The sequence below is a fragment of the Serratia sp. CY29653 genome (genome assembly GCF_052169255.1).
GTDB classification, from domain to species: domain Bacteria; phylum Pseudomonadota; class Gammaproteobacteria; order Enterobacterales; family Enterobacteriaceae; genus Serratia; species Serratia sarumanii.
Genome location: NZ_JBJNLC010000001.1, coordinates 509887 through 565401, shown reverse-complemented (window position 1 = coordinate 565401; position 55515 = coordinate 509887). Strand labels below are relative to the sequence as shown.

General features: G+C 59.9%; 55 protein-coding genes and 2 pseudogenes (2 of these 57 cut by a window edge). 32 read left to right on the top strand and 25 right to left on the bottom strand.

Going from position 1 to position 55515, the window contains the following annotated elements; translation table 11 throughout:
• From ACJ8HN_RS02655 to ACJ8HN_RS02635, 5 genes are all read left to right on the top strand, one after another.
• Positions 1-400, top strand: the 3' portion of a protein-coding gene (locus ACJ8HN_RS02655; protein ID WP_128884796.1) for a cupin domain-containing protein. It extends 476 nt beyond the left edge of the window; only the last 400 of its 876 coding nucleotides appear in the window; its start codon lies beyond the left edge, outside the window; its stop codon occupies positions 398-400.
• Between the two features lie 159 nt (positions 401-559).
• On the top strand, positions 560-1597 hold the full coding sequence (locus tag ACJ8HN_RS02650) for a LacI family DNA-binding transcriptional regulator (RefSeq protein ID WP_164134328.1): 1038 nt from the start codon (positions 560-562) through the stop codon (positions 1595-1597).
• Positions 1598-1868: 271 nt separating this feature from the next.
• Positions 1869-3104 (top strand): MFS transporter, encoded by a 1236-nt coding sequence (locus tag ACJ8HN_RS02645; RefSeq protein WP_442523540.1) that lies wholly within the window; start codon positions 1869-1871, stop codon positions 3102-3104.
• A 21-nt stretch (positions 3105-3125) separates the two neighbouring features.
• Positions 3126-3887, top strand: coding sequence for an SDR family NAD(P)-dependent oxidoreductase (locus tag ACJ8HN_RS02640; RefSeq protein ID WP_442523010.1), 762 nt, complete (start codon positions 3126-3128; stop codon positions 3885-3887).
• Between the two features lie 48 nt (positions 3888-3935).
• Positions 3936-4352, top strand: a complete 417-nt coding sequence (locus ACJ8HN_RS02635) for an RbsD/FucU domain-containing protein (RefSeq protein ID WP_442523009.1) — start codon at positions 3936-3938, stop codon at positions 4350-4352.
• A 51-nt stretch (positions 4353-4403) separates the two neighbouring features.
• Here the strand turns inward: ACJ8HN_RS02635 and ACJ8HN_RS02630 are convergent, their stop codons facing one another.
• Positions 4404-5747 (bottom strand): colicin-like pore-forming protein, encoded by a 1344-nt coding sequence (locus ACJ8HN_RS02630; RefSeq protein WP_442523008.1) that lies wholly within the window; start codon positions 5745-5747, stop codon positions 4404-4406.
• 374 nt (positions 5748-6121) lie between these two features.
• Between ACJ8HN_RS02630 and ACJ8HN_RS02625 the strand changes: the two genes are divergently transcribed.
• Together ACJ8HN_RS02625 and ACJ8HN_RS02620 are read left to right on the top strand one after the other, a co-directional pair.
• Positions 6122-6835 carry a cysteine hydrolase family protein gene (locus ACJ8HN_RS02625; protein WP_442523007.1) on the top strand — a complete coding sequence of 238 codons (714 nt, stop codon included), beginning with the start codon at positions 6122-6124 and terminating at the stop codon, positions 6833-6835.
• A gap of 52 nt (positions 6836-6887) precedes the next feature.
• The gene (locus ACJ8HN_RS02620) at positions 6888-7871 is read left to right on the top strand and encodes a GlxA family transcriptional regulator (protein WP_060452567.1); all 984 of its coding nucleotides are present in this window, start codon (positions 6888-6890) and stop codon (positions 7869-7871) included.
• Here ACJ8HN_RS02620 and umuC read toward each other — a convergent pair.
• The 9 genes and pseudogenes from umuC to ACJ8HN_RS02575 all read right to left on the bottom strand — a co-directional run.
• A complete protein-coding gene (umuC, locus tag ACJ8HN_RS02615; RefSeq protein ID WP_442523006.1) occupies positions 7808-9094 on the bottom strand; it encodes a translesion error-prone DNA polymerase V subunit UmuC in 1287 nt (428 codons plus the stop codon). The two genes, ACJ8HN_RS02620 and umuC, sit on opposite strands and share 64 nt — an antisense overlap.
• Before the next feature lie 180 nt (positions 9095-9274).
• Entirely contained in the window at positions 9275-10036 is a 762-nt protein-coding gene (locus ACJ8HN_RS02610) for an energy transducer TonB (RefSeq protein ID WP_053063703.1), read from the bottom strand.
• 220 nt (positions 10037-10256) lie between these two features.
• Entirely contained in the window at positions 10257-11174 is a 918-nt protein-coding gene (locus tag ACJ8HN_RS02605) for a FecR domain-containing protein (protein WP_033647829.1), read from the bottom strand.
• A gap of 17 nt (positions 11175-11191) precedes the next feature.
• Positions 11192-11704 (bottom strand): sigma-70 family RNA polymerase sigma factor, encoded by a 513-nt coding sequence (locus tag ACJ8HN_RS02600; RefSeq protein ID WP_025303329.1) that lies wholly within the window; start codon positions 11702-11704, stop codon positions 11192-11194.
• Between the two features lie 167 nt (positions 11705-11871).
• Positions 11872-14409: a TonB-dependent receptor gene (locus tag ACJ8HN_RS02595; RefSeq protein ID WP_060425913.1), complete on the bottom strand. Its 2538-nt coding sequence runs from the start codon at positions 14407-14409 to the stop codon at positions 11872-11874.
• A 95-nt stretch (positions 14410-14504) separates the two neighbouring features.
• Positions 14505-14939, bottom strand: coding sequence for a translesion error-prone DNA polymerase V autoproteolytic subunit (umuD, locus tag ACJ8HN_RS02590; protein ID WP_047730422.1), 435 nt, complete (start codon positions 14937-14939; stop codon positions 14505-14507).
• Between the two features lie 188 nt (positions 14940-15127).
• Positions 15128-15307: pseudogene (locus tag ACJ8HN_RS02585) on the bottom strand (SOS response-associated peptidase family protein); the annotation flags it as partial.
• Positions 15308-15609: 302 nt separating this feature from the next.
• Positions 15610-15981 carry a hypothetical protein gene (locus ACJ8HN_RS02580; RefSeq protein WP_125460725.1) on the bottom strand — a complete coding sequence of 124 codons (372 nt, stop codon included), beginning with the start codon at positions 15979-15981 and terminating at the stop codon, positions 15610-15612.
• A gap of 212 nt (positions 15982-16193) precedes the next feature.
• Positions 16194-16385 (bottom strand): annotated as a pseudogene (locus tag ACJ8HN_RS02575) (DNA polymerase V); the annotation flags it as partial.
• Positions 16386-16694: 309 nt separating this feature from the next.
• Between ACJ8HN_RS02575 and fdhD the strand changes: the two are divergent.
• From fdhD to ACJ8HN_RS02560, 3 genes are read left to right on the top strand one after another with little or no spacing between them, the layout of a single operon-like run.
• Positions 16695-17537 carry a formate dehydrogenase accessory sulfurtransferase FdhD gene (fdhD, locus tag ACJ8HN_RS02570; protein WP_033647832.1) on the top strand — a complete coding sequence of 281 codons (843 nt, stop codon included), beginning with the start codon at positions 16695-16697 and terminating at the stop codon, positions 17535-17537.
• A 58-nt stretch (positions 17538-17595) separates the two neighbouring features.
• Positions 17596-18513, top strand: a complete 918-nt coding sequence (locus ACJ8HN_RS02565; RefSeq protein ID WP_033635062.1) for a bestrophin family protein — start codon at positions 17596-17598, stop codon at positions 18511-18513.
• Positions 18514-18547: 34 nt separating this feature from the next.
• Positions 18548-19510, top strand: coding sequence for a Dyp-type peroxidase (locus ACJ8HN_RS02560; RefSeq protein WP_442523005.1), 963 nt, complete (start codon positions 18548-18550; stop codon positions 19508-19510).
• Positions 19511-19537: 27 nt separating this feature from the next.
• On the opposite strand, the gene arsC is transcribed toward ACJ8HN_RS02560, so the two are convergent.
• The 3 genes from arsC to ACJ8HN_RS02545 form a co-directional block, all read right to left on the bottom strand.
• The gene (gene arsC, locus ACJ8HN_RS02555) at positions 19538-19969 is read right to left on the bottom strand and encodes a glutaredoxin-dependent arsenate reductase (protein ID WP_048321742.1); all 432 of its coding nucleotides are present in this window, start codon (positions 19967-19969) and stop codon (positions 19538-19540) included.
• Between the two features lie 20 nt (positions 19970-19989).
• Positions 19990-21273 carry an arsenic transporter gene (locus ACJ8HN_RS02550; protein ID WP_048321743.1) on the bottom strand — a complete coding sequence of 428 codons (1284 nt, stop codon included), beginning with the start codon at positions 21271-21273 and terminating at the stop codon, positions 19990-19992.
• Between the two features lie 69 nt (positions 21274-21342).
• Entirely contained in the window at positions 21343-21669 is a 327-nt protein-coding gene (locus ACJ8HN_RS02545) for a metalloregulator ArsR/SmtB family transcription factor (protein WP_033647837.1), read from the bottom strand.
• Positions 21670-21819: 150 nt separating this feature from the next.
• Between ACJ8HN_RS02545 and ACJ8HN_RS02540 the strand changes: the two genes are divergently transcribed.
• The 4 genes from ACJ8HN_RS02540 (at position 21820) to ACJ8HN_RS02525 (ending at position 24787) form a co-directional block, all read left to right on the top strand.
• The gene (locus ACJ8HN_RS02540) at positions 21820-22929 is read left to right on the top strand and encodes a YbdK family carboxylate-amine ligase (protein WP_039565412.1); all 1110 of its coding nucleotides are present in this window, start codon (positions 21820-21822) and stop codon (positions 22927-22929) included.
• Between the two features lie 95 nt (positions 22930-23024).
• The gene (locus tag ACJ8HN_RS02535; RefSeq protein ID WP_442523539.1) at positions 23025-23204 is read left to right on the top strand and encodes a hypothetical protein; all 180 of its coding nucleotides are present in this window, start codon (positions 23025-23027) and stop codon (positions 23202-23204) included.
• Positions 23205-23414: 210 nt separating this feature from the next.
• Complete coding sequence (locus tag ACJ8HN_RS02530; RefSeq protein WP_033635069.1) at positions 23415-24011, top strand: hypothetical protein; 597 nt, start codon at positions 23415-23417, stop codon at positions 24009-24011.
• 2 nt (positions 24012-24013) lie between these two features.
• Positions 24014-24787, top strand: coding sequence for a DUF3307 domain-containing protein (locus ACJ8HN_RS02525; protein WP_442523004.1), 774 nt, complete (start codon positions 24014-24016; stop codon positions 24785-24787).
• 48 nt (positions 24788-24835) lie between these two features.
• Here the strand turns inward: ACJ8HN_RS02525 and mgtA are convergent, their stop codons facing one another.
• Positions 24836-27535 (bottom strand): magnesium-translocating P-type ATPase, encoded by a 2700-nt coding sequence (mgtA, locus tag ACJ8HN_RS02520; RefSeq protein WP_442523003.1) that lies wholly within the window; start codon positions 27533-27535, stop codon positions 24836-24838.
• A 242-nt stretch (positions 27536-27777) separates the two neighbouring features.
• Positions 27778-28476 (bottom strand): MgtC family protein, encoded by a 699-nt coding sequence (locus tag ACJ8HN_RS02515; RefSeq protein ID WP_025303346.1) that lies wholly within the window; start codon positions 28474-28476, stop codon positions 27778-27780.
• A 501-nt stretch (positions 28477-28977) separates the two neighbouring features.
• Here ACJ8HN_RS02515 and ACJ8HN_RS02510 point away from each other — a divergent pair.
• Positions 28978-31161 carry a glycoside hydrolase gene (locus ACJ8HN_RS02510; RefSeq protein WP_442523002.1) on the top strand — a complete coding sequence of 728 codons (2184 nt, stop codon included), beginning with the start codon at positions 28978-28980 and terminating at the stop codon, positions 31159-31161.
• Positions 31162-31222: 61 nt separating this feature from the next.
• On the top strand, positions 31223-32608 hold the full coding sequence (locus ACJ8HN_RS02505) for a CoA transferase (protein WP_033635073.1): 1386 nt from the start codon (positions 31223-31225) through the stop codon (positions 32606-32608).
• Here ACJ8HN_RS02505 and ACJ8HN_RS02500 read toward each other — a convergent pair.
• Positions 32605-33480 (bottom strand): LysR substrate-binding domain-containing protein, encoded by an 876-nt coding sequence (locus ACJ8HN_RS02500; protein WP_086580071.1) that lies wholly within the window; start codon positions 33478-33480, stop codon positions 32605-32607. The two genes, ACJ8HN_RS02505 and ACJ8HN_RS02500, sit on opposite strands and share 4 nt — an antisense overlap.
• Before the next feature lie 101 nt (positions 33481-33581).
• Here ACJ8HN_RS02500 and ACJ8HN_RS02495 point away from each other — a divergent pair, with 101 nt between their 5' ends.
• Entirely contained in the window at positions 33582-34997 is a 1416-nt protein-coding gene (locus tag ACJ8HN_RS02495; RefSeq protein ID WP_442523001.1) for a pyridoxal phosphate-dependent decarboxylase family protein, read from the top strand.
• Between the two features lie 13 nt (positions 34998-35010).
• Here ACJ8HN_RS02495 and ACJ8HN_RS02490 read toward each other — a convergent pair whose 3' ends face one another.
• Positions 35011-35652: a GNAT family N-acetyltransferase gene (locus ACJ8HN_RS02490; RefSeq protein ID WP_080298863.1), complete on the bottom strand. Its 642-nt coding sequence runs from the start codon at positions 35650-35652 to the stop codon at positions 35011-35013.
• 796 nt (positions 35653-36448) lie between these two features.
• Between ACJ8HN_RS02490 and rcsA the strand changes: the two genes are divergently transcribed.
• Entirely contained in the window at positions 36449-37078 is a 630-nt protein-coding gene (gene rcsA, locus ACJ8HN_RS02485; protein WP_033635078.1) for a transcriptional regulator RcsA, read from the top strand.
• A 218-nt stretch (positions 37079-37296) separates the two neighbouring features.
• Here the strand turns inward: rcsA and dsrB are convergent, their stop codons facing one another.
• Both dsrB and cspE read right to left on the bottom strand, forming a co-directional pair.
• The gene (gene dsrB / locus ACJ8HN_RS02480) at positions 37297-37497 is read right to left on the bottom strand and encodes a protein DsrB (protein WP_033635079.1); all 201 of its coding nucleotides are present in this window, start codon (positions 37495-37497) and stop codon (positions 37297-37299) included.
• 317 nt (positions 37498-37814) lie between these two features.
• Complete coding sequence (gene cspE, locus ACJ8HN_RS02475; protein WP_004935122.1) at positions 37815-38027, bottom strand: transcription antiterminator/RNA stability regulator CspE; 213 nt, start codon at positions 38025-38027, stop codon at positions 37815-37817.
• A 376-nt stretch (positions 38028-38403) separates the two neighbouring features.
• Between cspE and ACJ8HN_RS02470 the strand changes: the two genes are divergently transcribed.
• The 3 genes from ACJ8HN_RS02470 (at position 38404) to ACJ8HN_RS02460 (ending at position 40659) form a co-directional block, all read left to right on the top strand.
• Positions 38404-38778 carry a hypothetical protein gene (locus ACJ8HN_RS02470; protein ID WP_130042438.1) on the top strand — a complete coding sequence of 125 codons (375 nt, stop codon included), beginning with the start codon at positions 38404-38406 and terminating at the stop codon, positions 38776-38778.
• A 510-nt stretch (positions 38779-39288) separates the two neighbouring features.
• Positions 39289-39498, top strand: a complete 210-nt coding sequence (locus tag ACJ8HN_RS02465; RefSeq protein WP_033647847.1) for a hypothetical protein — start codon at positions 39289-39291, stop codon at positions 39496-39498.
• 153 nt (positions 39499-39651) lie between these two features.
• Positions 39652-40659 (top strand): NAD(P)H-quinone oxidoreductase, encoded by a 1008-nt coding sequence (locus tag ACJ8HN_RS02460; RefSeq protein ID WP_033647848.1) that lies wholly within the window; start codon positions 39652-39654, stop codon positions 40657-40659.
• A 44-nt stretch (positions 40660-40703) separates the two neighbouring features.
• Here the strand turns inward: ACJ8HN_RS02460 and ACJ8HN_RS02455 are convergent, their stop codons facing one another.
• Complete coding sequence (locus tag ACJ8HN_RS02455) at positions 40704-41756, bottom strand: SDR family oxidoreductase (protein WP_442523000.1); 1053 nt, start codon at positions 41754-41756, stop codon at positions 40704-40706.
• Positions 41757-41866: 110 nt separating this feature from the next.
• On the opposite strand from ACJ8HN_RS02455, the gene ACJ8HN_RS02450 reads away from it, so the two are divergent.
• Positions 41867-42799, top strand: a complete 933-nt coding sequence (locus tag ACJ8HN_RS02450; RefSeq protein WP_442522999.1) for a LysR family transcriptional regulator — start codon at positions 41867-41869, stop codon at positions 42797-42799.
• Between the two features lie 3 nt (positions 42800-42802).
• Here the strand turns inward: ACJ8HN_RS02450 and ACJ8HN_RS02445 are convergent, their stop codons facing one another.
• The 3 genes from ACJ8HN_RS02445 to ACJ8HN_RS02435 all read right to left on the bottom strand — a co-directional run bounded on the left by ACJ8HN_RS02445 (position 42803) and on the right by ACJ8HN_RS02435 (position 43748).
• Positions 42803-43192 (bottom strand): YidB family protein, encoded by a 390-nt coding sequence (locus ACJ8HN_RS02445; RefSeq protein ID WP_049197253.1) that lies wholly within the window; start codon positions 43190-43192, stop codon positions 42803-42805.
• Between the two features lie 95 nt (positions 43193-43287).
• Positions 43288-43536, bottom strand: a complete 249-nt coding sequence (locus ACJ8HN_RS02440) for a GlsB/YeaQ/YmgE family stress response membrane protein (protein ID WP_033635086.1) — start codon at positions 43534-43536, stop codon at positions 43288-43290.
• A gap of 14 nt (positions 43537-43550) precedes the next feature.
• Positions 43551-43748, bottom strand: coding sequence for a glycine zipper domain-containing protein (locus ACJ8HN_RS02435; RefSeq protein ID WP_442522998.1), 198 nt, complete (start codon positions 43746-43748; stop codon positions 43551-43553).
• Positions 43749-44375: 627 nt separating this feature from the next.
• On the opposite strand from ACJ8HN_RS02435, the gene ACJ8HN_RS02430 reads away from it, so the two are divergent.
• Positions 44376-45296, top strand: a complete 921-nt coding sequence (locus ACJ8HN_RS02430) for a Kdo(2)-lipid IV(A) acyltransferase (protein WP_041035716.1) — start codon at positions 44376-44378, stop codon at positions 45294-45296.
• A 178-nt stretch (positions 45297-45474) separates the two neighbouring features.
• Positions 45475-45894, top strand: a complete 420-nt coding sequence (gene yjdN, locus ACJ8HN_RS02425; RefSeq protein ID WP_033635089.1) for a VOC family metalloprotein YjdN — start codon at positions 45475-45477, stop codon at positions 45892-45894.
• A gap of 15 nt (positions 45895-45909) precedes the next feature.
• On the opposite strand, the gene ACJ8HN_RS02420 is transcribed toward yjdN, so the two are convergent.
• Positions 45910-46104, bottom strand: a complete 195-nt coding sequence (locus ACJ8HN_RS02420; protein WP_033635090.1) for a hypothetical protein — start codon at positions 46102-46104, stop codon at positions 45910-45912.
• 160 nt (positions 46105-46264) lie between these two features.
• On the opposite strand from ACJ8HN_RS02420, the gene ACJ8HN_RS02415 reads away from it, so the two are divergent.
• Both ACJ8HN_RS02415 and ACJ8HN_RS02410 read left to right on the top strand, forming a co-directional pair.
• A complete protein-coding gene (locus ACJ8HN_RS02415; protein ID WP_442522997.1) occupies positions 46265-47818 on the top strand; it encodes a sensor domain-containing diguanylate cyclase in 1554 nt (517 codons plus the stop codon).
• Between the two features lie 478 nt (positions 47819-48296).
• On the top strand, positions 48297-49190 hold the full coding sequence (locus ACJ8HN_RS02410) for a Kdo hydroxylase family protein (RefSeq protein WP_049234682.1): 894 nt from the start codon (positions 48297-48299) through the stop codon (positions 49188-49190).
• 41 nt (positions 49191-49231) lie between these two features.
• On the opposite strand, the gene paaZ is transcribed toward ACJ8HN_RS02410, so the two are convergent.
• The gene (gene paaZ / locus ACJ8HN_RS02405) at positions 49232-51298 is read right to left on the bottom strand and encodes a phenylacetic acid degradation bifunctional protein PaaZ (protein ID WP_047571499.1); all 2067 of its coding nucleotides are present in this window, start codon (positions 51296-51298) and stop codon (positions 49232-49234) included.
• A gap of 317 nt (positions 51299-51615) precedes the next feature.
• Between paaZ and paaA the strand changes: the two genes are divergently transcribed.
• The 6 genes in view from paaA to paaF are tightly spaced (at most 21 nt apart) and all read left to right on the top strand, a layout consistent with a single transcriptional unit that may run on beyond the window.
• Complete coding sequence (gene paaA / locus ACJ8HN_RS02400; RefSeq protein ID WP_033635096.1) at positions 51616-52554, top strand: 1,2-phenylacetyl-CoA epoxidase subunit PaaA; 939 nt, start codon at positions 51616-51618, stop codon at positions 52552-52554.
• Positions 52555-52575: 21 nt separating this feature from the next.
• Entirely contained in the window at positions 52576-52863 is a 288-nt protein-coding gene (paaB, locus tag ACJ8HN_RS02395) for a 1,2-phenylacetyl-CoA epoxidase subunit PaaB (RefSeq protein ID WP_004935173.1), read from the top strand.
• 8 nt (positions 52864-52871) lie between these two features.
• The gene (paaC, locus tag ACJ8HN_RS02390) at positions 52872-53630 is read left to right on the top strand and encodes a 1,2-phenylacetyl-CoA epoxidase subunit PaaC (protein ID WP_033635097.1); all 759 of its coding nucleotides are present in this window, start codon (positions 52872-52874) and stop codon (positions 53628-53630) included.
• 9 nt (positions 53631-53639) lie between these two features.
• A complete protein-coding gene (paaD, locus tag ACJ8HN_RS02385; RefSeq protein ID WP_033653577.1) occupies positions 53640-54137 on the top strand; it encodes a 1,2-phenylacetyl-CoA epoxidase subunit PaaD in 498 nt (165 codons plus the stop codon).
• Between the two features lie 13 nt (positions 54138-54150).
• Positions 54151-55209, top strand: a complete 1059-nt coding sequence (gene paaE, locus ACJ8HN_RS02380; RefSeq protein ID WP_041035732.1) for a 1,2-phenylacetyl-CoA epoxidase subunit PaaE — start codon at positions 54151-54153, stop codon at positions 55207-55209.
• A gap of 8 nt (positions 55210-55217) precedes the next feature.
• Positions 55218-55515 carry the 5' end (the start) of a 2,3-dehydroadipyl-CoA hydratase PaaF gene (gene paaF, locus ACJ8HN_RS02375; RefSeq protein WP_354620280.1) on the top strand. 476 nt of this gene lie beyond the right edge of the window, so the window shows 298 of its 774 coding nt (coding positions 1-298); its start codon is at positions 55218-55220; the stop codon falls past the right edge of the window.

The following is a 55515-nucleotide window of genomic DNA, read 5'->3' as shown; positions in this document are numbered from 1 at the left end:
CTGGCTGGCCCAGCCAAATCAGAGCGGCAATCTGGTCGCCGCGTTGCTGCATCCGCAGTTGGGCAACGTGGTTGAACAGATGCTGCGCCGCCCGCAACATCCCTGGACGCTGGTTGAACTGAGCAAACAGGCCCATATGTCGCGCGCCAACTTCGCCCGCGTCTTTCGTCAGGTCACGCAGCAAACGCCGCTGCAGGCCCTTACCGCCATCCGCATGCAGCTGGCGGCCCGGCTGCTGGCGCGCCAGGCGTTGCCGCTGAGCCGTATCGCCGAACAGGCCGGCTATTCGTCGGAGGTGGCGCTGCACAAAGCCTTCACCCGCCACTTCGGCCTGACGCCGGGAAAATTCCGCCAGCAGGCCGCCGCTGCGCCGCCGGACGCTTGCCCGATCCCGGCGTAACCTCCCACCCCGCCTTACTGTTTAGTAAACAACTCGGCCGCCGCCTGACAACTCTCACAAATGCGCGATCCCATGCGGGTTTCGCCCCGGTTGCGGCTTGCCTGCGCCTGTCTTCCCTTATAGATTGCAGGCTAACGGCAGGCAGCAAGGTATCGGCAAATGGCAAATATTCGAGATGTCGCGCGGTTGGCCGGCGTGTCCATCAGCAGCGTGTCGAACCTGCTGAATAACCGCAGCCACCAGATGAGCGCGCAGACCCGTGAGCGCATCGAACAAGCGATGGCGACCCTGGGGTATCGGCCGGCCCGAACGGCGGCGGCACCCGCGCCGCAGGCCAAGATCATCGGCCTGCTGCTGCCGTCGATCGTCAACCCGAGCTTTTCGGCGCTGGCACATGCGGTCGACGGCGCGGCGCGGGCTTATCGCTACCGCGTCCTGCTCGGCAACGCCTACCGCCAAGAACAGGAAGAGGCCGCGTTTATCGACGATATGTTCCTGCATGGTGTGCGCGGCATCATCGTGGCGGCGAGCGACATTCGCCAGACCCATTTTGTTCGGGCGGCCGAGAGAGGCATGAAGATTGTCAGCTACGACAGCCCGTTCGCCGAGCCGATGGCCACCGATACCCGGCTGTTCGACAGCGTGTCGATGGACAATATCGCCGCCGGGCGCCTGGCCGCGCAGCACCTGCTCGAACGCGGCTGCCGACACATTGTGTTCGCCACCGAAGCGACGCTGACCGTCGGGCGCAGCCACAAGATCGACGGTTTTCTAAGTGCGCTGGGGCACAGCCTGAGCGAACGCCAACGGGTGATCGAAGGCAAAGCCAACAGCGCCTACGGCGACACGGAAATGTTCGAATTAGGGCTGACGCTGGCGCCGCGCGTGCTCGCGCTGACGCCGCGCCCGGACGGCATCGTGGCGATTAACGATGCGCTGGGCATCGGGCTGATGGTGGGGCTGCGCGCCGCCGGCGTCCAGGTGCCCGCAGACATCTCGGTGATCGGCATCGACAATATCGCGCTGGCCGGCCTGGCCGAACCGGGGCTGACGTCCGTCAGGCCGCCGCTGGCGGAGATGGCGCAGCTGATGGTCGAGCGCCTGATCGGCCGCATCAACGATGATGCGCAACCGCCCGGCGAGTTTCTCTTCCCGCCGACGGTCATCAGCCGGCGCTCGGTCAAAGCCGCCGGCTAACTGAAATAACAGCGTTTTCCCCAGGCGATGCGCCGCGGCATCGTCCGGATCGGTGTCAGCCAAAAACAAAGGAAAAGGCCGTCGGGCTTAAGGGATGCCCGCGTCTCAATGAATCAGCGTCGTGCCGTTATTTAACGTTCAGCTCAGGGTAATGAGCCGGGCCTCTATTATTCCGATTAACCACATTGGAAATATCAAAATGAAAATAAGCAAGCCGCAGGATATTGAACGCAGCGCTATCAGGAAATTGACGCTGCATATTGTCCCCCTCATGATTTTATTGTATTTCCTGGCGTTTCTCGATCGCAATAACATGGCCTACGCCGCCAAAGCGCTGGAAGATAACCTGGGCCTGACCGCCTCGGCCTTCGGCTTCGCCTCCGGGATTTTCTTTATCGGCTATTTCCTGTTTGAAATACCCAGCAACGCCGGCACCATTAAATTCGGCCCGCGCATCTGGTTCGCCAGAATATTAATTTCCTGGGGCATCTTCGCGACCCTGCTCGGCTTTGTGCGCACGCCGCTGGAGCTGTATATCTGCCGTTTTATGCTGGGCGTATGCGAAGCCGGATTCTTTCCCTCGGTGGTGTATTACTTTACGGTGTTCTTCCCGGAAAAATACCGCACCAAAATTCTCGGCATGTTCATCATCGTCCAGCCGCTGTCCAACGCCGTCGGCTCGCCGATTTCCGGCTTTATTCTCAATATTCAGCATGACTGGTTCGGGTTCGCTCCCTGGCAGCTGCTGTTTATCCTCGAAGGGTTGCCGCCGATCGTCATCGGCCTGCTGATCCCGTTCCTGATCAAGAACTCGCCCAAGGACGTCGGCTATCTGAACGTGGAGGAAAAGGCCTGGCTGATGAGCAACGCCGGCCGCTCCAAATCCGGCTCTAAAATCACGCCGGGCGACTTCCTGAAAGGGATGAAAAACAAAAAATACCTGCTTTACGCGCTGCTCAACTTCGGCATGGTGTGCGGCATTTACGGCTTCGGCACCTGGCTGCCGTCGATCATTACCGCCCTCTCCGGCAGCGATATCTTCCGCGTCAGCCTGCTGGCGCTCATTCCCTACGGCCTGGCCGCGCTGCTGGTGTACCCGTGGAGCCTGTGGGCCAGCAAAACCAAAAAGCTCGGCGTATTCGCCGGCCTCAGCATGGTGGTCGCCGCTATCGGCCTGATGGGGGCGGTGACATTTTTTAAATACGATCCGCTCGTCGCGCTGTCGTTCCTGTGCATCGCCGCCATCGGCATCTACACCGCCGTGCCGCCGTTTTTATCCATGCCCGCCAATATTTCCACCGGCGCGGCCGCGGCAGCCGGGCTGGCGGTGGTCAGCTGCATCGGCAATATCGGCGGCTTCGTCGCGCCTTATGCGGTGGGCGTGTTGAACGATCTGACCGGCAGCAGCGCGCCGGGGCTGTTTTTCCTGGCCTCGTGCCTGTTGGCCACCGGGTTGATCTGCATTTTCTACTGCGCGAAACAGCGTGAAGGCGTCATCAATACTTAACGAACCAATAAGGAGTCAATCATGGGCGATCTTGCGGGCAAAAAGGTGTTTATCACCGGGGCGGAACAGGGCATCGGCCGCGCCACCGCAGAGCGGCTGATCAAGGCCGGTTGCGACATCTATTTTCACTATCACAGCGACGAAAGCGGCCCCAAAGCGCTGGTGGCGCTGGCCCATTCATTGGGGCAAAAGGCCGCTTACGGCTACGCCGATCTCATCGATAGCGACGAAACGCTGCGCTGCGTTTCGGCCGGCACCGAGTTTCTCGGCGGCATCGACATTCTGGTCAATAACGTCGGCGGCATCGTCGGGCGGAAATGGCTGGGCGAGATCGACCGCGCCTTCTGGCAAACCGTGATCGACGTGAACATGACCACCATGCTGAACGTGACACAAAGCGCGCTGCCGTTCCTGAAGGCGGCAAACGGCGCCAGCATCGTCAACCTGGCGTCGCAGGCCGGCCGCGCCGGCGGGCACTCTGGCTCGCTGGTCTATTCCGCCACCAAGGGCGCGGTGCTCACCTGGACGCGCTCGCTGGCGGCAGAGCTGGGCGAATACGGCATCCGGGTGAACGCGGTGGCGCCCGGCCTGATCCTCGGCACCCGCTTCCATAATCGCCACACCACCCAGGCATCGGCGGAGGAAACCGTTCGCGCCATCCCGCTGGGCCGTGCAGGCACGCCGGACGACGTGGCGCGCGCCATCGCCTTCCTGGCGGCAGAGTACGACGGCTTCATCTCCGGCGCCACCCTCGACATCAACGGCGGCATCTACCGCATGTAATTCAGCCGCGGGCGGCACGGCTGCCGCCCCCTATTCAGGTATCGCCTTATGATTAAATCCTCCATCACCCACCCGCCGCTGCTCGCCGCGCTGGCGCAATGCGGGCATAAAACCCAGGTACTGATCGCCGACGGCAACTACGCCTGCGTGACGCACGCGCCGAAAGACGCCACCGTGGTCTATCTGAACCTGGCGCCCGGCACGCTCGCCGCCCCGCCGATCCTGGAAAAGCTGCTGGCCTGCATCAACGTGGAAAGCGCCGCGCTGATGGCCTGCCCGCCGGACTTCACCAACACCATCGAAGCCGAATATCGGCAGCTGCTGCCGGCGCAGTGCCCGGTCGAACACCTGCCGCGCGAGGCGTTTTACGCCGCGGTCAAATCGGATCGGACGCTGCTGGTGATCGCCTCCGGCGAGCAGCGCCGCTTCGCCAACCTGCTGCTGACGGTGGCGCCGGGGGTGTGAGAAAGGGACATGTCGATAGGATAAAAAGAGGGGGCTCCCCCCCTCTTGCGGTTACAGATCCACAATCAGTTTTTCCAGTTCTCCTGCAAGAGCCGCATCGATATAGCTGGTAGCCCAACCAAACAGATAAGCGAATGCAAAAATGCCCACCGTCGACGACACCAGCGTCGGCGCGAAAAACGCGGCGATAGCGGAGAGCGTGTAGCCTGCCCCGATGGACAACCCGAGTGCCTCAAGCTGATTACGGAACGCTTTCCAACTGCCGGTAGAGACACCCTCGATCGCGGCGTTTGTCAGGTCCGCCCCTTTAATCGCCCAATCCACGCCGGTAAACGCCTTGCCCAATACCCGCGCATTGCGGGCATACTGTTCCGCATCGATCTTTTTCAACCAGGCGACAATCGCCGCTTTATCCTGCGCCTTGAGCTTTTTGTTCAAGCCCTTCGTTAATTGCTCGTAGGTTTTTTCCGCATCCTGCACATTGCGGATATATCTGCCTTGAATTCCTGCCTCCAAATCCTTGGCGAGCTTGGCGTATTTCGCGCCGAGCTTTTCCGCGATATCTTTATTGATGCCGGCGGCCAGGCTGACGCCATCCTTGATCGCTTTTAATTCCGCATTTTGATATTCGACGAACTCCTTAACGATATTTTTTACCGAGCCTGGAGATTTCACCGGCTTACCGTTGGCATATTTCACCTCCATGCCATTCAGGTTATCCCCTCTCACCACGGCGATAAACGCGGGCCGGTTCTTATTGGCCTTATAGTAGAGACTGTAGGTCGCCATTCCGGCTTGCTTTTCCACCTTCAAATGATGAAAGCCGAAATAACTCCCGGTCGTGCGGGTCGTCGAGAACTCACCGCTTTTGCCGTTACCATGCCAGCCGTTGACGGGCCGATCGCGGTGTGAGTCTGTCACGAAACTGCCTAACGAGGAGGCGCCGATCTGCCCGGCGTTCAGGCCATTATTACCACCTTTACCCGGGGTTGAGGTCTTGCGCGCATGGCCGGTTTCGATATCCCCGATCGCCACCATTCCTCCCTTGGCGTTGACTCCCATCACCAGTCCACCCAGGCCAATGTGCTTAGCCTGATCGGCCGTCAGACCGGTGGCAGAAAGGCTCAGCGTGCCAGACGGGCTGACGCTTCCAATACGCAATTGTGCATCCGGGTTGATTCTGCGCGCCGCCTTGATCACCGCCGCCAGCTTCATGCGCAACGCCGGATCGTTTTGGATCGCCGCTATCTGTTGCTGTTCCGGGCTGTTGCCAACACTGGCGCCGCCGCGATCGCCGGAATGGCCCTTATCACCGCCCCCAGGTTCTGGGCCCGTACCACGTTCAGAACTCCAGTTAGTTCCATCCCCTTTACCGCCATAATTAAATCCAGGCATATGCTTAATCCTTATTTCTTTATTATCAACATGCCGAGAAATACGCACGACGTAATTCTCGGCAAACCAATTTTTAACTGCCCGTCCGTTATAGAAATTCACAGCAACAAGAACAATGCATGGTGGCTGTGTAGCAGATTAAACAAAGAGAAACGGCGTTAACGGTAGAAATATGACGACCGAAAAACTTGATAGTCATAAATAGAAGGCGCTTACAGGAGGGGGGATATGCTGCGGCTTCCGATCCCGATTCAGATAACAGCCGCACACGAAGTTGGCCCAAAAGTACCGAATGTGGTCACCTGCCCTACTCTTGCACGATGAGCGGATGGCAAATAATGGCTCCCGAACTTATCGTTAACAGGAGAGTGCAAATGAAAGCTTTGGTTCATGCCACCTTGCTGGCCGCCATGATGGGCGCCGCTTCCTTCAATGCATTGGCTCAGGAGACCGAAAACGTGAATAGTAAAACCATCAGGGCCATGTCGGGCGCCCCCGCCACCACTGCCCTGGCCGCCGCCAAAACGGCGCTGATCGTGGTGGATATCCAGAATGAATATTACGCAGGCAGCGGCTTTCGCGGCAAAATGGTGATCCCGGATGGCCAGAAAGTGTTGGATAACAGTAAAAAGCTGGTTGAGTTCGCCCGCAAAAACGGCATGCCGGTCTATTTCGTGCGGCATCTGGGGCCGGCCAACGGCCCGCTGTTTGCCGAAGGCTCGGTCTACGCCGAATTCCATCAGGCGCTGCAACCCGCTAAAGGGGATGCGGTGATCACCAAAGCGACGCCGAGCGCGTTCGTCGGCACCGATCTGGATGCGCAGCTGAAGAAGCAGGGCATCAAAACGCTGATTGTGGCCGGTTTGATGACGCACATGTGCATCTCTTCTACCGCACGCGACGCGGTGCCGCTCGGCTATGATGTGTTGATCCCGCAAGACACGACGGCGACGCGCGATCTGGACGACGGCACGGGTGGCGTGGTCGATCACCGCGTGTTGCAGCGGGCGGCGCTGGCCGCGGTGGCGGACGTGTTCGCGGAAATCAAAACTACCGAGGGCATCCTGGCGCTGCCGGTGACCAAATAAGGTTCAGCGCGCCGCTCCCCGGCGGCGCGCACTGCAAGAGGCGTTATCGCGGATGAAAATAGGCATTGTGGTTTTCGACGGCATCATTCCCTTTCACCTTTCGGTGCCTTTTGCGGTGTTTGAAAAAGTGCTGGCGCCTTCAGGCGCACCACTGTGCGAACTGACCCTGTGCGCCGCCGAGCCTGGCGAGCTGAAAACCAATGCCGGTTTTTCCATTGTGGTCAACCTTGGGCTCGGCGCGCTGAGCGGCATGGACATGGTGATCGTGCCCAGTTGGGACAATCCGGCCCGCCAGCCGGAACCCGCACTGCTGGATGCGCTGTGCCATGCCCATGCTGCCGGCGCCACCGTCGTCGGCCTTTGCATGGGCGCATTCGTGCTGGCGGCGGCGGGCCTGCTGAATCATCGCCGGGCCACTACCCACTGGCGCTGGCTGCCGGACTTTCAGCAACGTTATCCGGCGGTGCTCGTCGAAAATGACGTGCTGTATCTCGATGAAGGGGATGTCGTGACGTCGGCCGGCACCGCCGCCGGCATCGATTGCTGCCTGCACCTGGTGAGAAAACGCTGGGGGGCTGACATGGCGGCGCAGGCGGCGCGCCACCTGGTGGTGCCCCCTCACCGGCAAGGCGGACAATCGCAGTATGTCGCGCTGCCGGTGCAAAATACCCGCCAGGGGGATAACTTTTCCTTGGCGCTGGCCTGGGCGATGGAAAACCTGCATCAGACGCTGTCGTTGGATAGTCTCGCGCAGAAAGCCTGCATGAGCCGCCGCAGCTTTACCCGCCGGTTTCAGCAAACCACCGGCACCCGCTTTTCGCTTTGGCTGCTGAATCAGCGCCTCATCGCCGCACAGCGTTTGCTGGAAAAAAGCGACTGCTCGGTGGAAACCATCGCGGAAAAGGTCGGCTTTCCCTCTACCACCTCATTGCGGCGCCACTTTCTTAAGCAACTGAACACCTCGCCCTCGCGCTACCGGCGCGAGTTTCGCGGCGACAGCCGCACCACCGGAATATCCGCCAGCCGGGTGGTGTAGGCCGGCGACAGCATTTCGCGCTTCATTTGCCACGGCTTGACGATCCCCTGCCCGGCGAACCACACGCGCCCGCGCCCTTCCTGATTCAGGCGATCGAGGGTCGCCATCAACCGCTCGCTGTTGCGGCGCGGCGGGCAGTCGTCGAACAGATCGATCTGCGCCATGGCGGCGGCGCTGAAATCCCCCAGCACCACGCCGCCCTTCAGATAACGCCGCCCTTCCTGCCAGATGCTTTCCAGCGCGCGCACCGCCATGGCGATGATGTCGCGGCTGTCGTTGCTCGGCGTTTGCAGCCGGGCGGTGCCCATATTGCTGTAATACCCTTCGCCCGCCGAATGCGGGCTGGTTTTGATAAACACCGACACGTTGCGGCAATAGCGCTTTTCCTGCCGCAGCTTTTCGGCGGCGCGTTCGGCGTAGCTGCAGATCGCCTCGCGCATGTGCGGGTAGTGCGTCAACCGCTGGCCGAACGAGCGGGAGCAGATGATCTGTTCTTTCGCCGCCGCCTCATCTTCCCATTGCAGGCACGACTCCCCGCGCAGCTCGCGTATCGTGCGCTCCAGCACCACGCTGAAGGTTTTACGCGCCAGCCGGGTATCGCAGTCCGCCAACTGCAGCGCTGTGTGAATACCCATCACCTGCAGCTGGCGAGTCAGGCGGCGCCCCACGCCCCATACCTCTTCCACCGGGATCAGCGCCAGCAGCTTGCGCTGGCGCGCTGGATCGGATAAATCCACCACGCCGCCGGTGCCGCGCCATTTCTTGGCGGCGAAGTTGGCCAGTTTGGCCAGCGTTTTGCTCGGCGCAATGCCGACCCCGACCGTTAAATGCAGCTCGCGCCGGATACGATCGCGCACCCGCTGGCCGAACGGCTCCAGCGCTTCGCAATGCGCCACGCCGTCCAGCCGCAGAAAGGCTTCGTCCAACGAGTAGATCTCCACCGCCGGCGCCATCTCTTCCAGCGTATCCATCACCCGGCGGGACATATCGGCGTACAGCGCGTAGTTAGAGGAGAACACCGCGACGTTGCGGCGGCGCATCTCCTCTTTGATCTTGAAATAAGGCGCGCCCATCGGCACGCCCAGCGCCTTCGCCTCGGCGCTGCGGGCGATCACGCAGCCGTCGTTGTTGGACAGCACGATCACCGGCCGCCCCCGCAGATCGGGCCGAAAGATGGTCTCGCAGGAAGCGTAGAAGCTGTTGACGTCTACCAGGGCGAACATGGTTACCGACCTTTCATCGTCAGTGGGTTGTTATTCATAACGGCACCAGATTACTGTTCATACATACAGTATTTGTATTTTTCTGGCGACGATCAAGTAGAAACCACCCCATCGCTGCTATCCGTTTGATACGCATTGGCTTTTAACTCAGCCTCCGTTTACCTGGAGCCAAGTTTTTCATTAACGGCGAACTTCACGCAGATCGAAACGAATCGGAATGTTCACGCTGAATTCCGCCTGCCCCGCTGCGATCTCGTTGCCGGGCGCGGGCAGTGGAGAAGCGCGCTGCGGTAACTGAAGCGCCTCCCGGTCGAGCGAAGCAACCCCACTCGATCGCAATAGCTTCACGCCCAGCACGTTCCCCTGCCGATCCAACGTCACGGCAACCTGAACAATGCCCTGGCGCTGCTGGCGTACCGCCAGGGCCGGGTAGCGTTTGAAACGGCTCAAATGCGCCAACAGCAGGCCGCTCCAGACCGAGGCATCCTGGCTCGGCTGCGACGCCACGCTGGTTTGCGGCGCGGCAACACGCTTTCCATCCAGAGACGGCGGCGCGCTGGTGCTTGATGCTATTGAGCTTGCAGACGCTATTTTTTCCTGTTCCTTTTGCCTTGGACGCGGCAGTTCCGTCTTCGGTCTGATGGGGTCGTTCCGTTGCCCTTTGGCCTTGCTCTGCTGCTCCGTCGCACGCGGCGCATGAATCAGCGGAGGCATCGCCGCCTCCGGTTCCCGGTTGGCCTGCCGTTGCGCCACCGCCTGCACCTGGCGCACGCCGGTTGGCATCGGCTCTGCGTTGGGGATCGATTCCGCCTGCTCGGCAACCATCATCAACACCATCGGTTGCGCCGCGGGCAGCAACGGTGGCACCAGGTGATAACCAAGGCCAAACAACAACGCACCATGCAGACCCAACGCCAACACATTGGCGGTAGCCCAGCGCAATCGCCCGCCTGTAGGCGGTAAAGATAAATCGGCAGGTAATACGTTGTGATTCAACATGGAAAACGATACTCAGGTTAAGCGTGAAACAGACCAACGTACGCAGCGCTCAACGGCGGTCGGGGTATGTCAGAAAGGTCGTTTAGGCACGCGGCACCGGGCAGGGAACGAGAAAGAACAGGCCAAACGAAAAGGAAATACCCTAATGGCAGAGTAAAAAACTTTATGACACGGTAATGAAGTATTTTGACAGCATATTTACCCTAACCGGCAGCGCACCGGGCAGAGCCGCAATGACGCGCTCGGGGTCAGCCAGCGGGAACGCACCGGAGAGCCGCAGGCCGGCGACCTCCGGCCGGCAGCGAATAACGCCCTGACGATAACGCCCCAGCTCCATCAGGAAGTCGTCCAGCCGCATGTTGTCGGCCAACAGCATGCCTTGCCGCCAACCGGGCTCTTGCGTCACGCGGTACGGATCGCCAATGCCTTGCCGGCTTAATCTGCCGCCCTGACCGGCGTTGAGCACCGCGTTCCGATGCGCCGGCGAAAGGATTGTGACCCGGCCAAGATAAACGGCGATATCACTGTAGGTTTCCCACAGGCGAACGCTGAAGCGAGCAGCCTGCGCCACGATCTCGCCCTGCGGCAGCCTCACCGTCAACGCGCCGCTTTCCGGCGGCAGATTCACCATCATTTCACCTTCCAGCAATGCGGCCTGCTGAAGGCTGACGTTAACCGCCGTTTGCGTGTTCAGCATCAACTGCGCGCCATCCGCCAACGCGACGGTTTGCTGCTCCCCCACCGCCGTGCGGTAATCCGCCAGCCAGGGGCGCCATGGCAGCGCGCCAGAACCGATGCCAACCGACCCTACCACGCCGATGGCCGCCAGGCTTCTCAGCAACCGGCGGCGTTGCGGGTTTGGCAACTGCGACAGACTACGCTGCGCCGCCGCCCCGTTAAGCAGAGAAAAACGGGATGAAAACGCGGCGATATGCCGCCAGGCGCGTTCATTTTCCGGTTTCGCCTGATACCAACGCCGCCAGTTTTCCCTATCCGCGTCGCTTGCCTCTTCCGACATCAGCTGGGTTAACCAGGCGGCGGCCTCACGCGCGCTCTGCCGATCGATATCCGATTCCATCATGGGTTCCGCACCTGCCGTTACGCCGCCAATGCAAAGAAACAGTGCAAATTGGCGCGCTGCAGATATTGTTTCACCGAACTGGTCGACACCCGCAAACGTTCAGCGATGTCGCAATAACGCATGCCCTGCAGGTGCGCCAACAGGAAAGCCTCGCGAACGTGCGCCGGCAATCCGTCCAACGCCTGATCCAACTGTTCGAGCATTTCGAGGGTTTGTTGACGGACCTCCGGCGAGGGCGCCTCGATCGCCGGCAGCTCGCTCAAGGCCTGCAGATAGCTCTCTTCGATTGTTTTACGTCGGTAATAATTCGCCACCAGCCGGCGCGCCACGGTCGCCAGGAAGGGGCGTGGTTGCCGAATGGCAAGCAACTGCGGACTCAGTAAAATACTGATGAACGTATCCTGCGCCAGGTCTTCGGCGTGATGCGCGCACCCGACCTTCTGTCTCAGCCAATGGCATAGCCAACTGTGGTGCTCAAGGTAAAGCTGTTGAGCAAACCCGTTGGCTGCCGCGGCCTCTTTCCTTGCCATTCGGTGACACCAATTGATAATGAGATTGAAAATGATAATTATTATTATTTTAAAATTGTAACTTCTGTGTCAAGCGATTGCTGATGATTTATAAACGGCGAAAAAGTAGGGAAATACGGGAGAGAAAACGTGAAAAGGGGCCAAAATGGCCCCTGTTAGCAGGATATTCAGAAACGTTGGCTAACGCTAAACTTGATGTTGCGCCCTACGCCGGACACCGATTCGCCCAGGTAAGGGTAATAATCGCGGTTGAACAGGTTGTCCACCGCGACGCGAGCTTCGAAGCCCTGCAAACCGCTGGGCTGCCACGAGGCGAACAGGCCGTGCAATGCATAACCCGACGTTTTCGGCAGCGCCCAGACAACGGCCATCGGATCGCCGTCGGCCGGTGAACGATCCTGTTTACGCACAAAATCGCCGGTCCAGCCGAAGGCCATGTCCCACTGCGGTACTTTCATACCCAGCATCGCGTGTGCCGTAACGGGTGGAATTTCGGCAATCCAGGTTTCGTTGCCCCACGGATCGCGCGGTGAAGCGTCGCGTTTGCCGCGAATCGAGGAGAACGACAGGCTGCCGAACAGGCTTTCGCTGTCATAAAACGATTCGAGCTCCACGCCCTCAATGGTATAGCCCGGCAAGTTGCGATAGTTCGACAACGGTTGCCCACATTGGCCCCCATGCCGTGCGGCGTCGCACACTACGCCGCGACGATAGAAAATCTCGTCCTTGCCGCGATTGCGGAACAGCGTAGTGCGGATCTGCAGGCTGTCTCGCGCCATCAACACATCGTTGAAGTCCAGCACCGCGCCAAGGCGCACGCCCGTCATGCGTTCCACCTGCAGGCCGCGGCTGGTGCCGGGCACGCTGGAAGCGGCGTATTGCACTTCGTACTGTTCGTCGATCACCGGGGCGCGCCAGGTGCGGCTAACGTCGGCAAACAGGGACAGATTCGACGTCGCTTTCCACATCACGCCCAAATGCGGCGACCAGCCGGTATAGGTCACGCTGCTGTAATCATGGCCCACGAGCGGATCGCTGTCGTTATAGCGCGGCGCCCGGTTCGGTTGCCCGGTATTGGTCACATGATCGTAACGCACGCCCGGCGTCACGGTCAGGCTGCCGAAGCTGACCGCATCCTGCAGATAAACGCTGCGGGTTTCCTGTTCGCCCGCCGGCATGTAATACGGCTGGAAATAGCCGTAGTTGTAACTGGCGTTTTTCACCTGCGAGGGGTAATACATCAGGGTATCGCGCTGATGTTTATGCCACCGCGCGCCGAGCAACAGCTTGTGCTCCAGCGGCCCGCTGGCGAAACGGCTTTCATTGCTGACGTCAAACTGCCGATCGGTATAGTTCACCCAGCTTTCATTGCCCAACGTACCGAGATAGCTGAACTTTGAAGCGGAATCTGGCCGCTTGTCATGCTGTTCTGTCTTCGAATAGGCATAAGACAGCGTCAGATTCAGCAACGGCTGCGCTTCCGGCGCCAGATTCCATTTCACCGAGTAATTGGTGTCCGTCTGGTCGCGATACACCAGAATGCGGCGCCACGCGTCTTCCCGGCCATATTTATCGATATCCGCCTGGCTGGGCGCGGCGATATCGTCCCGCTTGGCGGCAAAAGGCTGCCAGCCATCGGAATCGGAGCGCATCGCCGACAGCGTCAGCGTTTGCGCCTCGCTCAGATAAATATTGGTTTTTAACAGGTAGGAAGCCTGATCGTTGGCGGAATAGGCAAAGCGCGTGCCGTCCGGCCGCTTCAGGTTGCCGCCGTCACGCTTGCTCATGTAGATCAAACCGTCGGCGAATCCTTCCGGCGTACGGCCGTACAACGCACCGCTGTAAATGCCCTGGCGATCGTTGGTGTGGTAGCTGTATTTCAGCAAGCCGCCAAAATCTTCGCCCGGCAGCAGCATATCCCCGGCATCTTTGGTCTCCAGCGTAATGGTCCCGCCAAAGCCGCCATTGCCGTTCAACAGATTGTGCGGCCCCTTATCGACCTCAACCTTTTTCAGCAGTTCGGGTTCGATGAATACCGAACCCTGCCGATATTTCTCAAATCCCTTCGGCGCGCCGTCCAGCACCACCTTCACATCTTCCATGTCGCCCATGCCCCAGATATTCAGGCTTTGGCCGCCCGGGCGCGGCGATCCCGCCATCCCTACGCCGGGCAAGCGATCAAGCAAACTGGCGATGTTATCGGCCTGTACGCGTTCGATGTCTTCTTTATCCAGTACCGAACGGCCGGCGGCGACGCTGTCGGACAAACCGCCGACCACCGACAGCTCCGGTATCGTCAACGGCTGAACCGGCCCGGCGTCGACCAACCGATATCCCTGTGCGGTTTGTTGAGCGCGCAATCCGCTGCCCGCCAACAGCGTATTGAACGCGTCGGTGAGGCGATAATGTCCCTGCAGGCCCGCGGTGCTTTTTCCACGCGTCTGTTCGGGCGTGAAAATCACTATCACGCCGGCCTTAGCGGCCGCCGTCTGCAAGGCGGGCGCCAGATCACCGGCGGGAATGGCGAAGGAAAGGATAGCGGGCTGTTCGACCGCCGAGGGTGATGCCGACGCACCGGGTGCCGCCATCGCGGAGGTGAGCATGCCCGATAGTGCGCATCCTATCCCGATAGCGACGCGCTTCCCGGTAATGCGTTTGGCTGATGTGAACGTACGCCCTGCGCCGTTCTTGTTTTTTATGGCCATGAAGGATTCCCCTGAGTGTATTGAACTGGAAACTCAGTAGAGAGGTCACGCCAACGAAAAGATCGGGCAGAAAAAAATGAAAAAAAGGGCCGAAGTTACCGCGCCGCGTAGACGATAAAGGTCACCACGCCGAAGATCTCCAGCTGCGCCTCGTCGTCGAACACGATCGGCGCATAGGCGGGATTCATCGGCAACAGCCGCACGTCGGGGTGGCGCTGCAGTTTTTTGACGGTGAATTCGCCGTCCACCGCGGCGATCACGATATTGCCGTGCTCCGGCGTCAGGGCGCTGTCGACGATCAGCAGATCGCCATCCTGGATATTGCCGTCGATCATCGACTCGCCGCTGGCGCGCACGAAGTAAGTGGCGTTGGGGTGCCGCACCAGCAGCTTGCCGATGTCCAGCCTGCTCTCGACATAGTCCTGCGCCGGGGAAGGAAAGCCGCAGGCCACGCGATCGGCAAACAGCGGTAACGTCAGGGGGTCACCTGGTGAAAAAGCATACAATCTTGAATTGCTCAGCATAATCATAACCAAACTGTATATTTATACAGTAAAGCATAAACAAAACGCGAACGCGTGCAACCCCCAATCCCCCTGCGGATCGCGCTTTGCCGCGTAATATAATAATTTTCTTAGTGATTTTTCTTGCAGCTTTCGGCGTTCTTCGCGTGTGTTTACACACATGATACCCACCAAAACTGTGGATAATGCGGCACTCAGACCGTTGGCGTATCGATGGGCAGGATGAGTGAGGGATTGTCATTGCGAACGGCGCCGACGGCGGGCGATACCGGTTGCCAGACGAAATCCTCTGCCTGCAGGCTGTACACGTCAGCCTGCATTTGACCAGAGGGCGGGACTAAGCGGGTGTCGAGCCAGTCGCGCGCGGCCGTCGGTCTCTGCTGCGTACAGCGCCGCAAATAACAGCGGCAGGCCTTGCCTCACGGGAGGAACGGCGGACGGCCTTACAAAATGACGCCAATAAAATTGCGACTGGCAATGGCATCAATGGGACGGCCAGAGACGAAAGTCAGTACGTTATGCCAGGAGCTTGGGATAACCCGACAAACGCTGTACCGCCACATTTCCCCTGATGGTCCACTGCGAGCTGACGGTATAAAGCTGCTCAACCGGGGATAATTTTAGCGGACGGAAAAATCTGGGGTTCCGGCGTAGAACCCCGAATAAGGAATAATCCTTAATTCATTTCAGGATTATTAATTCCATCTAAAACCTCTCGGCAATATTCTTTTTTATAGGCTTCATCATTACTTAATGACTTAACCAAAAAATCAGCATTTTTCCAACCATTATCCCAATGCGTATCGAATCCTGACTGTTCAAACTTTAATGTTCTAGTTAATGAGTCTTTTATTTGTTTTTTATATTTATCAATTTTCTCATTGGTTGCCCCACAAACATCATGTGCAACACGAGCATTTGAGCCAGAAAAACCTATTGCTGAAATTGCCATCGCTTCATTTGATTTGTCGAAATCATTCGCATATGCCACAGCATTAGATAAAGCGAATATGACAAGAGCAGGTATGGTTTTTTTGTATGAAATCATCTTTCACCTCTACTCATTGATTGTTCATGGGGTCAGTTTGGATATCGAAAATTATTGTACATTAAGGCTGCTTTTTAATCAGTCTCAACTTCTTTATAGAAGGCCTGAATGCGACAAACTTGGGAAGTACTGTAGCCTGTCGCGTCTGCTGTTTCTCGGATGCTCAGTTTCTTAATCTGTCGGTAGTGCCTGATCCATCCTGCACGCTCCATCTCGCCGCTGGCGCGCACGAAGTAGGTGGCGTTGGGGTGCCGCACCAGCAGCTTGCCGATATCCAGCCTGCTCTCGACATAGTCCTGCGCCGGGGAAGGAAAGCCGCAGGCCACGCGATCGGCAAACAGCGGTAACGTCAGGGGTTCAGCTGGTGAAAAAGCATACAACCTTGAATTGCTCAGCATAATCATAACCAAACTGTATATTTATACAGTATAACATAAATAAAACGCGAACGCGTGCAACCCCCCAATCCCCCTGCAGATCGCGCTTTGCCGCGTAATATAATAATTTTCTGAGCGATTTTTTTTTACGCCTGCTAAGGGTTTCACCGCCTCTTGCACACACGTTATCCACCAAAACTGTGGATAACCTGATGCGGCCGACGGTACGGTGTGATTCCCTGCGCGAGCGGGATCAGAATCCTGTATAATTCCCACACCTGCTCAATAAGAATTCATCCCCGTCGGCGCCTCGTCACCGACGGTCACGAGAACGTTATGAACAAGCACCTGCTCCTCGCAGAAACCGACGATATCGAACAGGAATGCCTGTCGCGCCACGCGGTCTGGCAGCGCAACGATCTGGCCCAGGCGCAACAGGATTGGCTGGCGGAAGAAGTGCCGGTCGCCCTGGTGTACAACGGCATTTCCCACGTGGTGATGATGGCGACGCCGAAAGATCTGGCGGCCTTCGCCATCGGTTTTTCGCTGTCCGAAGGCATCATCGCCTCCCCCGACGATATCTACGACATCCGCCAACAGCCGGCCTGCAACGGCATTGAAGTGCATGTGGAACTCTCGAGCCGCCGTTTTATGCAGCTGAAAGAGAAGCGCCGCAGCCTGGCCGGCCGCACCGGTTGCGGCGTCTGCGGGGTGGAGCAGCTGCAGGAGGTCGCCCAGCCCATCGCGCCGCTGCCCTTCACGCAACGCTTCGATTTGGCCCTGCTCGACCGGGCGTTGGCGCAGCTGCAGGAGGTGCAAACGGTGGGGAAACTGACCGGCTGCACCCACGCGGCGGCCTGGATCCAGCCAGATGGCGCGCTCAGCGGCGGGTGTGAAGACGTCGGCCGCCACGTGGCGCTCGACAAGCTGCTGGGCTACCGCAGCCAACAGGCGTGGCTGCAAGGGGCGGCGCTGGTGTCGAGCCGCGCCAGCTATGAAATGGTGCAAAAATCCGCCATGTGCGGCGTCGAGATCCTGTTCGCCGTTTCCGCCGCCACCCGCCTGGCGGTCGAGGTGGCCGAGCGCAGCAACCTGACTCTGGTGGGCTTCAGCAAGCCAGGGCGCGCCACCGTCTATACGCACCCGCAGCGGCTCTGGCAATCGACGACGGTGGCCTAACGCCGCCGGATAAGAATCGACTATTCTCAATAGCAGGACACCAGGAAGCACCCACGTCATGATAATTCGCCCGAACCAGAACTGGTTTTTTCGCCTGTTCGCCTGGCACGGTTCCGTGCTGTCAAAGATCACCTTTCGCCTGTCGCTGAACGTGCTGATGTCGATAGTGGCGGTGATCAGCTATCAATGGTACGAACAGCTCGGCGTGCATTTGACCATCGCGCCGTTCAGCCTGCTGGGCATCGCCATCGCGATTTTTCTCGGCTTTCGCAATAACGCCGGCTACAGCCGCTTTGTCGAAGCGCGCAACCTGTGGGGCTCGCTGCTGATTACCGAGCGATCCCTGCTGCGCCAGATAAAAAGCCTGCTGCCGGACGAACCGGCGGTGCACCAGAAGGTCGCCAAGCTGCTGATCGCCTTCAGCTGGAGCCTGAAGCATCAGCTGCGCGCCACCGATCCGACCGCCGATCTGTACCACAACCTCAGCAGCAAAGAGCTGGCGGAGGTGATCGCCAGCCCGATGCCGACCAACCGCATCCTGCTGATGCTGGGCCAGGAGATCGGCAAGCTGCGCCGACGGGGGCTGCTGAGCGACATCACCTTCGAGCTGCTCGACAACAAGCTGAGCGAGCTGTCCCACGCCCTCGGCGGCTGTGAACGGCTCGCCAGCACGCCGGTGCCGTTCGCCTATACCCTGATCCTACAGCGCACCGTTTACCTGTTCTGCAGCCTGTTGCCTTTTGCCCTGGTGACCGATCTGCATTACATGACACCGTTTGTTTCGGTGTTCATTTCCTATACCTTCTTATCCTGGGACTCACTGGCCGAAGAGCTGGAAGATCCGTTCGGCGTGTCGGCCAACCATCTGCCGTTAAACGCCATCTGCAACACCATCGAGCGCAACCTGCTGGAAATGAACGACCAAAGCCCGCTGCCGCCGCCGATGAAACCCGACGAGCACTTTAATTTGATCTGATCGATTTCACCCGAACACACTGGAGCCGAATGCAATGAATGCAAATAACCACCCGCCGCAAGCCGTATTCACGCCGGTAACGCGCCATGCCATCTTCATCGTCGCCACCCTGTCGCCCGTTCCCGCCCATCTGGCGGCGGTGCGCGCCTGGTGCGGCGACATCGCCGCCGTGGTGCGTTCGGTCGGCAAACGCGCGCCGGCGGGCAACCTCACCTGCGTTTGCGGCTTCGGCTCCGAAGCCTGGGATACGCTGTTTGGCGCCCCGCGCCCTCGCCAGCTGCATCCGTTCAGCCCGATCGGCAGCGGGGAACGCGTCGCCGTCGCCACGCCCGGCGATATCCTGCTGCATATCCGCGCCGATGAAATGGATCTGTGTTTCGAACTGGCCTCGCAGCTGGTCGGCAAGCTCGGCGACGCTGTGACGGTGGTCGAAGAGGTGCACGGCTTCCGTTACTTCGATCAGCGCGCCATGATCGGCTTCGTCGACGGCACGGAGAACCCGGAGGGGCACGAAGCCTTCGACTACACGGTGATCGGCGACGAAGACGCGGCGTTCAGCGGCGGCAGCTATGTGCTGGTGCAAAAATACCTGCACGATATGCAGGGCTGGAATTCGCTCAGCGTGGAAACGCAGGAGAAGATCATCGGCCGCCATAAGCAGTCCAACATCGAACTGGATGAAGCGGTCAAACCGTCGTCATCGCACAGTTCGCTGACCACCATCACCGACGAGCAAGGCAACGAGGTGAAAATTCTGCGCGACAACATGCCGTTCGGCCGCCCCGGCCTGCGCGAATTCGGCACCTACTTTATCGGCTATGCGCGCTCTCCGCAGCCAATCGAGCAGATGCTGGAAAACATGTTTATCGGCCGCCCGGCCGGCAACTACGATCGGCTGCTCGATTTCAGCCACGCGGTGACCGGCACCCTGTTCTTCGTGCCGTCCGCCCCGCTGCTGGAAGCGCTGGCCGATCGCAGCGGCGCCGAACTGCACTGATTTTGCCTGGGCGCAGGGCCGCAGCGATCAACCTTTGGTTATCCTGCAGCCCTGCGCATCGATCACCGGCTCCCCATCCTCTTTGCTGAAAGCCCCGCGCTGCGGATCCGGCAGAATATCCAACACCGCCTCCGACGGCCGGCACAAGCGCGTGCCGAGCGGTGTCACCACAATGGGTCGATTGATCAAAATCGGCTGTTGCAGCATGAAGTCAATCAGTTGCTCATCGTTCCAGCCGGTCTCATCCAGTTTCAGCTCGGCGTAAGGCTCGACGTTTTTACGCAGCAGCGCGCGTGGCGTCATCCCCATTTCGGCCAGCAGCGCAATCAACCGTTCACGGCTGGGCGGTGTTTCCAGATACAAAATCACCTCCGGCTCAACGCCGCTGTTGCGGATCAGCGCCAACGTATTGCGCGACGTGCCGCAAGCCGGGTTGTGATAAATCTTGATACTGCTCATGACGGTTTCTCCTATCAGGATCAAACGGACAGCCGCAGCGCCAGCGCGGCCAGGGTGACGAACAGGATCGGCAGCGTCATCACCAGCCCCACGCGAAAATAATAGCCCCAGGTAATGACGATGTTCTTCCTTGCCAACACATGCAGCCACAGCAACGTGGCCAGGCTGCCGATCGGGGTGATTTTGGGGCCGAGATCGCTGCCGATGACGTTGGCGTAAATCATCGCCTGCTTGATGACGCCTTCCGCGCCGCTGCCGTCGATTGACAACGCCCCCACCAGCACCGTCGGCATATTATTCATGACGGAAGAGAGAAACGCGCTCAGGAAGCCGGTGCCGAGCGTCGCCGCCCACAGCCCCTGCCGCGCCAGCGCGTCCAACACGCCGGAAAGCAGCTCGGTCAAGCCGGCATTGCGCAGCCCGTAGACCACCAGATACATGCCCAGCGAGAAAATCACGATCTGCCAGGGTGCCCCGCGCAGCACTTTGCCGGTGTCGATCGCGCGCCCACGTTTCGCCACCGCCAGCAGAACCAGCGCGCCGCAGGCAGCGACCAAACTCACCGGCACGCCGAGCGGCTCCAGAGCGAAGAAGCCAATCAGCAACAGCGCCAATACCGCCCAGCCGGCTCGGAAAGTCGCACGATCGCGAATCGCTTCTTGGGGTATCGGTAAACGCGTCAACGCGTAGCGCCGCGGAATATCCTTGCGAAAGAACAGATGCAACATCACCAGGGTCGCCGCCACTGCGGCAAGGTTGACCGGCACCATCACCGCCGCATACTCCGTAAAGCCCAGCCGGAAGAAATCCGCCGAAACGATATTCACCAGATTGGACACCACCAGCGGCAGGCTGGCGGCATCGGCGATAAAGCCCGCCGCCATCACGAAAGCCAGTACCGCCGCAGGGCGAAAGCCGAGCGCCGACAGCATGGCGATCACGATTGGCGTAAGGATTAACGCAGCGCCGTCGTTCGCAAACAGCGCCGCCACCACGGCCCCCAGCAGCAGCATGTAGGTAAACAGCCATCGGCCTTTGCCGTTGCCCCAGCGCGCGACGTGCAGAGCAGTCCAGGCAAAGAAGCCGCTCTCATCCAGCAACAGGCTGATGATGATGACGGCGATAAAGGTCGCGGTCGCATTCCAGACTATCTGCCACACCACGGGAATATCGCCGACGTGCACCACGCCGCTCAGTAATGCCAATCCCGCGCCGAACGCCGCGCTCCAGCCAATGCCCAGCCCTCTCGGTTGCCAGATAACCAAGGCCAACGTCAGAATAAAGATCGCTCCTGCCACTATCATCGCCGTCTCACCGCCTCCTCACATCTACATATTCGATTTTTCGTATGTGTTTGCGCAAATTTTTTACCGTTACGGGCAGCCTTTCGCTACGCGTTGCCCCAACTCCATCATCTGTTCTGCCCGACACTGATAAGCCTGCTCAATAATCCCCGCCGCCCAAGCCGGCATATGCGGCGACAGGCGATAATATATCCACTTGCCATCGCGCCGATCGAGCAACAGCCCGCTTTCACGCAGCATCGCCAAATGCCTTGAGATTTTGGGTTGCGGCAGCGCCAATGCGCCCGACAACTCGCACACGCACAGCTCGCCGGCGTGGCGCAGCAACAGCACCAGCGTCAAACGCGTCTCGTCCGACAGGTTTTTAAACAGCTTCAGCGGCGTCAATGACGTCATGTCGCACTCCCGTTAACCTTATCGTCTCCACAAATCGCTCATGAAGATACCATTTTCATATTCGGAAAAACAAATATAAAACACAAAACGTTGTCCCCCTCGCCGAGGCATATACTTATCTTTATGCTGTTCTTGCAGGAAGGAGGCACCATGCCGCTCACATTCAAACGTTCGGAAAGGCTCTCCATCGGCACCGAAATAGAGCTGCAGCTGGTCGATGACAAGCACTACGATCTTACGGATCGGGCCGACCGGGTGGTCAGCGCGGTCGGCGACCGCCGGCGCGTCAAACATGAGCTCACCAAATCGATGGTGGAGCTGAACAGCTCGGTGCACCGCGATCTCGATGAGCTGCACGCCGAGCTGCGCGCCCTGACCCATACCGTCCGGCGCAGCGCGCAGCGCCTGGGCTGTGACGTCTGCGGCGGCGGCCGCCATCTGAGCAACGACTGGCGCAAGCAGGTCATCAGCGACAACGCGCGCTACAGGCAGCTGGCCAGCCGCTTTGGCTATCTTTCCAAGCTGGCCTGCGTGTTCGGCCAACACATCCACCTCGGCGTCAACGACGGGGACGAAGCGATGTACCTGTGCCATGCGCTGACGCCCTACTTTCCGCAGCTGATCGCGCTCAGCGCATCGTCACCGCTGTACCAGGGCGTCGATACGCGCTTTGCCAGCTCCCGTTTCAGCGCGCAGAATTCCTTCCCCAACTACGGATGCCTGGAACACATCTACAGCTGGCGCGAATTCAACGCCTACTACGAACGGCTGAACGCCGCCGGCGTGATTGAAAGCATCAAGGATATTTACTGGGATGCGCGGCCCAAACCGGAGCTGGGCACGGTGGAGATCCGCATCTGCGATACGCCGCTGCGCCTCGCGCATGCCGTGCTGCTGGTCGGTTACTGCCGTCTGCTGGCTGATTTTCTGTTGCAACACCGCACGCCGATCGCGCCGGAATACGATGCCTTCACCAATTACAACAAGATCAACGCCTATCGCAGCGGTTTCGCCGCCGAATACGTCGATCCCGCGACGCTGCGTCGCAGCAGCCTGACCGCCCATATCCTGCACACTCTCGATGTGCTGAGCGGGTTCGCCGAGCGGCGGGAGGATCGGGCCGTGCTACAGGCGATCGAGCACCATGTCCGCCAAGGCATCAGCGATTCGGAGCATATCCGCCAGATGTTGCACAACGGCCTGCCGCAGGCTCAGGTGATCAAGCGCCTGTGCGATGAGCTGTTGCAACCGGCAAGTTAAGTTTCGGCTATCGATTCCATACGCCAAAGCCGCTGTTCATTATGTGCTCTTTCGCTACAATCGTGAGCACTGACATTCATCGTATCGAGGACACCATGTACAACTTCTCCCGCTATCAGGCAAAAGAACTGGCGCTGGCTTACATGAGCGGCAAAAAACACGATCTGTCGCCGCAGGAATTTTTGCAGCAGCTGAAAAGCAGCGAGCGATCGTTTGAGCACCTGCTGAAACACGGCAGCGAAATGCCGCGTGGCGTGCTGGTTAAAAGCTTCTGAACGGCCGGTTGCCGGCCACTTTCCGTTTACGCCGCCGGTGGCGAGCCTGCAGGCCCGCGCATTCCCGGCCATTCATTCCCCTCCTCACCCTGCCTCAATTCGTCCTCACAGGCGAAAAGCCGATAAATTCGTATTCACAGGCGAATTATTGACATATTCGTATCTAGGTGCGAATTTATAGTCATCCTTCTATAAACATCGGAACATGTCATGCCGACGCCAATCAGCGTAATCAGCGGCGATCTGGTCGATTCCCGCCGATCAGACACCGTCAACTACCTCAATGAGCTGCACAGCCTGCTCGATCGGCTGCGGCGCGACGGGCGGCTGCATCAGGTGGAAATCTTTCGCGGCGACGCCTTCCAGGCGCAGGCCGCCCCGGAGGACGGGCTGCTGCTGGCGGTGTATATTCGCCTCGCGCTGCGGGCAACGGGCGCCGCGCACTGGGATGCGCGCGTCGCCGTCGGGCTGGGCAGCCAACGGCCCGACGCCGCCGGCTATGGCAGCGCCTTTATCAACTCCGGCAGCGCGTTGGACGCCATGGCGAAAAATTGCCGGCTGGCTCTGAAAACCGACAACGATCGGACAAACGCCATTGTCAGCGATCTGCTGCCGATGTTAGATCATGTGATTGGCCGCCTGTCGCAGACCGAAGCGCGCATCGTCCAGGCGAGAATGTTCGCCGACAGCGGCGCTGCCGTGGCGGATCAGCTGCAAAAAGCCGCCTCCACGGTCTCCGCCGCGCTGAAACGCGCGGCCTACGAGGAAATCATGCGGTTTATTCACGCCATTAACAGGATCGTCTGACTATGGATCTGACCTATGCGCCTTTGCTGGCCTGGCTGTTGCTCGTCCATCTGCTGGCGGATTTTCCGCTGCAGCCGCTGAGTTGGGTGGAAGATAAAATCAAGCATCGCGCGCGTTCACGTTTTCTGGTGTTGCACGCGTTGCTGCACGGGGTGCTGGCCGCCTGGGTGGTGGCCGGTTTCGGCCTGCTGCACGGCGGGCTTTCTTCACTTCAGGTGCTGGCCAGCCTGCTGATCATCGCCGTCAGCCACTACCTGATCGATTTACTGAAGGTCACCGCGATGAACCGCCTGAGCCCGGCCCGCAGTTTCCTGCTAGATCAGGGATTGCATCTGGCGGTAATCGCTTTGCTGTGGCTGGGGCTGACGCCGAATGCCGGTGAACTGCTCGCCGCGCTGGGGCGGCAACTGGGGCGTTGGCAAACCGGCCTGGTGCTGGTGGCCTACAGCCTGATTTATCTGCCGATGAGCCTGCTGATCGGGCAACTGCTGGCGCACTGGACGCCGCAAATGCCGCCTTCGGCCAAGGCCGACAACGACTCGCTGCTGCGCGCGGGCAAACAGATTGGCTATCTGGAGAGAACGCTGATCCTGACCTTCGTGCTGCTGGGGCAAATCCCGGCGATCGGCTTTTTGCTGGCGGCCAAATCTATCTTCCGTTTCGGCGATCTGCGCCAGAGCGACGATAAGATGCGCACCGAGTATGTGCTGCTCGGCACGCTGTTTTCCTTCACGCTGACCATCATGCTCGGCCTGCTGGTCAACAAACTGCTGTAGCGGAGCGGGGGCGATGAATTTCGCCCCCGAAGTGAGTGCCGAAGCGGCTTACAGCCACTCGCCGAAGCGGCGGATGTAGAAACGCTTCATCAACTGCGCGACCACGCAGTAGCTGACCAACGTAGCGGCCAACCACGGGAAGTATTCCCACGGCAGCGGCTGCAGGCCAACCAGGGCGCCGAGCGGCGAGAACGGAATGTAGATGCCGAGCGCCATCACCAACCCGGTGGTCAGCAATACCGGCAGCGCCGCGGTACTCTGAATGAACGGGATCTTCTGGGTGCGCAGCATATGCACCACCAGCGTTTGCGACAGCAACCCCTCAATGAACCAGCCGGACTGGAACAGCGCCTGGTGTTCCACGCTGTTGGCGGCGAACACGTACCACATCAGCGCATACGTCGTGATATCGAAGATTGACGAGGTCGGCCCAATCCACAGCATAAAGCGCCCGATGTTTTTGGAGTCCCACTTGCGCGGCTTGCGCAGGAACTCTTTGTCCATCTTGTCCCACGGCAGCGACAGCTGGGAAATATCGTACATCAGGTTTTGAATTAACAGGTGGATCGCCAGCATCGGCAGGAACGGAATGAAGGCGCTGGCCACCAGCACCGAGAACACGTTGCCGAAGTTGGAGCTGGCGGTCATGTTCAGGTACTTGATGATATTGCCGAAGGTCTCGCGCCCTTTGATCACCCCCTCTTCCAGCACCATCAGGTTCTTTTCCAACAGGATGATGTCCGCCGACTCCTTGGCGATGTCGGTGCCGGTGTCGACCGAAATGCCGACGTCGGCATCGCGCAGCGCCGGTGCATCGTTGATGCCGTCGCCGAGGAAGCCGACGGTATGGCCGTTGGCCTGCAGCATTTTCAGCACCCGCGATTTTTGCAGCGGCGTCAGCTTGGTGAAGACCGTGCGCTGCTCCACTTCACGCGCCAGCGTTTCGTCATCCATCTGTTCAATCTGCAGCCCGGAGAGCGGTTCACCCGGCTCCAGCCCGACGTCGCGGCAAATCTTGCAGGTGATCACCGGGTTGTCGCCGGTCAGCACCTTCACCGTCACGCCGTTTTCCTGCAGTGCGGCGATCGCCTGCTGCGCGCTCTCCTTAGGCGGATCGAGGAAGGTCAGCAACCCTTGCACCACCATGTCGCGCTCGTCGGCCACGCTCAGCGGGTCGGCCGGGCGTTGCGCATCCAGCTCGCGCGTCGCCAGCACCAGCACGCGGAAACCGTCTTCGTTATACTCGCGGGCCAGCGCCTGCAGCGCCGCACGGCGCGCGTCATCCAGTTCCAGCGTCTTGTCGCCTTCACGCACGTGAGTGGCGATCTCCAGCATCTCCTCTACCGCGCCCTTACAGATCAGCTGCTGCTTGCCATTTTCGTCCGCCATCACGATCGACAAGCGGCGGCGCACGAAATCGAACGGCAGCTCATCCACCTTGCTGAAACGCCCCAGGGCTTCGATCCCCGGTTTGCCGCGCCCGAAGCGGATCACCGCCTGATCCATCAGGTTCTTCATGCCGCTCTGATGGAAGCTGTTCAGCCAGGCCAGGTGCAGCACCTCGTTATCCCTGGCGCCGTTGACGTCGATATGGTGCTCGAGAATGATGCGGTCCTGGGTCAGCGTGCCGGTCTTGTCGGTGCAGAGCACGTCCATGGCGCCGAAGTTCTGAATAGCGTTCAGGCGCTTCACCACCACCTTGCGGCGCGACATGGCGATCGCCCCTTTCGCCAGGTTGGAGCTGACGATCATCGGCAGCATTTCCGGCGTCAGGCCGACCGCCACCGCCAGTGCGAACAGCGCCGCCTCGCTCCAGTCGCCTTTGGTGAAACCGTTGATCAGCAACACCACCGGCACCATCACCAGCATGAAGCGAATCAGCAGCCAGCTGACGCTGTTCACCCCGCGATCGAACGCGGTTTGCGCCCGCGAACCGACGATCGACTTGGCCAACGAACCGAAGTAGGTGCGCCCGCCGGTCGCCACCACCACCGCCGTGGCGGTGCCGCTGGCGACGTTGGTGCCCATCAGGCAGACGTTGGAGAGCTCAAGCAGCGCGTTCTCGCTGGACACTTCCCCTTCGCTCGACTTCTGCGCCACGCAGCCCATCGCATCGTATTTTTCGATAGGGATCGCTTCGCCGGTCAAAATCGCCTGGCTGATGAACAGATCGCGCGAGGCGATAAGACGCACGTCGGCCGGCACCATGTCACCGGCGGAGAGCTGAATGATATCCCCCGGCACCAGTTCGCGGATCGGCACTTCCAGCGTCAGCGGATGCGCGCTGTAGCTGCTGCGGCGCAGCACCGTGGCGGTGGTGCGCACCATCGACTTCAGCGCTTCCGCCGCTTTGTTGGTGCGGTATTCCTGCCAGAAACGCAGCAGCCCGCTCAGCGTGACCATGATGAGAATGATAATGACGCCGGTGAGTTCAGTTTCTTCACCGCTCTGGCGCGGCAGCCAATAATCGGTAAAGAAACTGATCGCAGCCAGCACCATCAGCACGAAGATAAACGGGTTGTTGAAAGCCTTGATCAGCTGGATCAAGGCATGCGGCGCCTTGTCGTGGGCGACCTGATTGGCGCCGAACTGCTCCAGCCGCTCATCGGCGTCGTCCTGAGTCAAACCGTTGCGGTTGCACTTCAGGTTCGCCAGCGTTTGGGCGATGCTGTTGGTCGCTTCTTCCGCAATGGCGTAGGTCACCGCGTCTTTATCACGGCGACGCGTTCTTTCATTAATCTGAGTCATAACGCTATTCTCTTATTTTCGTTCTGCGCACAGGGATATCCCGCCCGATAAACAGGTGACTCTGCGCAGAGTGGAATTTTTTAATTAGCGTGACTGAATAGCGTGATTACCCTGTCAGCCACGCAAGAATCATTTCCCTTCCGGGGTCATCGTCCATAACGCCTCCTTAATGCCCGCGTTATTCAGGCCTACCTGAATAAACACGAACATATAATCAAGTTAATAAATATTTATATCATTACTCAGACCGGTAATTCAGACGCAACGCGCCAGCGAACGGCGCTCACGCTTTTTTCCAGGCTGACGCGGCAGACAATACCCTCAATTTCTTTTTGTGCGGCCGGCGTGGCGGTAATTTCCGCGCACACTTCCAATTGCCCCGGGCTGGAAATATCGGCGCTGCGCAAAGATTGCAGCCGCAAGGCGACGCCGTTCAGCGCCTGCAGAATGAGGGTACGCACCAGAATTTCATCCTGCTCGCCACAGGTCACCTGAATGCGATAGCACAGTTCCAGATCGGTCGCCTGCTGGTGCGGCTGCAGATTGATGCGCTGGGCGGCCTCGCGCAGCAGGATATTGGCGCACAGGATCACCAGCGTGGCGACCACCGCATCCCAATGCTGGCCCAGGCCGCACAGGACGCCGATCCCCGCCGAACACCACAGCGTGGCGGCGGTGTTGAGGCCGCGAATGTTCAGCCCTTCACGCATGATAACCCCGGCGCCGAGGAAGCCGATACCGGATACGATCTGCGCAGCCACGCGGCCGGCGCTGGCCGGATCGGTGGACATGGAGCTGAGAATAAAGACCGCCGCGCCGGTCGCCACCAGCGCATTGGTGCGCAGGCCGGCCATGCGTTGGCGCCACTGGCGCTCGGCGCCAATTACCGCGCCCAGGCACATCGCCAGCAATAAATTTAAAACGAAAGGAGTCATAGCCATGACTGTCCCCTTAATTAACCTCAGGAGATAAAATCATGTGCTGTTTAGCACACGCAAAATTGCGCCGAAAATAAATCAGCGAATCAGCGTACTGTGCCTGGAGGGAAAAGGCTGTGGCTGCAGAATACCATAATAACGTCCAACTCAATTCACCTGAAACCATCAGGCCTCAGGAAACGTTTTATATTCGGGTATGCACAGCTCAGGAATAACTGGAGAGGGGTGCTGCCCGCCGATAACGGCAAGCAACAAATCAGAAGAGAATTGGTCAGCTTGCCTTATTTGTTTTATTACAACTACAACTGTCCAATTGGGTTTCTCCACTGAAATTTTGGCTGAGTATAGTGACGTCGGGTAATGAAGTAAAGGCTAATTTATTAAACGAAAAATAAACTGAAATACCGCGATGATATTTCGATGTCACAAATCGGCAGCGACAGCGTTGGGCGGCAGTGCGCTTATCGGTAAACTGCTCCCCTTCATCTTTCAAGGACGCCCCCGATGAAACACCGGCTTTCCCCGCTCGCGCTCGCGCTGCTCGTCAGCTATCCCGCCGATGCCCTGCTGCTGCAGCAAGGCGACGCGCAGTTTGAACTCGATCCCGCCACGCTGCGCATTGCCGCCGGCGCTGTGCCGGTCAATCTGGCGCAGCCCGCGCAACAGGTGGAAGATCTCACCGCGTCGCCACAACGCGCCAGCTGGCGCTGGCCGCAGAGCGCGGTCAAGGTTAGCGCCCGTCTGGAAGGCGGCGATCTGCGCCTGAGCTTCAGCAGCGACCGGCCACAGCTTCTGAACTGGTATCGCCTGCCGCCACAAACAGAAGCGCTGCTGTTGCCGATCGGCGAAGGCAGCCGCATTCCGCTCGACAACGCCGTCTGGCGCCATTACCTGACGGCGGAAATGACGCCGCTGGATACCAACTGGGATCTGAAGCTGCAGCTGTGGAGCCAGCAATACCAGGGCAAGGTCTACAGCTGGCTGATGTTGACGCCGTTCAGCAACCGGGTCACCTTCGCCTCGGCGCAGGAAAAGCTGGAGATGCGCGCCGGGCATCAGTTCAACCGCTTCAATCAGCAACAGGCATTCGAGGTGCTGCTGCACGTCGGTGACACGCCGCTGTCCGGCGCCCGCCGCTATCGCGACTATTTGCAACAGAACGGCCAGTTCAGCAGCCTGCGCGAGAAGATAAAGCAGGCGCCCGAAGGCGAAAAGCTGATCGGCGCCACCCATGTCTACCTATGGGGGGACAAACTGCTGGCGGCGGAAGATGTCAAAGATTGGCCGGGGTTGCTGCACTACCTCGCCTCTCCCGCCGCCGAAGCGCTGCGGCAGAAGATGGATGCCGAGAGCAGAAAGCTCCTGCTGCAGCTGGCGGGCAAAACGCCGGAGGGCTGGCAGCTACAGCCCCTGATCGACGGCATCAACCAGGCGTTGACGGCGCAAATCCCGCTGGGCGCCACGCTGGATGACGCCGATTTTCTGCAGGCGCAGCAGCGCCAGGCCGCTGCGGTTCAGGAGCGGGCGCAACAGGAACTGGGGCGCTGGCTAACCCCGGCAGACCGTTGGGGGCAAGGGCTGGCCGAACCGGTGATCGACTCGCTGCGCCAGGCCGGCTTGCCGCGCCTGTGGTTAGGCACCGATAACTGGACCGCCGCCTTCCTGCACCCGCAGGCGGTGGGCGCAGCCAAAGCGGCCGGCTATCTGATCGCCAGCTACGACTCCTACGATACCGCCATTGCGCGCGGCGTGAACGACAGCTGGCTCACCGCGCAACTGCCGACGGCGCTGCGGGAAAGTTGCGCCATCGTGCGCGCCGACGGCAGCAAGAAACCCGGCTTCGGCAAACAGGGTTACTACCTCAACCCGGGCTGCGTCCTGCCCTATTCTCAACGGCGCATGCGCGAGCTGGTGCAACTGGCCGGGTTGAACAGCCTGTTCCTCGACGTGGACGGCACCGGCATGGTCTCCGACGACTATCAGCCCGGCCACCCGACCGGCGCGGCGCAGATGGCCGAGGCGCGCAACGCCCGGCTGGCCTGGTTCAGCGCCACCCTTAAGCTGCCGCTCGGCTCGGAGGACGGCAATGCGGTAACCGCCCGCAGCCTGATGTTCGCCCACGGCATGGAAACCTGGGGATTCGGCTGGGGCGACAAGCAGATGAATCAGGATAAATCCTCGCCCTATTATCTCGGCGCCTGGTGGCCCAACGCTCAACCGGAGTTTTTCTTCCGCCCCGCCAAGGTGAAGCAGCCCTACCGCACCGTCGAATTCGATCCGCGTTATCGCCTGCCACTGTACCAGGCCGTTTACCACGATGCGATCGTCAGCAGCCACCACTGGAATTACGACAATCTGAAGTTCAGCGACGTTCAGACCACCCGCAGTCTGCTCAGCCAGTTGTACAACACCGCGCCGATGTTCCATCTGAGCCGCGCCACCCTGGCGGCCCGCCTGCCGGCGATCAAACGCGCCGACGCCGCCTTCCGGCTGTTGCATCAGGCCCTCTGGGACAAAGCGCTGACCGACTTCCGCTGGCTCGATCGGGACGGCTGGGTGCAGCAGACGACCTTCAGCGACGGTTCGACGCTGACCGCCAACTTCAGCGCGCAGCCGTTCGCCGGCGTAGCGGCCCACAGCCTGCGCGCCAAACTGGCCGACGGCCGCACGTTCGACGTTGCGCCTTAGCAAGGTCGCCGGCGATGGGCTACGCTAGGCTATATTTCCGACGACCCGCAAGGAGTGGCTGATGACGCCTCTGATCCACACTCTGCTCGACGAGATTTGGCAAAGCCTGGGGCAACGCCCCGCGCCCTGCGACCGGTTAACCGTAAGCGGTACCGGCGCATTGCCTTCGGCTTTTCCCGTGACCGAATTGGCTACCGCCGCCTGGAGCGCCGCCGGTTTGGCCTGCGCCGAGTTGCTTCGCCGCGAGGCAGCCGATGCGCCGCAGGTCTGGATCGATCAACGCCTGGCCTCGCTCTGGTTCGGCTGGACGCTGCGTCCGCTGGGTTGGACGCTGCCTGCCGCCTGGGACGCCCTGGCCGGCGACTACGCGACGGCGGACGGCTGGATACGCCTGCACACCAATGCACCGCACCATCGGCGGGCGGTGGAACAGGTGCTGGGCCCGGCATCGGACAAAGGCGCGCTGGCGGAACGCGTGCTGGGCTGGAAAAAAAGCGAGCTGGAGGAAGCGGTGATCGAGGCCGGCGGCTGCGCGGCTCAAATGCGCTCGGCGGCCGCGTGGCGACAACATATTCAGGGCAAGAGCGTGGCGCTCGAACCGCTGATCCACACCTCGCTGCAGCCGGAAGCGCCGCCGCCGGGCTGGACGTTGCCCGTCGCCCGGCCGCTGCACGGCGTGCGGGTGCTGGACCTGACACGCATTCTCGCCGGGCCGATCGCCACCCGTTTTCTCGCCGGTTTGGGCGCCGACGTGCTGCGCATCGATCCTTACGGTTGGGATGAGCCCGGCGTCGAGCACGAGGTAATGCTGGGCAAACGCAGCGCGCGCCTCAACCTGACCAATGCGCACGATCGCCACACGTTTGAACATCTGCTGAGGAACACAGACGTGATCGTGCACGGCTACCGTGCCGGTGCGCTGGAGAAGTTGGGCTATGGCGCGGAGGAAAGGCGCGCGCTGGCGCCGGGTCTGATAGACGTCTGCCTGAATGCCTACGGCTGGAGCGGACCGTGGCGCACCCGGCGCGGTTTCGACAGCCTGGTGCAGATGAGCTGCGGGCTGGCGGAGGCGGGCATGGTTTGGCGCAGCGCCAGTTTGCCGGTGCCGCTGCCGGTACAGGCGCTGGACCACGCCACCGGCTATTTGATGGCGGCGGCTGTGCTGACCGGTATGGCGCAACGCCTGAGCCGCGGCACCGGCTACCACGCGCGGCTGTCGCTGGCGCGCACGGCGCAACTGCTGCTGGCGCACCCCTGTTCGGCAGATTATCGGCCGGAGCCGCTGGCGCCGGCCGGAACCGCCGACGAGAACCCGGAAACGGAACTGACTTACTGGGGCGCCGCGCAACGCCTGCGCGCCCCGTTAAGCCTGCAGGGTACGGCGCTGCAATGGGCGTTGCCGGCGACCACGCTCGGCACCTCACAGCCGGAGTGGCTGCGCCGTTAAACCGCCGCCAACTGTTGCTGCAGCCACTGCAGCAAGCGTGTGACCGCCGGCGTCAGCCCGGCGGTCTGCGGCCACACCAGATAAACGTCGTCCTCGCTCAGGCGACAGGGCGCAGCCAGCGCCACCAGCCGCCCCGCGTCGATCGCATCCTGCACCAGCAGCTTTTTCGCCAGCGCGATGCCGAACCCCTGCTCCGCCGCGCGAATCAATAATCCGGCATCGTTGAACACCGCCTGTTGCCGCCCGCACAGCGAGCGCCCTTGCGCATTGAACCAGTCGCGCCACGGGCTGACGTCGTGCTCCAGCAAGGGAACGTCGCCGCCGTTCTCGAATGCCGTTCCCCACTGCCGCGCCATATCCGGCGAGGCGACCGGTAGCACGTCGCCCGACGCGATGCGCTGCGCCTGCAGCCCCGCCCACTGGCCGCTGCCGATGCGGATCGCCGCATCGAACCCGCGCTGCGACAGATCCTGCAACGCCAGCGAGGCATCGATATCCAGCGCAATATCGGCGCAGGCTGCATGAAATGCCGGCAAACGCGGCAACAGCCAGTAATGGGCAAAAGACGGCAGCACGCTGATACGCAGCGTCTGGCTTGCCGCGGCGCGCCGGGCGCGGGCGACGCCCTGCTGCAGCGCCTGCAGCGCCGGCTCTACCGCCGCCAGCAACTCTTTCCCGGCGGCATTCAGGCGCACACCACGCCCACGCCGTTCAAACAGCGGGTAGCCCACCGCCTGCTCCAGCAGCTGAATTTGCTGACTGACCGCGCCATGCGTCAAATGCACCTGCTGCGCCGTGGCGCGCAAATTCTCCAATCTGGCGGCGATAGCAAAGGTCGGCAAGACATGCAGCGGGAGACGTTCATTCATCATTGGTTAACCAGGCTAGCCAAAAAGGCTATTTTTCATCGATTTTGGCCCGCAGGCAAATGTTCTATGTTTACCCCATCATCCCTGACGCTTTCGGAGCCGCCATGCACCCACGTTTACAACAGGATCTTGCACAGTTTCCGCAGATCCTCGATCACACCCGCCAGTTGGCGGAAGATTTTCTGGCCGGGCTGCAGCACCGCTCAGTCTGCCCACCGCTCGCGCAACAGCAGCTGCAACCCGGTGACGATCGGCTGGCGGAAAACGGCGAAGGCGCCCTGGCGGCGCTGGATGACTTTTGGCAACGTTATCAGGCGGGCATTTCCGCCAGCGCCGGCCCGCGTTATTTTGGCTTCGTCACCGGCGGGGGCACGCCAGCGGCGGTCGCGGCAGACTGGCTGGTTAGCGTGACAGACCAAAATAGCCAACTCAGCCATGATACGATCGCCGCGGCGATCGAGCTGGCCGCGGTGACGCAGTTGAAATCCCTGCTGGGCCTGCCGGAAGCGTTCAGCGGCAGCCTGGTCAGCGGCGCCACCATGGCCAATTTCGCCGGGCTGGCCATTGGCCGGCAGTGGCTGGGGCAACAGCACGGCGTGGATATCGCCCAACAGGGCCTGGCGGCGCTCGGCCCCGTCCGGGTGCTGGCAGCCAACCCGCATTCCAGCAGCGTGAAGGCGCTCAGCATGCTCGGCATCGGCCGCGACGCGCTGACGACCGTCGCCAGCCTGCCGGACTCAGAAGCCATGGATATGGCGGCGCTGGAGCGACAGCTCGCCGCCGGCGCAGGCCAGCCAACGCTGGTGCTGGCCAGCGCCGGCACGGTCAACACCGTCGCTTTCGACGATCTGCCGCGTCTGCTGGCGCTGCGGGAGCGCTATCCGTTCTGGCTGCATGTCGATGCGGCATTCGGCGGCGTGGCGGCCTGCTCGCCACTATACGCCCCAAGGCTCGAGGGCTGGCAGCATGCCGATTCCATCACCGTCGATGCGCACAAATGGCTGAACGTGCCTTATGACAGCGCGATCCAATTTACCCGCCACCTGGATCTGCAGATGCAGGTATTTCAGAACCATTCGGCTTACCTGGAAGCGCCGACGCCGCGGCCGGACAACTATCTGCACCTGACGCCGGAAAATTCGCGCCGCTTCCGCGCCCTGCCGCTTTGGCTGACGCTGAAAGCCTATGGCCGCAGCGGCATACGGGATATCGTCGAGCGCAACGTCCGATTGGCGCAGGCGCTGGGCGCGGCGTTAGCGGCCGACGGCGGCTTCCATCTGCTGGCGCCGGTGAATTTGAACGTGGTGTGCTTCGCGCTCAGTCACCCGCAGGGCGACAGCGAAGCGGCGCGCGATCGCTTTCTCGATCGCCTTAACCGGCACGGCGTGGTGCGTTGCACCCCAACGAGCTATCACCATCAGCCGGGGATCCGCGCCGCGCTGGTCAACTGGATGACGGAGGAACAGGACATCAGACTGGCGCTGGACTCGCTGCGCCATTGCCTGGCGGAAGCGGCCTAATGCACGCGGCGCATTACTCGCGTCGGAAGGCCTGCAATTGCCGTGCTTGCCGCCCGTCATCGCCGATGTTATCCGGCGATAGCCAGGCGGCAAACGCCGCGCGCCGCGCCGGCCATTCCTCGTCGACGATCGACAGCCAGTCGGTGTCGCGCGTGCGTCCTTTGACGACGACGGCCTGGCGGAACGTGCCTTCATAGCGGAACCCCAGGCGCTCGGCGGCCTGGCGTGAAGGCAGATTGAGGCTATCGCATTTCCATTCGCAACGCCGGTAACCAAGATCGTCGAACAGGTGCCGCAGCATCAGGAAGATCGCCTCGCTGCCCAGCGCACTGCGCTTCATCAGCGGCGACCAGTTGATGGTGCCCAGTTCGGCCACGCCGTTGGCGGGATCGATGCGCAAAAAAGCGCAGGTTCCTACCGCGCGCCCGTTCGCCCGATCGATCACCACCATCGTGTTTCTGTCTGCGCTGGACGCCTGCGCCTGGAGATAACGCTGGAAATCTGCGCGCGACTGCGGGCGTTCCCAAAACAGATAGGTCCAGTCGCGATCGTCCTCGGCGGTTTGATAAGCCTGATAAAGCGCATCTCCCCAGCGCTCGAGGTTAAGCGGTTCCAGGCGGCAAAACCGCCCTTGCAGTGGCGTGTGGCCGGGCATGCCTGCCGGCTGCCAATGAGGGAGGGCTTCACCTATCGGCTGCCCATACTGATTCCGTCTCACCGCGGCATCCTGTTTTTTGAAAGGTGGAGAGGCAAGTTAAAACCAACGCGGGCCAGAGACAACTCCGACCTGCCATTCCTCCCCGGGGATCGGGCAGCAGGATGATAGTTTAGAAAAATCACTCAATCACCGTTAAACATTCACGAAAACTATTTCATGTGAAATAAATATCCAGATAACTCATTGTAAAACGGTGATTTATAGCAACAATTAAGCTACACATTCCAGCCAGAATGTTAACTTCTGTTTGTTGTTATGATAAAAAAAGGCGTGCTTATCATTTGCGCGAAAAGCAAAAAACACCGCAAGTTAATGATTTTTATATGTAAAAACCAAAATCACTCAGTGCGAGTGTTTTTTCACCGCCCAAAAAACACACTAAAAGACCTCAAAAAAACGACACATGAATTTTTTTTAAGACTTTTCCTAGCAAACTAAAATTTTGTTTCGTGACATGATGAACAGATTCACGGCAAGCAATGCAGACAGGCTCGGGCGCCAAGCGCAAATCAGGCTCAACATGCCGAAGCTGGACGAACAGCAGATCGCCCTGACTTAAGCCAAACTTATAGATTCATGCAATTAATAAGTTTAGTATGAAAATATCATTGAGTGACGTCGTGTTTATTGATAGAACACTCGCTACACTGAATTATTGCTCCATTTTGCCTTTCGGCTTTTTAGGCTTTTTCTCATATTACCGCAGTAAAACGGATTTAAGTGGGGGTGCGATATGCCAACGATCATCATGGATTCATGTAGCTATACCAGATTGGGATTAACCGACTATCTGACTTCGCATGGCGTGAAGAAACGCCATATTAATGCCATCGAGGACATTGACAGCCTGCACGAAAAATGCAGCAAGTTGAATCCCAGCCTGGTGTTTATTAACGAGGACTGCTTCATCCACGAAGCGAACGCCACCGAGCGAATAAAACGGGTGATTTCACTGCACCCGGATACGTTATTCTTCATCTTCATGGCCATTACCAACGTACATTTCGACGATTATTTATATGTTCGCAAGAACGTCATCATATCGTCAAAATCCATCAAACCAGAGACTATGAATCAGCTACTTAGTCACTATCTCGAGAGAACGTCCCTACGGGCGGAGAAATCCTCTCTGGATCAAACGCCGGTAACGCTGAGCCAGACCGAATCGAACATGTTACGCATGTGGATGTCCGGTCAAGGCACCATCCAGATATCAGACCAGATGCAAATAAAGGCCAAAACGGTCTCTTCCCACAAAGGAAACATCAAGCGGAAAATAAAGACGCACAACAAGCAGATCATTTACCACGTTGTTCGTCTGACCGATACCTTGACCAGTGGAATATTTGTCAATAGCCGTTAAATCACAGAGAAGGCCCCCACTCTGTTTTGCCAGCCGTTAAATACCCGGTGATAATGTCATCTGGATATCAGATGCTGGCGCCCTTAAAAGAATACCTGCTGCGTTATCCCCCGCTAGCGCAACGGGTATTTTTTTGTCATCGATAAAAAGAATCTTACCGCTATGAAATAATCTCAAAACGGACAATTTCATTAGCAAATTAATGAGATTAGCCGAAGTTACTGCCCATGCTCGCGACAGGGCTCCACAAACGTGCCGTCACGGCTGTCGATTTCATTAAAAAACCATACGCCCGCCGGATAGTCGTCAAGAGAAACCAGATACATGGTGCCTTCGTTGAACACCTCTACGGCCAAAATGATGCCTTCACGCCGCGGGCCGCCGTCTGTTTTTACCGTCACTCGATCGTTAACCTGCATACCATTCCCCATTATTTGCGATTGCCGTCAGTGTATTACAAAACCGAGGGCGATGGACACCGCCCTAGCCCTGCCAGCCTCTGCTATCAGCGTAGCAGCCGCCTGGATTTTCACTTTCTTAACGGTTTGGCCGCAGAATCTTAAGCCGGTCTCGCGTAGCCTGTCTTCAGGCGTTTCCCCCCAGAGAAGCGCTCGCAAATGAAGAAGTAACAAGGAACTTTTGCCCGCAGACTTGCGGGCTTTTTTTCGCACCGCCGAATTTCAGACACAAAAAAACCCGCCGCAGCGGGTTTTTTTCAATCAGCGCCAGGCGCCAATTAGATAGCGGTAACGTTAGCCGCAGATGGACCTTTCGCACCGTTCTCGATAGAGAACTGTACGTTCTGGCCTTCAGCCAGGGTCTTGAAGCCTTGATCCTGGATAGCAGAGAAGTGTACGAATACGTCTTTGCTGCCGTCTGCTGGGGTGATGAAACCAAAACCTTTAGCTTCGTTGAACCACTTCACTTGACCTTTGATCATGTTAGACATGTCTAATTCCTTCAATAATAAATGTAAGCCGCCATGGGCGAGGTAGCCGGTCATCAGTTACTTATGGAGGCACTGGAAAGGAAATTCGTCAGAGAAGGGCTATCCGGGATAACGCTTTAAATTTGAACTACTTTACTCAAAATGTCGTGCATAAATAGGTCTGTACCACAGGCCGACATCATTAACTCATGAGCGAGCGGCAATAGCAACCTTTTTCGCCGCGATGGGGCGCTAATCTCGGCTAAACGCACAGGATTTGACCCCGTCTGCCGATGGAATCGCCGCCTGGCTCGCCCGTAACGCCCAAGGCAAATGATAGTAATTCTCGTTCTGCTGTTTTATAGTTGCCTGACGAAATCATTCAGGGAGAGTCACCATGCCGAGATGGCTTACATTGCCGGCCACCAGTGCCATTCTGCTGGCCTTTGCCGCTTGCAGCGCCCCGTTGGGCGCGCTGGAGCTGAATTATCATCCGCCTGAACCCAGTATCTCCCCCGCCCCCAAAACTGCGCCGGAGCCGGGGCCGGCCCCCAAAGCGGAAAAACCGCCGATTGCCTGGGCAGAGGCGAGAGATAAAAGCGGTTTTCGCGTCGATATCGAGTGCGATCATCCAGGCTGCAGCAAACCACGCGCCAAACCTTATCCCGCGTATGAAGGCCCGGTGAAGAAAACCGATCGCCGCCGCCAGTCCGATCCTTATTCCACCAATCAGGATCCCGATTACAACATTCAGTTGGGCTATGAGTGGTAGCGGCGCTTTCGGAGTAATACCTATATCAGCCGCCTTTGCCGCTGCATAGAATAGCGTCAGTTCACCACTCCTCCTGGTGTTGAACACAACAAGCTGTGTTGCAAATCTTTATGCGCCTCCCTATAGGCGCTTTTTTTTTGCCTCGCCCTCACAGCGTCTTCCCGATTACAGATTGCTCTCATTGCCCCGCAGAGTGATCAATGTCACAAATACGCCTCCTTGCCATTCTTATTCGGAGGTAACGTTCATGGCCACAGGATCCCTTGCCCTCCTGGCCGTCTTGGCCGGCATTGCGGGCTTCGCCCTCTATAAACATTTAAAATCTCAGAAAAAAAGCACACTCATCCGCCCGTACGATCGGTAACCGGCAACGCGCTTTCACCGCGAAGGCCCGGCACAACGCACGCCGCGCCTTCGCGGGCTGTCATGCTTTCATCACAAAATTGTCACACTATGGCCATATGATAATTCGCGTTTATCCGCTCTGGCTTAACACCAAGGATTTCGCCCATGACCATAATTAAAGCTGCAAACCATCAGGAAGCAGAAAAACTCATCCGCGCCGGCACCGCCAAGAAAATCGAACTGGCCTACGATATCGGCAGCGACGACTTCTTCCAGCTTGCCAGCCTGTGGTGCGATAAAGGCGCCAAGATCTCCAAAGGAAAAGACCACTTCATCGTCTCGTTGAAAGGGTTCCGCATCCCCCCTAACGATTGATGCCCTGCCGCCCATCGCGGCGGCTTCGCCCCTTCCTCGCAAAACCGCTCTATTCGACCACGCGCGCCTCATTCGATTTCGCTAAGCTAACAGCAGACTTTATTGCGGACGTTTCGCCCGATAGCCACGTCCGCCACGATGAGGAGAGTGACCATGTCAACAAATGCAGCGCTGCCCGGCACGATGAAAGCGATTGAAATCAGCCAGCCGGGCGCCCCCGAGGTTCTGGTCGTCGCTGAACGCCCGGTGCCGGTTCCGCAAGCGGGCCAACTTCTGGTGAAAATCGCCGCCGCTGGCGTTAACCGCCCCGACGTGCTGCAGCGCCAGGGGAACTATGCGCCGCCGCCCGGCGCCTCGGATATCCCCGGCCTGGAAATTGCCGGCGAAGTGGTGGCCACCGGGGAAGGCGTGACCCGCTTCGCGCCCGGCGATCGGGTTTGCGCCCTCATCGCCGGCGGCGGCTATGCCGAATACTGCACCGTGCATGAAAGCAATGCGCTGCCCGTTCCGGCGGGCCTGAGCCTGACCGAGGCCGCAGCGCTGCCGGAAACCTTCTTTACCGTCTGGGTCAACGTGTTCCAGCGCGGCCACCTCAAGGCCGGCGAGACCGTGTTGATCCATGGCGGCACCTCCGGCATCGGCACGGTCGCCACCATGCTGGCGAAGGCCTTCTGCGCCCAGGTGATCACCACCGTCGGCTCCGAAGAGAAACGACAGGCCAGCCTGGCGCTGGGCGCCGACGTGGCGATTAATTACCGCAGCGAAGACTTTGTCGCACGCACCAAAGACGCCACCAACGGTAAAGGCGCCGACGTGATCGTCGACCTGATCGCCGGCGATTATGTAGCCAAAAACTATCAGGCCGCGGCGATGGAAGGCCGCATCGTGCAAATCGGCACGCAAAACGGCGTGGTGAAAGAGCTCAATCTGATGCCGCTGCTGTTGAAACGCCTGACCCATACCGGTTCGACGCTGCGTTCGCGCAGCGTGGCGGACAAAGCGCAGATCGCCGCCGAGCTGCGCGAGAAGGTTTGGCCGCTGCTGGAGCGCGGCGTGCTGAAGCCGCAAATTTTTAAAACCTTCCCGCTTGAGCAGGCCGCCGCCGCGCATGCGCTGATGGAGTCCAGCGAGCACATCGGCAAGATCATGCTGACGTTCTGACCTCATTCCCCGCGGCCGGTGCTGCGGGGAAACCGATGCCACGCTCAGGGGATGATGCCGCGACGGCGGAACTCATCGAACAGCGAGGAAAACATGGCTTCGGTTTCGACGAACTGATGGAAACCGAAGCGCCGCGCCTTGCTGCCGTCCGCGAACATGTCATAGTCCCAGGAAAAGACGAAATCGGCGAAGCGCCAGCCGGCCACCGCGCGATAGTCCGGTTCGGCCAATTGGTGCCGCTGCACCAGCTCGCGCCACAGCGGCGCTTTGTCCGCCATCATGCTCTCCAGCGGCATCGGCAGCGGCGGCGCACATTTCAGCCCAAAGTAAGCGGCGATTTTCGGCCACATCTCGCTCCAGCGAAACAGATCGCCGTTGTTGATATTAAACGCCTGATTGGCCGCCGCCGGCTCGGTCGCCGCCCACAGCGTGGCGCGCGCCAACAGCCCGGCATCGGTCATTTCCAGCAGGCTGTGGTAAGCGCCCGGTTTACCGGGGAAGCGCAGCGGCAACTCGAGCGCTTTGCTGATCGACGCGTAAACCGCGATGCTTAACGCCAGATTCATCGGATTGCCGAGGGAGAAGCCCCCCACCACGCTCGGGCGAATGGCGCTCCAGCGCCAGCGCTTGCCGGCCTGCCGCTGCGCCAGATACTGTTGCTGCGCCACGTTAAACTCCGGCGGCATATGCCCGGCGTCGCTTTCGCGCGCCGGCGTTTTAAACGGCCCCAAATGCGCGCCATACACCTTATAGCCCTGCATCAGACTGATGTGCTCCAACGCCGGTGCGGCTGGCTCCAGCCCCTCGACAACGTGTTGCAACATCTGTAGATTCGGCGCCACCAGCCCCGCCCAGTCCGGCGCATCCTGATAGGCGGCATAGAAAACGTGGCTAATCGCGCTCAGCGGCCGCAGCGCGTCGCGCGTCGCCGCCGCATCCAGCAGATCAACCTGCAGGTGGCGCACCCCCGGCGCCGGTTGCCCACCCCGGCGCGAGACGCCCACCACTTGCCAGCCCTGGCCGGTCAGCTCCTCAATCAATCGGCGCCCAATCACGCCATTGGCGCCGATCACCAATGCCTGTCGCTTTGCATTCATCTTGCCACTCCTCGGGTTGTTGATGCCCTGAGTGTTATTGATTAGCGATGCTTGCGGTAGAAGAGGCTTTCCACTAACACTTATAAGAAAAATCTATAGGCAAGATCGACATGGATAAACTGAACGCAATGAAAACCTTTATGCGGGTGGCGGAACTGGGCAGCCTGTCGGCCGCCGCTCGCGATCTGCGTTTGACGCAGCCGGCGGTCAGTCAGCAAATCGCCGGCCTGGAGCAGCAACTGGGGGCCCAGCTGCTGTTTCGCAGCACCCGGGCGGTCACCCTGACCGATGCCGGCAGCGGTTATTATCAGCGCCTCAAACCGATTCTGGCGGCGGTCGACGAAGCGGAAGAGGCGTTGCACGGCCAGCGCCACCAGTTGCAGGGCAATCTGCGCATTCACGCCCCGACCGGGTTCGGGCAGTTGCACGTCACACCGCTGGCCATCGCTTTCCAGCAGCGCCATCCGAACCTCGCCATCGAGCTGCTGCTGGACGATCGCCTCGCCGACGTGATCGGCGAAGGCATCGACGTAGCGCTGCGTTTCGGTGAACTGCATACGCCCGGCATGGTGGCGAAACGTTTGGGCGAGCTGCAACGCCTGCTGGTGGCGTCACCGGCCTATCTGGCCAGGCATGGCGCGCCGCGTTCCCCGGCGGAGTTGGCGAAACATACGCACATTCGTTACAGCGGCCTGAATGACGGCGATACGCTCACCCTGTTCGGCCCGCACGGCCCCGAGACGGTTGCTCTGCGGCCCACGTTCCGCGCCAACAATACGCTATCGCTGCTGGCCGCCATTGAGGCTGGGGCCGGCATCGGCGGCGCTCAACGGCCTTTAATCGCCGAACAGCTGGCGACAGGGGCGCTGGTGCCCGTTTTGCCGGAATACCGCTACCCGCCCATGGCGCTGCACGCGGTCTATCCCGCCTTGCGTTTTATTCCGGAGAAAGTGCGCGCCTGGGTGGCGCATCTGCAGCAGGCGTTGACGAAGATCGAGGGGATCAGCGGAGTGAATGCCCCCGGCCAGACGCCGGGAGCCTAATCATTATTTGAACAGTTTACCAACCATGTCGCCCAGCTCGTTGCTGTCTTGCTGCACTTCACCGTTTGGCGAGGCGGCATCGGTGACCGTTGGCAAGAACTGTGCAATGGTGCTGGACGCCTGAGCCGGATCGATACCCAGCTTTTCAGCCAGTTGGTTGATGGCGTCGCTACCCAACGCCTGCTGTACGTGTTCGCCGGTAATCGGCTGATTTTCGCCATTGCCGAGCCAGGAACCGACGATATCGCCGAACTGCCCCTGACGGAATTTGTCCAAAATGGCCTGCAGGCCGCCTTGTTGCTCGACCCACTGCATAATGGCGATGTAGTCGATGCCTTTGCCGTTGGCGCCGCCGCCCAGAATGTTACCCAATACGCTATCGAACAGACCCATGATATTCCCCTTTCAGCGAGTGCGGACTGCGCCGCGCCGCCGGATTGATTTCACGAAAAAGGGCCGCCGCGGCGACCCTGTTGAGCAATGGCTGCTTAGCCTTTGATCTTCCTGTAGACAAAAAGCACCACCAGGGCGCCGATTACTGCCACCACAAAGCTGCCCAGGTTAAAACCGTCAACGCGGCCCATACCGAAGAAGGTGCTGATATAGCCGCCGACTACGGCGCCCACGACCCCCAATATAACGGTCACAATAAAGCCGCCGCCGTCTTTGCCCGGCATAATCCACTTGGCCAGGATACCGGCGATTAAACCAAAAATGATCCAGGAAATGATGCCCATCTTTACTCTCCCTATTACCTTTTGCCTAACAGAAATCCTATTACCAGGCCCACGACGGCGCCGGCGCCTATCCCCGCCCAAGGGCTATCCTTGATGCAGGCACATGATTGCTCGAGCGCTGCCTTTACGCCGCTGCGCACTTCGCAGGCGGTGGTTTTCACGTAGTCGCTCGGTTGCTCAACACCGTTTAGATCGTCATTTTCATATGACATGTCAAATCCTTACAGACCAACCCTCTGAGACTCTCGTCACATGTTTCGCGCTAGGCGCCGTCCGCTCCGCGATCTTGCTCTGGGCAACCTGCCCGCTGCCGCTCAATGCAGAGGCGTACGGCGACAAACGCATAACTTCACACTATGACTATAGTAAAAAATCAGCGGTTTACCCATTTCCGTCCGTCTGAATTTCACCGTACAAAAAACGATCTGATTTCATCCTGCTGTCATCTCGCGAGGCTAAACTTTAAACAAATCCTCCTGGAGGAAACGCCGATGTTCAATGCCCCTTTTGTCCTGATTCTCGCGCTACTGTACGCACTGGCCGCCGTTTGGGACGGTTCCGCTGCGTTATTGTTTCATTAAGGTTACATAGCAGTTGTCACTTTTGCGATGCGCTTAATTGTGTCTTTATTTTTCAATTTCGCCAGTCGTTTGAAATAGCTTAAAATATCTGCCATTCCCTCGGTAAAAATCCTATCTCCCCCCGTTTTTCGCCTGCGCTTAACTAAAGCGTAAAAAAAGCATTAATGGAAAATCCTATTTAGCTCAGAATGTTCTACCATTCGCTCTATGAAAATTTGGGTTAAGGTCCCATTGGAAAAACAAGGAATCACAGGAAAAATGCTTTCTAACCAACGCTTTGAGCGCGAATTCTTGCGCCCTCGTTATTGGTTGCTGTGGATAGGGCTGGGAATACTCTATCTCTTGGTATTACTGCCCTACCCGCTGATTTATCGACTCGGACACGGCCTTGGCAGAATAGCCATGCGCCTGATGAAACGCCGGGTAAAAATAGCGCGCCGCAATTTAGAGCTCTGCTTCCCCGCAATGCCCACCGCCGAGCGCGAGGCGCTGATCGTCAAAAATTTTGAGTCCGTCGGTATGGGCCTGTTCGAAGTCGGCATGGCCTGGTTCTGGCCCGACTGGCGCATCGCCCGCTGGTTCAAGGTGAGCGGCATGGAAAACATGCGGCTGGCGCGTCAGGGCGGCAAAGGCGTTCTGCTGATCGGTCTGCATTTTCTGACACTGGAACTGGGCGCGCGCATTTTCGGCATGCAAAACCCCGGCATCGGCGTGCATCGCCCGCACAACAACAGGCTGATGGAGTGGGTACAAACCCGCGGCCGGCTGCGCTCGAATAAATTCATGCTCGATCGTAAAGATATCAAAGGCATGATCCGCAACCTGAAACAGGGCGAAATCCTGTGGTACGCGCCGGATCACGATTATGGGCCGCAAAGCAGCGTGTTCGCGCCGCTCTTCGCCGTGGAAAATGCCGCCACGACCACCGGAACCTTTATCCTGGCGCGCATGGGACGGCCGTCGATCGTGCCTTTCGTGCCGCGCCGCCTGCCAGATGCTCAGGGCTATGAGTTGATCGTGCAGCCGCCGTTGACGGACTTCCCGCTGGATGATGAAACGCGCGCGGCGGCCAAGATGAACCGCGTGGTGGAAGAACAGGTGCTGCTGGCCCCCGATCAGTACATGTGGCTGCACCGCCGCTTTAAAACCCGCCCAGCCGGCGAGCCGTCGCTGTATTGACCGCCCTTGCGCCTTCGCCCGTCATGCCGGCGGCGAAGGCGCACTCACCTCGCACAAGCATTCTGCGCCAGGGGAACTACACTAATAAGTCACCGACGGCAATTATTGCCGCCAGCAACCATTTCTCCCTGCCCGAGGGCCGGTCGTTGCCTGTCGAGCCACAACCGAGGTCAATGTCATGCTGGTACAACCCTATCTGTTTTTCAGCGGTAACTGTGAGCAAGCGATTAACTTCTACGAACAGCAGTTGAATGCCAAAATTGAAATGGTCATGCGCTATAAAGACATGCCCGAAGAAGCCCGGCAAGACGGGCCGCAGGACGTCAATCCGGAGGCGATCATGCATGCGCGCCTGCTGATCGGCGACGGCGTACTGATGGCCTCCGACGGCTGCCCGCAAGATGACGGCGGCGGCGCTTCTCATAAAGGCTTCTCGCTGTCGCTGAACCCCAGCGATGCGGAACAAGGACGCAAACTGTTCGACAATCTGGCGCAGGGCGGCCAGGTGACGATGCCTTACCAAGCCACCTTCTGGGCCAAAGGCTTTGGCATGCTGACCGACAAATTCGGCGTCAACTGGATGATCAACGTCGAATAACCCGTCATGGCGCCGCTAGCCATAGCGGTGCCAGTCATACGCCGCCTTGGCGAACAGCACGAACAGCAGCGCCAACAGCGCCAATCCCAACCGCCAATAGGGCGACCGGCGCCGCCGCCAGGCGAAGTACATCATCACCGCCAACGTCCCCAGCGTAAGGGGGTAATACACCGCCAGCGTCAGTAAAGTGATAATGATGTAATCCGACATGGCTCTTTCACTCCGCAGTGTTCACCCCGCCGCTGATACGGGGTGCAAACGCCCTTTCTCGCTATCGCCACGTTAGGGGCTAGAGGTCTGGCGCATTTATGCATAAAATATAAGATTGCTCTTAACTCAAATTGAATAGTAATCAAACAACAAGGGTGACATGACTCAGCAGCAACCCATACAGGATGCCGTGCCGGCGCGCAGCGCTAAAAGCTCCCCATTATTATTTCAGGCCGGCGTGTTTGTCATCATCGTTGCCGCCACGCTGATCCTCTTTAACAGCTGGCAAATCTGGAACGCGCATCAGCGCGATCTGCGCAGCGCCGAGCATGAGTCCGCCAACCTCGCCCGCTCGCTGGCGCAGCATGCCGACGATACTTTCATGCAGGTGGACGGCAACCTGCTCGATCTGAACGAACGTCTCCAAACCGACGGGCTGGGCCCAGCGCAGCTGACGCGGCTGCAGCGCGTCATGCAGACGCAGGTCGGCAACCTGCCGCAGCTGCACGGGCTGTTTCTCTACGATGCGCGCGGCCGCTGGCTGGCGACCTCCTCGGGCAAATTCATCAAGAACGCCAACAACGCCGATCGCGATTACTTCAAATACCATCAAAACCGCGACGGCGGCGGCCTGTACATCGGCAAGGTGATCCGCAGCCGCACCACCGGCGATCTGATCATTCCCGTTTCGCGGCGTTTCAACAACCCGGACGGCAGCTTTGGCGGCGTGGTGCTGGCGACGCTGTACGTCGATTATTTCCGCCAGTTTTACGACAGCTTCGCCCTCAACACCGACGCCTCACTGAACCTGCTACTGGCGGACGGCACCATCCTTTACCGCCGCCCTTACTCGGCGGCGTCGATCGGTAAAAGCATCGCCAAGGGCGTGTTGTTCAGCGAAATTTTACCGCATTCGGAGTTCGGCAACGCCACCATCACCTCGCTGTACGACAAAGTGGAGCGCATCTACGGCTATTCGCGGGTCAACCGCTTTCCGCTGGTGATCGCCGCCGGGTTGTCGAAACGCGACGCGCTGGCGGACTGGCGCACCGACGCCGGTCTGTTCGCCGCGGGCGGCCTCTCGCTGCTGATGATCCTGTTGGCGATGGGCATGGTGCTACTGCGGCAAATCAAGCACAGCATGCAAACCGAAGCCGAGCTGATGCGCACCCGCGATCAGTTGACTAGCATCAACCAGATGCTCGAAGAGCTGGCGCTGCTGGACGGCCTGACCGGGCTGGCCAACCGCCGCCAGTTTGATATCGCGCTGAAGAACGAGCTGGCGCGGGCTTCGCGCAACTACCGCAGCGTGGCGCTGCTGATGCTGGATATCGACTATTTCAAACAGTACAACGACAGCTACGGCCACGTCGCCGGTGACCAGTGCCTGCAGCAGATCGGCCAAACGCTCAAAGGGTTGGCCTGCCGCAGCAACGACGTCCTGGCGCGCTACGGCGGCGAAGAGATGGGGATTATCCTGCCGGATACCGACGTGCAAGGCGCACTGATTTTCGCCGAGCGCGTTATCAACGCGGTGCGCGATCTGAAAATTCCGCATCAGGGCAACCCGCACGGCATCGTTACCATCAGCATCGGCATCTGCGCCAAAGTGCCGCATATGTATAACGATACGCCGATCAGCTTTATCAATGAGGCGGACAGTGCGTTGTATCAGGCCAAGAAAAAAGGCAAAAACTGCATTTACGGCGCTTAACCAATAATCGGGTCACCAAGATTTGGCGGCCCGATTTATTCGCCAGAAAAATGAAGTAGTTCCCTCACGAAACATTATTTCACTGGTTTACCCTGCACTCTGAATAAAATAACGAAAATAATAAGCAGTATATTTATTTTCATTGTAATTCAACAAGATAAAACACGCCATTCAGCAGGCAATTTGTGCCTTTTTTGATTATTCGTGCCTATGCCTCGCCTCGTTTATACCCCGTTTACTTTTCATTGGCATTGCCGGTGATACCCTTATCAGGATTATTCTATCTATCAGGAAGCCATCGCACGCTTCGGCGCATTGCGCCCTGCTGATACAGCCATAATAGAACCCACAAATTTCACGTTGCCATTGGGCGGCCTGCTGACGCCGCTCCAGCCAGCCACTGCGCAAGCCAGTGCAGCCAATCACGCGGCAACCTGAGAGGCAGGAATAAAGCGATATAGATTTGCAAGGAGATCTCATGCCTACTGGCGATATTATGCACGAACAGGCCGTCCTGACGCTGCCGTTACGACAATGGGCGGCAGCGGAAGCATCCAGCGCGGTCAGCGAACTGGAACAGGGCAAGGTGCTGTTTCTGCCCGAACTGGCCTTCACCCTGTCTGAACAGGAAATGCCGCTGCTGGATCCGACATTGGTCGACCCGAAGCGCAAAAACATCAGCTACCAACCGCTGTCCGGCAAGCTGAGCGGCGTCGCCGTCGCGGAACGCCGGCAGCAGGTTCAGCAATTGCTGGAACGCTATTACCAATCCTGCCGCCAGCTGATCGCCGGGCTGTTGCCCGAATATCAGGAGGCGCTGCACCACCCGACCGGCAGCCTGCGTTTACATCCGGTTTCCGCCTGGCGGGCGGCCAGTTCCTGGCGCAAAGACGACAGCCGGCTGCACGTTGACGCCTTCCCGTCGCGCCCGAACTACGGCGAACGCATTCTGCGCATTTTCACCAACATCAACCCGCACGGTGAGCATCGCCAATGGCGGGTCGGCGAGCCGTTCCCTGAGCTGGCGGCACGCTTTATGCCACGTCTCGCTCGCTACTCCGCTTTCGGCAGTTGGCTGCAGCACCAGGTGCGCATCACCAAAACCCGCCGCAGCCATTATGACCACCTGATGCTGCAGTTGCATGACGCCATGAAGGCCGACGGCGATTATCAGCAACGGGGGCCGCAGCTGGCGCTGACGTTCCCGCCGGGCAGCAGCTGGATTTGCTTCTCTGATCAAACGCCGCATGCCGCGATGGGCGGCCAGTTTATGCTGGAACAGACCTTCCTGCTGCCGGTGAATAAGATGCAGGATCCGCAGCGTTCACCGCTGAAAGTGCTTGAACAGCTGCGCGGTCAGCCGCTGATCTGAATGATTTGCCGCCGCCGGGGGCCGGCGGCGGCAAACGCGCATCACGCTTCGAAGTCCCCCTGTTGGCGCGCCACCAGCGTCAGAATGCTGTACAGCGCCACCGGCTGCTGTTGCTGATTCAACACCTGCACATCCCACACCACCACGCCGTGCGGGCGATCTTCGGCGGTTTTCTGCGGCTTGCGGATTTTCTTTTTGCAGGTCAACCGCACCTGAATGGTATCGCCGATCTTCACCGGCTCGATAAAGCGCAAATTTTCCATGCCGTAGTTGGCGATCACCGGCCCGACGGCGGCGTCGACAAACAGCCCGGCCGCGGCGGACACCACAAAGTAACCGTGCGCCACCCGCTCGCCGAACAGCGAGTCGGCGGCGCCGATCTTGTCCATGTGCGCGTAGAAATGGTCGCCGCTCAGGCAGGCGAAGTTGACGATATCCGCTTCGGTCACGGTGCGGCGCGCGGTCAACAGGCTGTCGCCCAGCTGCAGCTGCTCGAAGTATTTCCGGAACGGATGCACCGGATGCTCGGCGACCGGCGCGCCGCGCACCCATTCGCCGCCGATGGCCGCCAGCATCGCCGGGCTGCCCTGGATCGCCGTGCGCTGCATATAGTGTTTCACCGCGCGCAGCCCGCCCAGCTCTTCACCGCCGCCGGCGCGCCCCGGGCCGCCGTGTACCAGCATCGGCAGCGGCGAACCGTGGCCGGTGGACTCCGCCGCCGCCCGCTCATCCAAAATCAACATGCGGCCGTGGGCGCAGGCCGCCGCGCGAATGAAGCGCGTGGCCAATGCCGGATCGGCGGTCACCAGCGAGCCCGCCAGGCTGCCCTGCCCCAGCAACGCCAACGCGATCGCCTGTTCGGTATCCGCATACGGCATCAGCGTCGCCACCGGGCCGAAGGCCTCGGTGCCGTGCACCGCCTGATGGGTGAACGGATCGGCGCAATACAGCAGGGTCGGCGGATAAAACGCCCCGCCGCGCGCGCCGTCGCCCAGCACCTCCAGCTTATCCAGCGCCGCGCCACAGAGCGGTTCGCAGCCGTTGCGCAGCAGGAACTCCACCTTGCTTTGCACATCATCACGCTGCTCGTGGCTGACCAACGCCCCCATGCGCACCTGCTCCAGCTGCGGGTCGCCCACCGTCACCCCCGCCAGGCGCTGCAGCAAGGCCTGACGCACCGCCGCCACCTGCGCCGCCGGCACGATGATGCGGCGGATCGCGGTGCATTTCTGCCCCGCCTTGGCGGTCATTTCACGGCACACTTCTTTGATGAACAGCGCAAACTCCGGCATTTCCGGCGTCACGTCTTCTGCCAGCACGCAGCAGTTGAGCGAATCCGCCTCCATGGTGAACGCGATCGATTTCTCCAGCAGGCGCGGGTGTGCCCGCAGCCGCTGCCCGGTCTGCGCCGAACCGGTGAAAGTCACCGCATCCTGGTAATCCAGGTGCGCGAACATGTCGCCGACGCCGCCGCAAACCAGCTGCAGCGCCCCTTCCGGTACCAGGCCGCTGTCGACGATCAGCCTGACCATCGCCTGCGTCAGCTGCGCGGTGGCGGTGGCCGGCTTGATGATGGCCGGCATGCCCGCCAGCCAGGTCGGCGCCAGTTTCTCCAGCATGCCCCAGCACGGGAAGTTGAAGGCGTTGATGTGCAGCGCCACGCCGGGGCGTGAAGTGAGCACGTGGCGGGCGGCGAACTGCGCCTGTTTCGACAATGGGATCAGCTCGTCTTCCGGCCACAGGGTATCGTCCGGCAGATCGCGGCCGGCCATGCCGGCATAGGCGAACAGCGTGGCGATGCCGCCCTCGATATCGACCCAGCCGTCGCTGCGCGTCGCCCCGGTTTGATAGGAAATCTGATACAGCGCCTCTTTATGCGCCAGCAGGTGTTTGGCTACCGCTTTCAGCATCTGGGCGCGCTGCTGGAACGTCATGTGCGCCAGCGCCGGGCCGCCGCGGCTGCGGGCATAGTCCAGGCTCGCCGCCAACGGCAGGCCGTCGGTGCAGACCTGGTACAGCGCTTCGCCGGTCACCGCGTGGCGGATTTCGCGCGCCTCTCCCTGCCCGTACACCCAGGCGCCAGAAAGATAACTGTGTAACTGCTGCATGTGCCCTCCGAAATTCATAAATTTTCACCATACAGCTTAATTACGTATCATATAAATGCCAATCGAGGCCAAATCAAATTTTAACAAAAAGAGAACAAAAGGCGTTTTCAGACCGCTTAACCTGCCATAAACAAGGAATTAATCACTTTATTTATCAAATAAAATCAAATAAATAACAAAACCAATTGTGAGTGGCCTCGCAAAACCACATTAATTACGTTTGATCTTTTTGTTATCAGTTTGTAGCCTTATGGTTAGTTAAAGTGATTCACATTTTTATGTTTAATGTGAAAAACACGAATCACCAAGAGGCAAGCATGACAACTGACGCACAGTATCAGCAGCATTTCGACGACAAGATCGCGGCGGATATCGCCATTGAGGCCAAAGACTGGATGCCGGACGCCTACCGTCAGAACCTGATTAGGCAGATTGGCCAACACGCCCACTCGGAAGTCATCGGCATGCTGCCGGAAGCCAACTGGCTGACGCGCGCCCCCACGCTGCGCCGCAAAGCGGTGCTGCTGGCCAAAGTGCAAGATGAGGCCGGCCACGGTCTGTACCTCTACAGCGCCGCCGAAACCCTCGGCTGTTCGCGCCAGGACATCTACCAAAAGATGCTCGACGGCAAGATGAAGTACTCCTCTATCTTCAATTACCCCACGCTCAACTGGGCGGATATCGGCGTGATCGGCTGGCTGGTCGACGGCGCCGCCATCGTCAACCAGGTGGCGCTGTGCCGCGCGTCCTACGGCCCCTATGCGCGGGCGATGGTGAAGATCTGCAAAGAGGAAAGCTTCCATCAGCGCCAGGGCTACGAGGCGGTAATGGCGATGGCCAACGGCAGCGACACGCAGCGCGCCATGCTGCAGGACGCCATCGATCGCTTCTGGTGGCCGGTGCTGATGATGTTCGGCCCGAGCGACGCCGACTCCCCCCACAGCGCCCAGAGCATGGCGTGGAAGATCAAACGCCACAGCAACGATGAGCTGCGGCAGAAGTTCGTCGACAACACCGTGCCGCAACTTGAAGCGCTCGGCATGACGGCGCCGGATCCGGAGCTGCGCTGGGACGCCGCCGCCGGCCACTATCGTTTCGGCGAAATCGACTGGAGCGAGCTGCATGAGGTGATCAAAGGGCGCGGCCAATGCAACCACGAACGCCTGCAGGCCAAACGCCGCGCCTGGGAAGACGGTGCCTGGGTGCGCGACGGCGCCATGGCCCACGCCGCGAAAAACGCCGCCTCCGCCGCATAGCCAACATAAGGAACCGAGATCATGAGCCACGTTGAATGGCCGCTGTATGAAGTGTTTATCCGCAGCAAACAAGGGCTGGCGCATCGCCACGTCGGCAGCCTGCACGCCGCCGACGACCAAATGGCGCTGGAAAACGCCCGCGACGCCTATACGCGCCGCAACGAAGGCTGCTCGATCTGGGTGGTGCAATCGCGCCATCTGATCGCCTCGCAGCCGGAAGATCGCGGCGCGTTCTTCGATCCGTCCGAAGACAAGATCTACCGTCATCCGACGTTTTACACCATTCCCGACGGCATCAAGAACATGTAGAGGCGACCATGACGGTTAACGATCCGCGCATCAGCTATTTACTCCGCCAGGGCGACACGCCACTGATCCTCGCCCAGCGCCTGTGCGCCTGGTGCGGCCACGCGCCCGAGTTGGAAATCGATCTGGCGCTGGCCAACATCGGGCTCGATCTGCTCGGCCAGGCGCGCAACTTCCTGGGCTACGCCGCCGAACTGGCCGGCCCGCCCTGCAGCGAAGACAGCCTGGCCTTCGGGCGCGACGAGCGCCAGTTTCATAACCTGCTGTTGGCGGAGCAGCCGAACGGCGGTTTCAACGACACGCTGGTGCGTCAGTTCCTGCTCGATGCCTACCACGTACAGCTGCACCAGGCGCTGAGCCGCAGCCGCGACGCGCAGATCGCCGCCATCGCCGCCAAGTCGTTGAAGGAGGCCGATTACCACCTGCGCTTTAGCCACGGCTGGATGATCCGCCTTGGCGACGGCAACGACGTCAGCCACCGCAAGATCCAGCAATCACTGGATAACCTGTGGCGCTTCACCGCCGAGCTGTTCCACGCCGACGCGCTGGAGCTGGAACTGGCGGAACAAGGCATCGCCGTCGATCCGCGCGAACTGCAGGCCCCCTGGCAAGCGCAGGTGGAAGAGACGCTGCGCCAGGCGACGCTGGCGCTGCCTGCCGAGCAGGCGTTCCGGCACGGCGGCAAGCAAGGCCGGCACAGCGAACACCTCGGCCCGCTGCTGGCGGAGATGCAGTTCCTGCAGCGCGCCTATCCAAACGGGCAATGGTAGGAGGCCGCGATGAACGTCACCCGTTTGCAACCCGCCGAAATTCCGCAGATTTGGCACTGCCTGCAGCAGATCAGCGATCCCGAGCTGCCGGTGCTGTCGATCACCGATTTGGGCATGGTGCGCGACGTGGCGCGCGACGGCGCGGGCTGGCGCGTGACCTTCACCCCGACGTACTCCGGCTGCCCGGCCACCGAATTTCTGCTCAACGCCATCGAGCAGCGGCTGGCGGCCGCCGGCTTCAGCCCGGTGCAGGTGGACATTCGCCTCAGCCCGGCCTGGACCACCGACTGGATGAACGCCGACGCCCGCGAACGGCTGCGGCAATACGGCGTAGCGCCCCCGCAGGGGCACACCTGCGATCGGCCACACGCCCACGGCCCGGTAGCCTGCCCGCGCTGCGGCAGCACCCACAGCGAGAAGATCAGCGAGTTCGGCTCCACCGCCTGTAAAGCGCTGTACCGCTGCTGCGACTGCCGGGAACCGTTCGATTATTTCAAATGCATATAGGAGCGCTGACACCATGACGGTCTTTCATCGCCTGAACGTCGCCGCCATCGAGCGCGAAACGCCGGACGCCGTAGCCATCACCCTGCGGGTGCCCGAAGAGCTGCAAAACCAATACCGCTATACCCCCGGCCAGCACCTGACGCTCAAGGCGTTGGTCAACGGCGAAGAGTTGCGGCGTTGCTATTCCATCTGCAGTTCACCGCAGGAAGGCCTGCTGCAGATCGGCGTGAAGGCGATTGATCAGGGGCGCTTCTCCGGCTTCGTCAACCGCATGCTGAAAGTCGGCGACGCGCTGGAGGTGATGGTGCCGCAGGGGCGCTTCGGCTACCAGCCGCAGGCAGAGCGCCACGGCAACTACCTGGCGATCGCCGCCGGCTCCGGCATCACGCCGATGCTGTCGATCATCAAGGCGACGCTGCTGCTCGAACCGGGCAGCAGCTTCACCCTGATCTACGGCAACCGCAACAGCCGTTCGATGATGTTCAAAGAGGCGCTGTCGGATCTGAAAAACCGCTACCCGCAGCGTTTTCAGCCGCTGTACCTGTTCAGCCAGGAAAGTCTCGACAGCCCGCTGCTCAGCGGCCGTATCGACCGCGAACGCCTCGCGGCGATCGGCGGCGCGCTGCTGGATTTCCGCGACTATGACCACGCCTTTATCTGCGGGCCGGAATCGATGATGGACGACGCGCAAACCGTGCTGGAACAGGCCGGCGTCCCGGCCAACCACATCCACAGCGAGCGCTTCAACACCAGCGGTTTGGCCGCCCGCCCGCGCCACAGCGGCGATCGCAACGCCACCCGGGTGGCGATCCTGCTCGACGGCCGCCGGTTGGATATCGAGATCGGCGAACAGGACGACAGCATTCTCGACGCCGCGCTGCGCCAGGGCGCCGACCTGCCCTACGCCTGCAAAGGCGGCGTCTGCGCCACCTGCAAATGCCGTCTGAAGGCCGGCCAGGTGGAGATGGGCGTCAACTATAGCCTGGAGCCGGATCAGCTGGCTGCGGGCTACGTATTGAGCTGCCAGTCGTGGCCGAAAGGCGACGGCGTGGTATTGGACTTCGACGTCTAGGAGCCGCGATGGACACCCCCTTTATTTTGCATCAGCAGCAGCACCGCGTGGTCACGCTGACGCTGCATCGCCCGGAGGCGCGCAACGCCCTGAGCACGCCGTGCCTGGAACAGCTGGTTGCCCGCCTGGAGCAGGCCGACGCCGACAGCGGCGTGGGCACCGTGGTGATCGCCGGTGCGGCGCGCTTCTTCGCCGCCGGCGCCGATCTGCGCGAACTGCAACAGCAGGATCTGCCGGCCGCGCTGGCGGATCGCCGTCCGCAGCTGTGGCAGCGTCTGGCGCAGTTCAGCAAGCCGCTGCTGGCGG

Bases quoted from the DNA above. Each gene is read 5' to 3' on its own strand.
- ACJ8HN_RS02500 (WP_086580071.1), bottom strand. From the start codon at position 33,480: ATGATGAATGAACGTCTCCCGCTGCATGTCTTGCCGACCTTTGCTATC.
- paaZ (WP_047571499.1), bottom strand. From the start codon at position 51,298: ATGCAGCAGTTACACAGTTATCTTTCTGGCGCCTGGGTGTACGGGCAG.
- ACJ8HN_RS02530 (WP_033635069.1), top strand. From the start codon at position 23,415: ATGCCGACGCCAATCAGCGTAATCAGCGGCGATCTGGTCGATTCCCGC.
- ACJ8HN_RS02630 (WP_442523008.1), bottom strand. From the start codon at position 5,747: ATGCCTGGATTTAATTATGGCGGTAAAGGGGATGGAACTAACTGGAGT.
- ACJ8HN_RS02650 (WP_164134328.1), top strand. From the start codon at position 560: ATGGCAAATATTCGAGATGTCGCGCGGTTGGCCGGCGTGTCCATCAGC.
- paaB (WP_004935173.1), top strand. From the start codon at position 52,576: ATGAGCCACGTTGAATGGCCGCTGTATGAAGTGTTTATCCGCAGCAAA.
- ACJ8HN_RS02625 (WP_442523007.1), top strand. From the start codon at position 6,122: ATGAAAGCTTTGGTTCATGCCACCTTGCTGGCCGCCATGATGGGCGCC.
- ACJ8HN_RS02470 (WP_130042438.1), top strand. From the start codon at position 38,404: ATGCCGAGATGGCTTACATTGCCGGCCACCAGTGCCATTCTGCTGGCC.
- ACJ8HN_RS02505 (WP_033635073.1), top strand. From the start codon at position 31,223: ATGACGCCTCTGATCCACACTCTGCTCGACGAGATTTGGCAAAGCCTG.
- ACJ8HN_RS02565 (WP_033635062.1), top strand. From the start codon at position 17,596: ATGATAATTCGCCCGAACCAGAACTGGTTTTTTCGCCTGTTCGCCTGG.
- ACJ8HN_RS02465 (WP_033647847.1), top strand. From the start codon at position 39,289: ATGACCATAATTAAAGCTGCAAACCATCAGGAAGCAGAAAAACTCATC.
- ACJ8HN_RS02490 (WP_080298863.1), bottom strand. From the start codon at position 35,652: ATGCCCGGCCACACGCCACTGCAAGGGCGGTTTTGCCGCCTGGAACCG.
- paaA (WP_033635096.1), top strand. From the start codon at position 51,616: ATGACAACTGACGCACAGTATCAGCAGCATTTCGACGACAAGATCGCG.
- umuC (WP_442523006.1), bottom strand. From the start codon at position 9,094: ATGTTCGCCCTGGTAGACGTCAACAGCTTCTACGCTTCCTGCGAGACC.
- ACJ8HN_RS02420 (WP_033635090.1), bottom strand. From the start codon at position 46,104: ATGTCGGATTACATCATTATCACTTTACTGACGCTGGCGGTGTATTAC.
- ACJ8HN_RS02460 (WP_033647848.1), top strand. From the start codon at position 39,652: ATGTCAACAAATGCAGCGCTGCCCGGCACGATGAAAGCGATTGAAATC.
- ACJ8HN_RS02645 (WP_442523540.1), top strand. From the start codon at position 1,869: ATGATTTTATTGTATTTCCTGGCGTTTCTCGATCGCAATAACATGGCC.
- ACJ8HN_RS02540 (WP_039565412.1), top strand. From the start codon at position 21,820: ATGCCGCTCACATTCAAACGTTCGGAAAGGCTCTCCATCGGCACCGAA.
- paaC (WP_033635097.1), top strand. From the start codon at position 52,872: ATGACGGTTAACGATCCGCGCATCAGCTATTTACTCCGCCAGGGCGAC.
- fdhD (WP_033647832.1), top strand. From the start codon at position 16,695: ATGAACAAGCACCTGCTCCTCGCAGAAACCGACGATATCGAACAGGAA.
- ACJ8HN_RS02595 (WP_060425913.1), bottom strand. From the start codon at position 14,409: ATGGCCATAAAAAACAAGAACGGCGCAGGGCGTACGTTCACATCAGCC.
- rcsA (WP_033635078.1), top strand. From the start codon at position 36,449: ATGCCAACGATCATCATGGATTCATGTAGCTATACCAGATTGGGATTA.
- paaD (WP_033653577.1), top strand. From the start codon at position 53,640: ATGAACGTCACCCGTTTGCAACCCGCCGAAATTCCGCAGATTTGGCAC.
- ACJ8HN_RS02435 (WP_442522998.1), bottom strand. From the start codon at position 43,748: ATGTCATATGAAAATGACGATCTAAACGGTGTTGAGCAACCGAGCGAC.
- dsrB (WP_033635079.1), bottom strand. From the start codon at position 37,497: ATGCAGGTTAACGATCGAGTGACGGTAAAAACAGACGGCGGCCCGCGG.
- mgtA (WP_442523003.1), bottom strand. From the start codon at position 27,535: ATGACTCAGATTAATGAAAGAACGCGTCGCCGTGATAAAGACGCGGTG.
- paaE (WP_041035732.1), top strand. From the start codon at position 54,151: ATGACGGTCTTTCATCGCCTGAACGTCGCCGCCATCGAGCGCGAAACG.
- ACJ8HN_RS02510 (WP_442523002.1), top strand. From the start codon at position 28,978: ATGAAACACCGGCTTTCCCCGCTCGCGCTCGCGCTGCTCGTCAGCTAT.
- ACJ8HN_RS02560 (WP_442523005.1), top strand. From the start codon at position 18,548: ATGAATGCAAATAACCACCCGCCGCAAGCCGTATTCACGCCGGTAACG.
- cspE (WP_004935122.1), bottom strand. From the start codon at position 38,027: ATGTCTAACATGATCAAAGGTCAAGTGAAGTGGTTCAACGAAGCTAAA.
- ACJ8HN_RS02515 (WP_025303346.1), bottom strand. From the start codon at position 28,476: ATGGCTATGACTCCTTTCGTTTTAAATTTATTGCTGGCGATGTGCCTG.
- ACJ8HN_RS02545 (WP_033647837.1), bottom strand. From the start codon at position 21,669: ATGACGTCATTGACGCCGCTGAAGCTGTTTAAAAACCTGTCGGACGAG.
- ACJ8HN_RS02495 (WP_442523001.1), top strand. From the start codon at position 33,582: ATGCACCCACGTTTACAACAGGATCTTGCACAGTTTCCGCAGATCCTC.
- ACJ8HN_RS02635 (WP_442523009.1), top strand. From the start codon at position 3,936: ATGATTAAATCCTCCATCACCCACCCGCCGCTGCTCGCCGCGCTGGCG.
- ACJ8HN_RS02580 (WP_125460725.1), bottom strand. From the start codon at position 15,981: ATGATTTCATACAAAAAAACCATACCTGCTCTTGTCATATTCGCTTTA.
- ACJ8HN_RS02605 (WP_033647829.1), bottom strand. From the start codon at position 11,174: ATGATGGAATCGGATATCGATCGGCAGAGCGCGCGTGAGGCCGCCGCC.
- ACJ8HN_RS02525 (WP_442523004.1), top strand. From the start codon at position 24,014: ATGGATCTGACCTATGCGCCTTTGCTGGCCTGGCTGTTGCTCGTCCAT.
- ACJ8HN_RS02415 (WP_442522997.1), top strand. From the start codon at position 46,265: ATGACTCAGCAGCAACCCATACAGGATGCCGTGCCGGCGCGCAGCGCT.
- ACJ8HN_RS02430 (WP_041035716.1), top strand. From the start codon at position 44,376: ATGCTTTCTAACCAACGCTTTGAGCGCGAATTCTTGCGCCCTCGTTAT.
- ACJ8HN_RS02535 (WP_442523539.1), top strand. From the start codon at position 23,025: ATGTACAACTTCTCCCGCTATCAGGCAAAAGAACTGGCGCTGGCTTAC.
- ACJ8HN_RS02440 (WP_033635086.1), bottom strand. From the start codon at position 43,536: ATGGGCATCATTTCCTGGATCATTTTTGGTTTAATCGCCGGTATCCTG.
- ACJ8HN_RS02550 (WP_048321743.1), bottom strand. From the start codon at position 21,273: ATGATAGTGGCAGGAGCGATCTTTATTCTGACGTTGGCCTTGGTTATC.
- ACJ8HN_RS02450 (WP_442522999.1), top strand. From the start codon at position 41,867: ATGGATAAACTGAACGCAATGAAAACCTTTATGCGGGTGGCGGAACTG.
- ACJ8HN_RS02600 (WP_025303329.1), bottom strand. From the start codon at position 11,704: ATGGCAAGGAAAGAGGCCGCGGCAGCCAACGGGTTTGCTCAACAGCTT.
- arsC (WP_048321742.1), bottom strand. From the start codon at position 19,969: ATGAGCAGTATCAAGATTTATCACAACCCGGCTTGCGGCACGTCGCGC.
- ACJ8HN_RS02445 (WP_049197253.1), bottom strand. From the start codon at position 43,192: ATGGGTCTGTTCGATAGCGTATTGGGTAACATTCTGGGCGGCGGCGCC.
- ACJ8HN_RS02455 (WP_442523000.1), bottom strand. From the start codon at position 41,756: ATGAATGCAAAGCGACAGGCATTGGTGATCGGCGCCAATGGCGTGATT.
- umuD (WP_047730422.1), bottom strand. From the start codon at position 14,939: ATGATTATGCTGAGCAATTCAAGATTGTATGCTTTTTCACCAGGTGAC.
- yjdN (WP_033635089.1), top strand. From the start codon at position 45,475: ATGCTGGTACAACCCTATCTGTTTTTCAGCGGTAACTGTGAGCAAGCG.
- ACJ8HN_RS02640 (WP_442523010.1), top strand. From the start codon at position 3,126: ATGGGCGATCTTGCGGGCAAAAAGGTGTTTATCACCGGGGCGGAACAG.
- ACJ8HN_RS02410 (WP_049234682.1), top strand. From the start codon at position 48,297: ATGCCTACTGGCGATATTATGCACGAACAGGCCGTCCTGACGCTGCCG.
- ACJ8HN_RS02620 (WP_060452567.1), top strand. From the start codon at position 6,888: ATGAAAATAGGCATTGTGGTTTTCGACGGCATCATTCCCTTTCACCTT.